The following is a 57,671-nucleotide window of genomic DNA, read 5'->3' on the forward strand; positions in this document are numbered from 1 at the left end:
TTAACTAAAGAATCAGCTCAGGGTCACATCGACGCAGGTGCTAAAAAAGTTGTAATGTCTGCTCCATCAAAAGACGATACTCCAATGTTCGTTATGGGTGTTAACAACAAATCATACTCTAACGATATGACTTTTGTTTCTAACGCATCTTGTACAACTAACTGCTTGGCTCCTATCGCTAAAGTATTGAACGACAACTATGGTATTGTTGACGGTTTGATGACTACTGTTCACGCTACTACTGCTACTCAGAAAACTGTTGACGGTCCTTCTATGAAAGACTGGCGCGGTGGACGTGGTGCAGGTCAAAACATTATTCCTTCATCAACCGGTGCTGCTAAAGCTGTAGGTAAAGTAATTCCTGAATTGAACGGAAAACTTACAGGTATGGCATTCCGTGTTCCAACTCCTGACGTATCAGTTGTTGACCTTACTGTAAACTTAGCTAAAGGTGCATCGTACGAAGAAATTTGTGCTGCAATGAAAGCTGCTTCAGAAGGTGAATTGAAAGGAATTTTAGGTTACACTGAAGACCAAGTTGTTTCTAACGACTTCGTTGGTGAAACTCAAACTTCTGTTTTCGATGCAAAAGCAGGTATTGCTTTAACTGACACTTTCGTAAAAGTTGTATCATGGTACGACAACGAAATGGGTTACTCAGCAAAAGTTTGCGAACTGATCGAGTACATGGATTCAGTAAAATAATTTTACAATTATATACTGTATTAAAAGGGATGTCGAAAGGCGTCCCTTTTTTATTTGTTGAAGTTTGAAGAATTAAAGGACTGATCATTGAAGAACTACATACGTAGATTTTCAGTTGATGAGATTGATGTAGATTGAATTAAGATTGATGAAGATTGAATTCGTATCAGTACTAACAGATCTCTCGCATTCGCTTCGAGATGACAATAACTTTTGCTCCTGACGCTACGCTCAACTTTTGCCTTTCAACTTTTTACATTTGCCTTCTCTTCTACTCGTAACGCAACGATTCTATCGGATCGAGTTTTGAAGCTTTTTGTGCCGGGTAGTATCCTGAAATAATTCCCACGATAAAACACAGTACAACACCCAAAATTATCCAGGTCCATGGAATAAAGAAAGGCGAATCGATAAGGCGGGCAACGCCATTTCCGGCAAGAATTCCCAGAATAATTCCAACAAAACCGCCCATTTGCCCTACCAGAACTGCCTCTAGCAGAAACTGTTGCTTAACGGTTGAGCTTTTGGCACCGATAGCTTTCCGAACTCCAATTTCGCGGGTACGTTCAGTTACAGTAACCAGCATAATATTCATTAAGCCAATAGCAGCACCAAACAAAGTTATCAGTCCAATTATGGTTGCAACAAGCGTAATATTCTTAATATTTTCTAAGAGCATGTTGGCGAGGTTGTCGCTTTTTTCGATGCTAAAATCAGAGTCATCGAGCGGATCAAGATTTCGCACAACTCTGAATATAGCCTCGGCCTGACCGACTGCTGCATCCATTAATTCCGGTCGGTCGACTTTTACCTGCACATCAAAATTCATATTCGGACGGGAGAAATAAGCTCTCGAATTGGTGTACGGAATAAAACAAACCATGTCGCTGTTCATTCCAAATCCACTTCCCTTTTCTTTTAAAACACCAACTACTTTGTATTTTCCACTACCTATACTCACCACTTTCTGCAGCGGATTTTCACCTCCTTTAAATAAGCGGTTAGCCAAACTACTTCCCAAAAGGACAACACTCCTTCCATCAGTAATATCGTTATTGCTAAAACTTCTTCCGGTGCCAATTTCGTAGCCCGCTGTTCCTAAGTAATTCTCGTCGATACCACGAACAGCAATATTTGGATTGGTTTTTTCCGACTGGTATTTTAATGTAGCTGCCCCGGTGGATGAAACCGAAATCGACGTTGTAGCCGGAAAATCGAAAAGCTCCTTAAATTCCTTTGCCTGGTAGTACGAAATGTACGAGTAGTTTTTTGTGCGATAACGAATATTTCCCTGCGTGCGCAAGCCTCCACTTGTTATTGAAAAAGTGTTGGCGCCCATCACGGCAAACTCTTTGGTAATCGAGTTTTTTATCGAATCGATAGCCGTTAAAATCCCAACCAATGCGGTTATCCCCACGGCAATAATCATAACGGTTAGCGTTGTGCGCAACAAATTGCTCTTCACCGAGGTGAAAGCAACTCTCAAATTTTCGAAAAATAACGTGGTCGATCGCATCAGACTAATTTTGGCTTTAATTACGGTATCAATTCATTTGTAAAGTTAAGCAGCTAATAATTACCAATAAAGAATATTTTTTTTGAATTTACAATCTTTACCACATTATAAACCTTCAAACAGCTTATTACCAAAAAATTAATTTATCTTCGCCCTCTTGAATTCAGAAAAAAATAAAATGGCAGATTTCGAATTAAAAGACGATTTACAAAAGTTTAGTTATGCATTAGGAATGAGTATTTCTGCAAATCTCATCCAGTCAGGAGTTAAAACCGTTCATCCAACCGCTTTCATTACAGCTTTGCAGGATGTATTTTCAGGTGTTCCACCAAGAATGAAACCTGAAGAAGCCAACCAGATTCTCGAGTCGTTTATGGCCGAATCGCAAGCCGCCGACGGTAGCAAAAACCTGGAAGAAGGTACAGCCTTTTTAGCCGAAAACGGACAAAAAGAAGGCGTAATTGAATTGCCCAGCGGATTACAATACGAAGTAATAAACGAAGGCGAAGGAGATATTCCAACAGCCAGCAACCAGGTAAAATGTCACTACCACGGAACATTGATCGACGGAACTGTTTTCGATAGTTCGGTAGAGCGCAACCAACCTGCTACATTCCCTGTAAACGGTGTAATTCCGGGATGGGTTGAAGCATTACAACTGATGTCGGTTGGCTCAAAATGGAAATTGTATATTCCTGCAAACCTGGCTTACGGACCAAACGGAGCAGGTGGAGTTATCGGACCAAACGCTACTCTGATTTTCGAGGTAGAATTATTAGAAATTGTAGAATAATAAAAAATACGGCCGCGTTTAGGCCTAAAAAAATTAACAGATGAAGAATAGTATTATTTATGTATTTGTAGTGGCATTGATTGTTGCTGCTACATCGTGCCAGCAAGGTGGTCCGGCAGCTGTAAAACTGGAAACCAGTGCCGACTCAGTAAGTTATGCAATTGGTGTTTTGGTTGGTGCTAACAACAAACAACAATTGGAGACAGCTCCCGGAAGTTCAGAAATGAACATCGAAGCAATGGCAGCTGCTTTCCGTTTAGCATCGTTAGGCGAAGAAGTAGAAATTGCTGAAGAAGATGCAAACGCAATTGTACAGAACTTTTTCCGTCAAGCTGCTGATCGCGAATCTCAGGCAAACCTTGAAGAAGGCAACAAATTTTTGGAAGAGAACAAAGCACGCGAAGGTGTTACAACTACCGAAAGCGGTTTACAATACGAAGTTTTAACTGAAGGTACAGGCGCAAAGCCAACTGCAACCGACAGAGTTCGTGTACACTACCACGGAACTTTAATCGACGGAACTGTTTTCGACAGCTCGGTTGATCGTGGCGAACCTGCAGTATTCGGTGTTAACCAGGTAATTCCGGGTTGGACTGAAGCATTGCAATTGATGCCAGTTGGATCAAAATGGAAAGTATTTATTCCTTCTGACCTGGCTTACGGTCCTCGTGGTGCCGGTGCCGATATCGGTCCTAATTCAGCTCTTATTTTCGAAGTTGAACTACTCGAGATTGTAAAAGAATAGTAAGTTTTATCATTCCGAAAGAGGAACAACTGAGGCATCTCAGAAACAGCGTTTTGCTGTAACCGGTTTCTCTCTTCGTTCGAAATGACAAAACTTGTTGAAAAAAACCCTTTGTCTGTTTTTAGGCAAAGGGTTTCTTTTTTTATCTTCGTTCCTGAAATTAAAAATTAGGAAATGGCATTAAGCGTAAAAGGAAAAATTGAGCAGATTTTAAAACCTGAATCTGGTGTGAGCCGGGCAGGAAAAGAATGGAGCAAACAAGAATTTGTAATTGAAACAGACGAGCAATATCCACGTAAGGTTTGTTTTACCTTGTTTGGCGATAAAGTTGATTTGGTGAAGGGAATATCTGCAGGAGAGGAAGTTGATGTATCTTTCAACCTAGAGTCGCGCGAATATAACGGACGCTGGTTCCATAACATTAATGCCTGGAAGATCGATAAAGTAAGTGCCGACGGCAACTTGCCAGAGCCTCCTCCGGAATTTGGTATGGATGATATTCCACCAGAACCATCGGAAGATTCGGCCGGAGATTTGCCGTTTTAAGGGATGAAGGATTAACGATTAATAAAAAATGCCAGTTGAGTTTTCAGCTGGCATTTTTGTTTGTTGTCGTTTCGACGAAGAATGAGGAGAAATCTGTTACAGGTTGCAGGTTACAAGTTATCAGTCGCAGTGTACAGTCTCAGTTCCGGCGTCCGGCGCCAACATTTTAGCAATTCAACAGTTTGACAATTTCTCACAGTCGCAGTTCTCATTGTCTCATAGCCCAGTGACTAATGACCAATGACCAACCAAACTAACCCCTCGTAAACAACGGATTACCTGGCTTCGATAAACGTGGATTATAAACGTATCCCTCAGCGTCAAACGCCTGCAGGTCGTCCACATTGTTAATGTCGTTCTCAACAATAAAACGTGTCATCAGGCCACGTGCTTTTTTGGCAAAGAAGGAGATCATTTTGTACTGACCATTCTTCATGTCCTTAAACTGAGGTGTTATAATCTCTGCATCCAGTTTTTTGGTGTCGATACTTTTATAGTATTCGTTCGATGCCAGGTTGATCAACACTTTACTCCCCGACTCATCAATGGCTTCCTGCACTTTTGGAGTAATCTTGTTTTTCCAGAAAGCATACAGATCAGCCGAGCGCTGTATTTTAATCTTTGTTCCCATCTCTAGTCGATAGGGTTGCATCAAATCGAGCGGACGTAATACTCCGTAAAGACCGGACAGAATCCGCAACTTCGATTGTAACTTTAGCAGTTGTTCTTCACTCATTGTAGGTGCTTCCAGTCCCTGAAAAACGTCGCCGCTAAAAGCCAGCACAGCCTGTTTGGCATTTTCGGGAGTAAACGGCTGGTGCCAGGTTTGAAAACGGTCGTAATTCAATTGCCCAAGGTTAGCCGAAATCCTCATTAACTCCGAGAGTTGTTTGGGTTTCATTTTCCGCAGTTTCGGAAGTATCTTTTCCGACTCGTCGAGCATGTCGGGCATGGTGTACGTTGTGGTTACCGGCGGTGTTTTATAATCCAGCGATTTGGCCGGCGATATTACTATTAGCATATGTTCTGATTTTGTTTTTCAAAATTAACAGCTTTTCTTTTTTAATGTTCAGTACGATGGTATTTATTAACCTACCCCGGGTTTCACCCACGGTTATTTATATTTTATCCCTTCAGGAAATTGGCGCTGAAAGCGGCGAAAGTGAATAACCCGGTGCATAGCGCCGGGGTTAAACGGCTGAATAAAAATCGTCCGGCGAAGTAGGCAGATCGAAGCCAAGTGGTTCTTCCGGACGAAATGCAAATGGCAATTCTTATAAAAAGATGGCGACTTTCAGAAAATAGACAACAGTACTGCGACTTCATTTTACCAAATAATTGTGTTTTTGGAGAACTCTCGAAGACCGTTAAATTAAACCAATGATGCGGAGTCATTAATTGTAGTATCTTTGCCGCGGTTTAGAACAAAAACAGAGGGGAAGCGTTTTGGTAGCAATGTGCTCTTTATCCACGGTTATTATTTTGTGAGCCCTTGTTTACCATAGAAAACGATAATGAAATTTGAAGATTTAAAATTGCATCCTGCCATACTTAAGGCATTAAAGGATGAAAACTACTCGGAACCAACCTCCATTCAGGCGCAGGCAATTCCACTGGTATTAGAAAGAAACGATGTTTTGGGAAGTGCCCAGACCGGCACCGGTAAAACGGCTGCTTTTGCCATTCCAATCATTCAGCATTTAATAAACACTACCCGCCACGAAAAGGGTAAACGACAAATAAAATCGCTGGTGGTTACCCCTACCCGCGAGCTGGCCATACAAATTGGCGAAAGTTTTAACGCTTACGGCAAATACAGCAACCTGCAAAACACGGTTATTTTCGGAGGGGTGCCGCAAAATCCGCAGGTACGTCAACTGCAAAAAGGTGTTGATATACTGGTTGCCACTCCCGGCCGTCTGCTCGATTTAATCAGTCAGAATTACATTTCACTGCGCGATGTGAAGTATTTTGTGCTGGACGAGGCCGACCGCATGCTCGACATGGGTTTTATTCACGACATTAATAAACTGCTGAAGCTATTACCCAAACAACGGCAATCGTTGTTCTTTTCGGCTACTATGCCAACGAAAATACTGAAGCTTTCGCAACAAATACTGGTGAATCCGAAAAAGGTGGCGGTGAACCCGGTTTCCTCAACTGCCGAAACCATACAACAGCACATCTATTTCACCAACAAAAGCGACAAAAAGAACCTGCTGTTGCACATTCTTAAAAATGAAGAACTGGAGCAGGTACTGCTTTTTTCGCGGACCAAACATGGTGCCGACCGTATTGTACGCAACCTGAGGAATAAAAATATCGAAAGTGCGGCCATTCATGGGGAGAAGAGTCAGAACCAACGCCAAAAGGCCTTATTGCGGTTTAAAAAAGGAGAAATACGCGTGTTGGTAGCCACCGATATTGCGGCAAGGGGAATTGATATTGACAAGCTGCGGTATGTGATTAACCACGACATACCCAACGAGCCCGAAACCTATGTACACCGTATTGGCCGATGTGGCCGGGCCGGCGAAGAAGGTGTGGCGATATCGCTGTGCGAACCGGAAGAAAATGCCTATGTAAAAAGCATTGAGAAGTTGATAAAACTACGGATTCCGGTAGCCAACAACAATCCTTTTCCGCAGACCGACAAGCCAATGAACGCCAGCGAAAAGAAAGAGTTTGAAGCAGAAAAAAAACGTAAACGACAGGAGTTTTTTGAAAACCGGAATAAGAAGCGCGGAAATCAGAATCCGGGTTTTAGACGGAAGAGACGGTAACGTTTGGTGGTTCCGCTGGTGCGGATTTATAATCCGTACCTCAGCCACAGGCTGATAAGTTCATATTAATTCTGTCGAATTGCACACCGATTGCAAATCGACGCGAGCAGGGCGAGCGGAGATATAAAAATGTTAGCTTTGGTTCTTTCTTAGTTTTCTCATCGCATCTTTTACCGCTCCGAGCTGATATTTCTCTTCATTAATCTTTTTAACTACATAGTTTAAAAGGACATCAATACTCTCTGACATTTCAAGACATTCAATATCCGAGAATTCATGAATTCCTCCAGACAACTCTTCGTACAATAATTTTATTGGATTATCCCCCAACTCCTGCATTGATATTGGAAGGTGTTTATTTACAATAGATATAAGATTTGACATTTGATGATCTTGTTCAAATTTATCAAAAGCTTCTTTTATTTGAAATGATCCTTCAAAATCTAATTGGGAAATATCTTTAATTATTCTTTTAATTTCATTCTCAATGATTCTTCTTAAATATGAGTAGGCTCCTATTCCATAACTATTTGACAAGCATATCAAAGCCTTCTTATAATTCTCTTGATCTTCACTATTTAGATATTTCTTCAAATCATTACTCAAGTTAATTTCATAGCTTGGGTATTGTCCTACTTTTTGAATATAAATGTTTATTCCATCCTTTCGTAAATCCCAGGTATTATCTGAGAATACACGTAGTAAAAAGTCAATCTTCTTATTACATGATTGACACACTCCTTGCAAATGAAATGTTAAATCAAGTTGTCGACTATTTTCGTCGAACATATAAGGAAGTTGATCCTCACTTTGCATTATGATTCTGGACATCCTCATGTGATGGTCTTCGGGCAATTGAGTTCTAAAAGTCTGAATATCGTTTTCATGCGGACATTTATATTTAAAGGCTATATCAGTATAGTTGTGGTGAGCTAAAAAAGAATTGCTTTCAAATTCTTTTAAATCTTTAACTGCGGTAAGTTTATAGTATAATGGTTTTGACTGTAATAATTCGACAAGTTCTCTGTTGGTTATTTTTTTCATCTTATTTAGGTATGGTATTCTTTAATCTTGAATAATTCGTGCCGTATGAAGAAAGCTAACTGTTACTTGAATATGCCGAGCAATCCCGGTTAAATCGGGAGTGTCAGACCGTCAATACACCCGCCTGCCATAAATAATTGGTTGGCACACGTAGTTTTCATTGAATCAGATTTGACAACCTGACAGCAAATTTTTCAAAATAATCTTTTAAGAGAATATAGTTAACAATATCAAACGCTTGTAAAATTTCAATTTCCGAATTGAAAAAAGAAATTAATTCTTTTCTATCAAATGAGTCTTCAGGATCTGCAGAGAAATACAAGAATGGACGTGAAAGACCATAATGTTTACAATTCATGACGCGTTTTATCTCGTCATATATTTTTGAAATAAAATAATTTTCAAGAACGAGACCTTGATTTCTTGAAATTGGAAGGTCATATTTTACATCCATAATTGATGCTCTCATTTCATAAAACATTTGAATTAGATAATGTCTAATCTCAATGCTCGCCTGTGGATTTTCAATTTCAGTTAATTCTAAAGCCAATTGTTCTCGAGTTGCAATTAATTCTGTAATCGAAGATTCAATTTTAACTATTTCTGCATCATCTGTACAAAATTGAAATTCAATTTTTTGCTTTCGAATTTGATTCTCAGCAGCTAATAGACCTCCAATTAGTTTGTATTCTTCTTCTTTTGTGATTGCTTTCATATCTCATTTTTTTACGACGTGTACTAACTGATTTATCATCCCAAAGTGATTTCGTTTTCATTATCTCATTGCCCGAGGTATTGTTATCCGCCCAAAATGGAGGTATAACAACACCTATTATGCTTAGTATTTTCTCTTGTTATTTCAGGGTATGTATTCAACGGGTTGATTCTTTTTTGTTTAAAGTTACAATTCTGTTTAACAAAAACAATATGGCTTCGGCGAAAAGTAGGGGTATACAAAAGTAAGGGCTAAAGCCCATTTACTGGTGGGAGTTCACTAACCCCGGGCTTAAGCCCGGGGTTAAGCAGCAAGCCTCACCGGGGTTTTAACCCCAAACTCCCGCTCCACGCGGTTTTTCGAGGCTTCCGCAATCTGCAAAATCCATAACTATCTGATTTTAAAGCTCCCTCAGGTGACAGAAGTTGGTTTCAAACGCGTTTTATTGCATCCCCAGGTGACCGATATCAGTTTCAAACGTATTTTTTTGCTTCCCCAGATAACAGAAGTTGGGTTCAAACAGGTTTTCTCGCTTCCTCAGCAGCTGGGGAAGCTTTCAAACGCATTTTTTTTCATCCTCAGGCAACAGAAGTCGGTTCCAAACGCGTTTTTTTACACCCCCAGATGACAGAAGCGGGTATAAAACTCATTTTATAGCGCCATCAGGTTCGCGAAGTAGGCATAAATCGTGTTTTTTCTTATGCCCACGGCTCAACTGGTGGTTCCAAAATCATGTTGCAGGGGCATTAACTTGGTGAGCATACAAACAAATGCGTTTGTGATAGGGAACCGATCCATTTGGATGCCCTTTAAATTTGTGCGTTAATTAGATTCCAGTGCGATTTCTCACGCGAAAGGATTCGCACGACAGCAGGGATTAGATTACTTCTCCCGATTCGTTTACTCATCGGTATCGTAATGACACACAATTTATAGGTTCAGTGCAGCGGACAGTATTGAATCGTTCCGGAAGGATTTATCTCATTGTCCGCTGCCGGATTTCGTTAACTAATTTCGTAGTTGCGAGCGAGGAACGTGAGAAGCCAGCCTACCGGCATGCAAAAAGCCCGGCATTAACTACCGGGCTTTTCATCAATCAATTATTCAATTTAAAACCAAATGCATATGCTTTTATTTTAAAGTTTATCGTTTCCGATACTCATTCCGCTTTTCATTTTATGATCATGTTGTTTTATGATGGCAATTTGGTTTAATACGGCCAATATCATCAAAGCAATTCCAACTACCATCATAAGGATTGAATGGTTTCCTGTTCCAATACCGAATAAAATTGATCCGGCAAAAAAGGTGATTATCTGTAGTACATCTAATATTTTCATCTGATTGTTTATTTGTTCGGTACAAAGATGTGGGCTTTCTTTCCGGCATTTTGCTCAAAAAGGTTCAGATATTATCCCAAAAGGTTCAATCTGCGAAATTCTTTAAATGCTGATTATTATAAGGATAGTAGCAAGGGTATATTTATTTACAATGAATTAATCACTCGCTGGCGCAGATTTGTAATCTGTACCTCAGCCACAGGCTGATAAGTTGATTTCAATTCTATCGAAGACACACCGATTACAAATCGGCGCGAGCAGGAGAGTTCACTAACCCCGGGCTTAAGCAGCAAGCAACTACCTTGGGCTTTAGCCGTGCATAAGCGGCGCGATAGCCGTTGCTAATGACTAGTGACTAGTGACTAGTGACTAGTGACTAATGTCTTAAACCGCCAATCTCCTGAAACTGCAAAAAATAAAATTCTGAAGCGTATTTGATGGCGTTCTATGGTCGATGGTGATACACCTGATTTTATTGAAGAAATCCGTTAGCAGACTCGTCATTGTATTCTCCGAGTATTGTTTAATTTCTATGCCGCTGCATTTTGTCGGGCCTTGGTCCGAGAAGGTGCCCAGCACCAGGTAACCACCCGGTTTTACATACGAACGGATCGTATCTACATAATTACTGATCTCCTGCTTATCGGTCAGGAAATGAAAGGCTGCCCTGTCGTGCCAAAAATCGTAGGTTTCGGTTGGCTGAAATCCTGCAGCATCGGCAACGATCCATTTCACCGTTTTGGCTTTTTCACCTAATCGCTGCTGAGCTTTTTTTATGGCCGTTTCCGAGATATCGAGCACGGTAATGTTTGTGTATCCCATTTCCAGCAAACGGTCTACCATAAAACTATCTCCCCCACCCACATCAATAATTCGGGCCGACAACGGCAAGTTAAACTCCTTAACAAATTGTAGCGATGTTATTGGCGAAGCCTGAAACCAGCTCACCTCCGCGGTGTCCTTACTCTGATAGATATCTTCCCAATGCTTTTTTCGGTCCATAATCGTTCTCATTTACTATTCATTTGCCCGGGAAGAATGGCAGGAAAAATAATAATTATCATTGGGATTCTCAACCAATGGGAATTGATATATAGCATGTTCATGCTCCTTCAAATCACCTATTGGGAATTGAATATTGATCATTGGGTATTGGATATTGGATATTGGATATTAAAAACCCGGCGCTTACGCACCGAGCTACCGATATCTCGTCCCTACGGGACGTTTTGCCAATTGTCATTTGCCGATTGCCAACTCCTTCAGAATTCGGAATTCGTTAATCATCATTCTACATTCATTCTTCCGACATATTAAAACCCGGCGCTTACGCACCGGGCTATTTGATTTCGCCCCGTTGGGGCTCTTTGCCTATTGTTATTTGACTGCTGCCAACTCCTTCTGAAATCAAAAATCGTTAATCATCATTCTACATTCATTCTCCGCCTGCTACTCTACTTCATTAACCTCCAAAATAACACTGGTGCTGTTCAGGGTTACGTGCGGATTAATGCCCACTTTCATCAGGAAATCGCCGGAGTACACTTTTTCGGCATCGATCCATGAGCGTCGTCCCGGGTACACGTTCAGTTCTTTTATGGTGTATTTTTTATCCGCATCAAGACCCGCAAATTTCACCGGAAGAACAGAGGCCGTTTGCATGTATCTAAAGTTCGAGAGGTAATTGAACACCACTGCCCTGCTTTTTTCTTCGTTAACATACATCAGCGCGGCAAAATCGTTTTCGTACGGATTGACCAGACGATACTGGTCGCCATGCCACACTACATCTTTAAACGAGTTATAATTCTGCACCGCCTGTTTGGCAAATGTCAGATCGTTTTCGCTGAGTTCATGCGCTACGATATCGAAACCTAGTTTTCCCATGCTGGCCACATCAACGCGGTATTTCAGCGGAAGACCACTCCAGTCGGTTACGTGGCAATCGGTCACAATCGACGGAAAGAAATACGAATAATTCCACTGCATAAACACGCGTTCCAACGGATCTGTATCGTCGCTTGGCCAAAACTCGGTAAAGTATTTAAACATTTCGTAGTCGCCGCGGCCGCCACCACCCGAGCACAACATGATCGGCACTTTCGGAAATTTCTCACGCACACGCTCCATCACATTGTACAGGCCTTTGGTGTATTCGATGTAGATATGTGTTTGCGGAAGTCCTTCTTTTTCGAGATAAGCCGAATGTGCATTGTAAATTACCGAGTTGCAATCCCACTTAATAAAGGCCAGTTCCGGATTTTCAGACAGGAGCTTATCCACCACACCAAACACAAAGTCCTGCACTTCGGGATTCGACAGATCCAACACCAGTTGGTTACGGAAATATTTCTCGGGGCGCTCCGGCTGACGGATCACCCAATCGATATGATTCTCGTACAATTCACTTTTGGGGTTCACCATTTCAGGCTCAATCCATATACCGAATTTTACGCCCGCTTTAGTGGCTTCCTCTACCAGATAACCAATTCCATGCGGCAGTTTCTTTTTGTTCTCCTGCCAGTCGCCCAAACCTGCATTGTCACCGTTACGTGGATATTTGTTGGCAAACCAGCCATCGTCGAGCAAAAAAAGATCAACACCCAGTTCTTTGGCATCTTTAAAAAGGGCGGTGAGTTTATCTTCGTCAAAATCGAAGTAAGTCGCTTCCCAATTATTCAGCAGCGTCAGGCGTTCGCCATTTCCATCCAGAACGCGGTAATCGCGTGCCCAGCTGTGCAGGTTTCGGCTGGCTTCGCCAGTTCCTTTGTGCGACACCACGTAAACCAACCCGGGAGTTTTGAACACCTCGCCAGGCTGCAATACATATTCCGATGCAAACGGATTGATACCGGCAATAAAACGAACATTGCCTTGCGGATCTACCTCAAAATCGTAGCGGAAGTTCGAAGTCCAGGCCAGTTGCCCCAACACCACTGTACCGTTGTTTTCGGCAGCTTCGCCATCAAACGAAAGAATAAAATTGGGCGATTGCAACAAATAAGCACGCGTACCCAGTTTCGAGTCGATCGATTTTATTCCGCGGGTGAGTTTCTCCTCGTTGCGCTGCATTTCTTTGGCCCACTCGTTACCATAGGTAGTGAGGTAAAACTCGTTGCCGGTAAAAAACAGGTTTGCTGACGCAAACTTTTTCAGCGTTACAGCATCTTTTTGGTTCTGCTCAATCTCGGTCCATTGCTCAATTACATTTTCGTTGGTCCACGCTTTGTAAAACAGCTTCACCTGAAACTCGTATTGCGCATCTTCCAACACAATGGTTGTCAGTACTGCATTATCCGAAGTATTTTCGGCGGTGTGGCTCACGTATTTCAACTCCAAAGAAGTATTTCCATCGCTTTGAATCACCTCCATGGCCGGCTCCACAAGGTTCCATGTTCCGGCAGTGGTGTAGGTAGCGTTGTTAATTGCTCCGTTGTTATCGCTCAAATTGTAGCCTCGTGCCACCTCGGCATACTCCGATTCATTTTCCAGCGGCTCGCCAAAATACACGGTATTTAAACGGCCGTCGGGCGATGTTTGCAGCAACATCAGGTTATCTTTGGTTGAAATGGGAATAATCGTTTCCTGCGCATAAACAGCGGCAGACAGCAATAAAACGATCGTCAACAGGTATATCTTTTTCATGATTGTAGATTTGATTGTTTCTATTAGAAAGACGAAGATAAGCAGGAAAGTACCTACTCGGAAGGATTTGGTTCAGAGTTTAAGATTCGATGAAAAGATTAACACAGGATTGATACAAATTGGGCGATTAAAAATCAATCTATTCGATGGTATTCGACCGATTCGGCATCAAGAAAACCCGGCGCTCACGCACCGGGCTATTTGATTTCGCCCCGTTGGGGTTTATTGCCTATTGAAATTTGTCTATTGCCAACTCCTTCAGAATTCGGAATTCGTTAATCATCATTCGTAATTCATTCTAACGATTTATTGAATCCCGGCGCTTACGCACCGCGCTACCGATATCTCATCCCTACGGGACGTTTCGCGTATTGATTATTGGATATTGGATAGAAAACCCGGCGCTCAAGCACCGGGCTATATGATATCGCCCCGTTGGGGCTATTTGCCAATTGTGATTTGCGTATTGCCGATTCCTTCTAAAATCATAAATCGTTAATCGGCATTCTGCAATCTGTTTTAAAGTAACAGATCTCTCGCTGCGCTTCGAGATGACAGATACTTTTGCCTTTTAACTTTTGCTCCCGACGCTTCGGTCGGGATTTCGCTTCGCTCAACTTTTGCCTTGTTCCCCTACATACTCTGCTGCAACATGGTTATCGATTGCTGGATAGCGGCTCTTTCCTGTTCTGAAATTCCTTCAACCTTGAGGGCATTTTTATACAGTTGCAGTGCTTTGTTTCGGTTTCCTTCGGTCAGGTAGATCTGCGCCAGGTAACCTGTTGCCGAAAGATACGCGGGTGATATGCTTATCACATGCTCCAATGTTTTTTTCGCTGCCGGTATCTGACCATTCTGCATTTGAAAGTAGGCCAGTGTATAACCATAATCCGGATCATCAGGGCGTGATGTATAGGCTATTTCGGCATATTTTACAGCTCCCGCCAAATCGCCACGTTGCGCCACGATCACACTCAGGTTTTTGGCTGCAACCGGTTGGTTTTCAGGATTCGCTTCCAGGGCAGTTCTCAACGCATTCTCTGCCTCATCCATACGTCCCTGCTCGGCCAGCAACAATCCCAGGTTCAGGTTGGCTGCTTCGTTCTTTGGTTCGTATTTCAGTACCTTTTGCAGATTCTCCTCAGCTTTTTCGTTATTGCCCACATACGAATACAACACACTGCTGTTGATCAGCGGCAAAACTGACGGCGGATATAAACGGGCAGCCGTTTCGTACGAGCTCAACGCCTCAGTCATCTCTCCTTTATTCTGATGATACAATCCAAGATTATAGTGATTGCTCCAGTTATCCTCACGCGAGGTTAACGATGCTACGTATTCCTTCTCGGCACTGGCAATTATTGTTTTTTGCTCTGCCGTGAACTCATCTTCAGGGAAAGTTAAAATGGCATTGGCAGCCTGTATCCGCACCAAACGAATATCATCCTGACAAGCTTTCAGCAGGGCCGTTTTCACCTCGTCGGTAAAAATTCCTCCCAAACCATATGCTGCCGACGAACGCACCAGCTCTGATTTGTTATTCAGCGCATCGATCAGCACTGCCGCTTTCGATACATCGGGGTAATTACCCAACAAGCGGATAAATGAATTTGCCACAACATCGTCGGTTTTTGGATTACGGATATAGGCGAACATCTTATCCACATTATCCCACTTCAATTCGCGGGCTTCTTTAATCAGCTGTGCCCAACGCAATGTTTCCTCCTGATAGTTGCCATTGGGGCGCGCTTTTACAATTGCATTGGCCCACTCGGGCGATTTATCTTTATGACACAGATTACACGCATTTGGCGAACCAAACTTAATGGTTGCCTCGGGCATTGGCGGACGAAACGAGTGATCGCTGCGCAGGAAGCGGCCAACAAATTCGCGCTTTGGCATGTGGCAGTTTAAACAGGTAAGCCCTGCCGAAGCCGGGTGCCCCGTGTGTGTTGCCATATCTTCGGTGCGCTTATTATGGCATTTCAAACAAGCCTGGTTAGGGTTATCCTTATAGCGGTCGCGGCCACTCGATGTATGGCAGGTAACACAGTGCAGCTCGCTGTTATCGGCACACGCATTCATCATCCACTCGGTAAGGGTGTAATTCTCTCCTAACGAACGGCCATCGGGGTAAAAATCACGATCCTCAAGTGTCGTCAGATTATAATTATCGAAATACTTATCGCCGGGCATATAACTTGGTGTAATCGGCGTCATTTTGGCATGACACGGCGAACAAGATGCAACGTGCTGCTCTTGTGTAAATACTTTTGTACTGATCAGTCCGAGCTCTTTTGCCTTTTCGCCTTCTTTCAACGATTTGAAAATACGAACGTGCTCGCCAGCCGGCCCGTGACAAGTTTCGCAGTTAATTCCCGGCTCTTTCCAGGTAGTGTGATAAGTATCGCTTGCCAAATCGTAATTGGTATTCAGCTGGCTGATGTGACAGCTGTAACAACCGGTGTTAAAAGCAAACATATCGTCTTTCCATGGCAAAGCCTCATCATCCGGCATATCTCCACCAAAATGGCGCATTCCGGCCATCGGGTAATTGAACCACTCTTTGCGGTTGGCATCAAAAGCCAGTGGAATATTCTGCAGTTTCCCTTTCTCAAAGGGTGTGAGAAAAGTATACACATTATGTCCGCCCATGGCCCAAATTACGTCGTAGGTTTTTACCAACTCATTACCATCACGTTCGTACAGCACCATCGTCGAATCTTTAAACTCTACCTGAAACTGGTGTCCTTCCACATCGATAGGTTCACTGTTTGGTAACTGATGCTCCGCCATAAAAGCTGCGTTTATCGGCATCATTGCCTGCGCGTGATACGACGGCTCCCAGAGCTTATAAAAGTTTTCGTGACATTCGATACAACTTTCCGATCCGGAAAATTCGTTGCTTACCTCTTTGGGTTTTTGCTTACAGGAAATGGCCATTAGCAAAACGGCAGCAAGTAGTAAAATTTGAGCTTTCTGGTGTAACATAATCGAACGTTTAGATCCTATTGTTGATAGTGGCAAGATACAAATTTCAGTTTTTCAAACACAAAAAAGCAGCTTATCCATAATGAGAATAAACTGCCTTTACTATAGTTAGATAATGTTAGTTACTTGGATAAAATACTGAATCGAAGAAGTTTTCCATTTCACCGATATACTTTATTCCGTATTCTGCAAAAGTTGCTTTGGTTCTGTCATCAGGTTTCCAATCAAAAAAGGCATGCCCCGCACCTTCTACCTGATCATATTTCACACGCTGTCCGGCTGCTTCCAGTGCATCGGCATAAACCTGCACCATCTCGTCTTTAATCAACATATCGTTAGTACCGCGAGTTAGGTAATGAGGAATCTGACGCTCTTCAGCATTCGGAATATTGCTCAAAGGTGCAATTCCTTCTTTCCATGTATCGTCGGCTTTCGGGTCTTCAGAATAATGATTCAGCATATCGCCACCAAACACACCATAACTTGGTGCCGCAACCTGAATGGCTGCCATCATCTCTTCTCTCACCTGGTCAACAGTTTTGTTTTCGGGAATATACGAAGGCATAAATTCGAATACCCCCGGAGTTTTACCAAAACCACCATCGCCAATTTTGTTAGGCATTGTTCCTGCCACTGCCGATAAATGTCCTCCGGCACTGTCGCCTGTTACCGCAATTCGTGTAGGATCGCCGCCATAAGTTTTAGCATGTTCCATAATGTGTGCGATGGCACCAAAAACGTCTTCGATTAAATCGGGCATGGTATTTCCAACTTCGTCGCCATCGCCTTTTCCGGCCCAGCGGTAATCGATACTGAACACAACATATTTACCGTCTTTTACCAATTCACGCGCCATTCCTCGCATAATGTCTTCTGTATTCGAAACCCAGCCTCCCCCATGAATAATAACAATACATGGCAGGTTTCTGGCTCCCTCGGGTGCAAACACGTCGTATTTCAATTTTTTCACGCCGGGTTGCGCATATACAATATTTGAAGCTACCATCAGGTTTTTCACCTCTTCCTTATCGATAAACGAAGCCCCAAGGTTTTTATCCTGATCGATAACCACCTTAAAAGTGGGCGCCGTACATTCGTGATACATTGCTCCCCAACGTCCTTTTACCGAATAGTAAACAGCATCGAGAACGTAGCCTTTATCGGCTTTTGCAGTAATCGTTAATTCAGTTCCTTCCTTTACCTGCCCATCTTTCGGGATTGCAGGCTGAACTTTTATTTTTCCGTTTTTTACTTCGTCAACAGCTACTGAAAATGTGTTTTGCGCTTGTAGAATTCCTGAACACGAGAACACGATCAGAAAGACAAGAATAATTGATTTTTGAATCATTGGATTTAGTTTTAGTTATTAGAATATCAGCATCGGTCTTCTTTTTCGGCCATTTATGATCATCCTGTTAAATAACAAGCAAACATAAAATGCTAACGTTCTATAAATTTAACTTTTCAATAGCAATGATCTATAGTTTTGGGGCTGTTCTTGAACATCTAAACGATTGTACGCAGAAATTGATGGATAAGTACTACTACCAGTATTTCCAATATTCGATTCGCGGATTGGCTTTTACCTTTTCCTTGTATTCATCGATAAATTTCTGGTTCAGTTCGTCGTTATCAGCATACTTTTCACGAAGCTCTTCCAGCTGAACATGCAACTGTGCCTGAACGTCGGCGTAAGCCGGATCGTCGTAAATGTTATGCATTTCCATCGGATCTTTTTCCAGATCGTACAATTCCCAGTCGTCGATATCGTAGTAAAAATGGATGAGTTTGTATTTATCGGTGGTAATTCCGTAGTGGCGCATTACCGCGTGCTCCGACGGATGTTCGTAGTAATGGTAATAATGAGCTTTGCGCCAGTCGGCAGGAGTTTCGCCTTTTAAAATCGGCAGCAGACTTTCTCCCTGCATTTCTTCAGGTACTTCAGCACCGGCAACATCAATCAACGTTTCAGCAAAATCGAGATTTGATACTAAATCGTTGTTTACCGATCCGGCTTCAATCACACCGGGCCAGCTAACCAGCAGTGGTGTATTTAACGATTCTTTGTACATCCAACGTTTGTCGAACCAACCGTGTTCGCCCAGGTAAAAGCCTTGGTCAGACGAATATATTACAATCGTATTATTGTCTAATCCCGATTCTTTCAGGTAATCGAGCAATTCCCCAACACTTTTGTCAACGGCCGAAATACACGCCAGGTAATCGCGCATGTATCGCTGATATTTAAAGCGTACCAAATCTTTTCCGGTAGGATTTTCTTCTTTGAACTTTTCGTAAATGGGCTGATAAACGGCATCCCACTGCGCTTGCTGTTCTTCGGTGAAGCCTCCGCGGGGTTTGTCGGTCATTTTCAAATCACGATCGATAAACATCGTATTCGCAATGGTCATGTTATTTTTTGCCGCAGCATCACGGGTGTCGTAATCGTCAAAAAGTGTTTCCGGCTCCGGGAACGTGGTGTTCTCGTACATTCCCAGTTCATTTGGCCCCGGTTCCCACGGGCGGTGAGGTGCTTTGTGCCACATCATTACCATAAACGGCTGCTCCGAATCTTTCTCGGCCTCGAGCCAGTTAATCGTTTTATCGGTAATAATTTCGGTAGTGTACCCTTCCATATTGTACTCACCTTCCTGGTTAATAAAACGCGGATTATAGTAGCGTCCCTGGCCCGGCAAAATATCGAAATAATCGAAACCGGTTGGCGTTCCACCAAGGTGCAGCTTACCAATTACTGCTGTCTTATAACCGGCTTTTTGAAGCACTTTGGCGTACGAGTTCTGGCTGAAATCGAAATGCGAACCTCCGGTGTTATCGATAAATCCGTTTAGGTGACTGTATTTTCCACTCAGAATTGTTGCACGCGACGGACCGCAAATCGAGTTGGTAACCATACACTGGTTAAAGCGCATTCCGCCCTCGGCCAGCCGGTCGATATTTGGAGTTGGCGCCAGCTCGGCTAACGGACCACCATAAGCACTAATGGCCTGAAAAGCGTGGTCGTCACTCATAATGAATACGATGTTTGGTCGCTGCTGGCTTTCTTCTTGTGGCTGATTGGCGCAACCCAAAACAGTGAAAGCAACTAAAGCAAGGATTAAAATTCGTTGTGAAATAGTTTTGATAGTCATGTTTTGATATTTAGAAAGATTAGTTGATTTGCTGCTAAAAATAGTGATTCTGTTTTGATCGCCAATTCAACTGCCACTTCTTTTCGGGCATTGTTGCCCCGTTATGTATCCGAATATTTAAATTTTCGTACATTCGGAAAAATTTCACAAACCATGAAAGTAGGTATTCTGAGAGAAGGGAAAACACCTCCCGATAAGCGTGTTCCGTTAACCCCGCAGCAATGTGTGGAAGTGCAGCAAACATTTCCGCATGTTTCAATTGTTGTTCAGCCCAGCCCCATACGAAGTTATAAAGACGAAGAATACAGTGCTTTGGGCATTCCGTTACAGGAAGATCTTTCGGATTGCGATGTTTTACTGGGCGTAAAAGAAGTTCGTATCGAGGATTTTCTGCCTGGAAAGATTTACCTGTTTTTCTCGCACACCATAAAAAAACAAGCGTATAACCGGAAGTTGTTACAAACGGTTTTAGAAAAAAATATTCAGCTGGTTGATTACGAAGTTCTGACTGACAAAGAAGGATTTCGCATCATCGGATTTGGGCGTTTTGCCGGATTGGTTGGCGCCTACAACGGCTTCCGTGCATTTGGATTGAAACACGAATTATTCAACCTGAAACCGGCGCACGAATGCGAAGATCTGGAGGAAATGTTACAACACCTCGACGCGGTTACTCTTCCACCGATAAAAATAGCACTCACCGGCGACGGACGTGTGGCACAGGGCGTTCTCGAAATATTGAATCACATGAATATTATGCGGGTTTCGCCCGAGGCTTATTTAAACGACGAGGAACCGGAGCAAGCCATTTATGTGCAGTTGCTGCCACGGAATTATGCCAAACGTACAGATGGGGAACCGTTCGATTTGATGCATTTTTTCAATAATCCAACAATGTACGAGAATAGTTTCCACCCGTTTGCAGAGGCCACCGATATGCTAATCGCCTCGGCTTACTGGGATCCAAAATCTCCGGTTCTTTTTACCGCCGACGAGATGAAAGACGATAAGTTCCGCATTGGTGTGATCTCGGATATTACCTGCGATATTGAAGGTTCTATTCCATCGACAAAACGTGCAGCAACCATTGCCGATCCGTTTTACGATTATAACCCGCAAAGCGGAGAGTTGGAAGAGGCTTTCTCGAATCCGAATAATGTGTCGGTGCAGGCGGTGGATAACCTGCCTTGCGAGTTGCCGAAAGATGCATCGCTTGATTTTGGGCGTAATCTGATTGAAAAAGTGTTCCCAAGTTTATTTGGCGAAGATACTGACGAAATTATCGCACGCGCTTCCATTACAAAAGATGGTGCGCTTACCGAGAAATTCTCCTATCTACAGGATTTTGCTGACGGGGAATAGTTTCTCGCAGATTGCGCGGATTTGCGCAGAAAAAAAAACGATCATGATTCTCAGGAATTACCAATAGGAATTAATCTTAATTGATTTTCAGCTGACTCTCCCTCACTCCCTCTCTGCGTGCAGAGAGGGACGATTGTGTCGTAGGCACAATCAGGGTGAGTCAACAATTATTGATTCTACCCTTAATAATAAATTATAACACTTCAAGAATTTCAGAACTAATGCCCCGGTCTGTATTTATCGTAAAATATACAGACCGGGGCTTTATTTTTATCTGCGTGAATCTGCGAAATCTGCGCGCAAAAAAAACAAACGCCGATCCAAAATTCATGGACCGACGTTTTACTCACTCTCCCTTCATAATCCGCCTAAACGGATTTCTCACACTACTTAATCAATTCAACACTGCGCTTCACAAATTGATCAAGGTCGGCACCTTTTAACAGGCCATTCGCCAACAACGCCAAGTCAACCATTTGTTTCGCCAGTTTATTCTTTTTACCAAATCCGGCCAGCTCCTCGCGTTTTGCTTCTTCAAGTTTTGCCAGTTCCGAATTCAGGGTTTCCAGCTTTTCTTTATCTGCTGCAGGAACTTCCTCTTCTTTTTTGCCTTCTTTTGCTTTTTCCAATCCGGCAATTTCTTCTTTCTGAGCCGAAATTTTTCCTGTCATTTCTTCCAGTTTGCTACCCAGTTTTTTGTCTTTGGCATCCAACACTTTTTTCACCAGCGGGTGAGCAGTGTTTACAACCAAATTCAACGAATCAGGAAGATCGCCATACATGCTCATTCCTCCCTGGGCGGCGCTCATATCTTTCATTCGGCGCATAAATTCGCTACGGGTAATTACCATTGGAGAACCACTTTCTCCCAAATCCTGGAAATCAACAATGTAGGTATGATCGTTATTTTGTGGACAAACTGCCTGGAACACCGGCGACAATTCTTGTTTTTGCTCCCAGCTCCATTCTTCTTTTGCCGAATCCTCTTTTTTAATCAGGTTTTCAACCACGTCAGAGTCAACACGCACAAAACGTTTGTCAGTGTATTTCTGCTCAAATTTGTTGATCAGGTGAGGTGCCAGCACGTCATCCATAATCAGCACATCATAACCTTTGTTTTTCGCAGCTTCAACAAAAGTGAATTGTTCTTCAACATTGGTTGTGTACAGGTAAATGGTATTGTTATCCTTATCTGTCTGGTTTTCTTTTACCAGTTTTTCATATTCTTCCCAGGTGAAATACTTGCTTTCAGTATTTTTCAACAGGAAGAAATTCATTGCACGATCGTTGAATTTTTCTTCGGTCAACATTCCATACTCGATAAAGATCTTCAGGTCGTCCCACTTGCTTTCAAAATCTTCGCGGTTGTCTTTATAGATCTGGTGTAATCGGTCGGCCACTTTTTTATTAATGTGGCTGCTGATCTTTTTCACATTCGAATCGCTTTGCAGGTACGAACGCGATACGTTCAACGGAATATCCGGTGAGTCGATCACACCGTGCAGCAATGTCAAAAATTCAGGAACGATTCCTTCAACCGAATCGGTAACAAAAACCTGGTTGCTGTACAACTGAATCTTGTTTTTCTGAACTTCGAAATTGTTTTTGATTTTTGGGAAATACAAAATACCGGTCAGGTTGAACGGGTAATCAACATTCAGGTGAATATTGAATAGCGGCTCATCGCCCATCGGGTACAATTTTCGGTAAAAATCTTTGTAATCTTCGTCTTTTAAATCGGCAGGCATTTTTGTCCATGCCGGAGCAACATCGTTAATCTGGTTGTCTTCATCAGTGTCAACCTGCTGCCCGTCTTTCCAGTCTTTTTTCTTTCCGTAAATTACCGGAACAGGAAGGAATTTACAGTACTTATTCAGGATCTCCGAAATTTTTGCATCATCAAGAAAACCTTTTTCCTCTTCGCTGATGTGCATTACAATGTCGGTTCCAACGTCTTCTTTTTCTACTTCTTCCAGCTCGTATTCAGGGCTTCCGTTACAACTCCATTTTACCGCCTGCGAACCTTCTTTATGCGATTTTGTGATCACATCCACTTTTTCCGACACCATAAACGAACTGTAAAAACCCAGTCCAAAATGGCCGATAATCGCATTTGCATCGTCTTTGTATTTGTCAAGGAATTCGTTAGCGCCCGAGAAAGCAATCTGGTTGATGTACTTCTCCACCTCTTCGGCAGTCATCCCGATACCGTTATCCGAAACTATAATTGTTTTGGCTTCGGTATCCAGTTTTACAACCACTTTTGCATCGCTTACATCACCTTTGTACTCGCCTTTTCCGGCCAGTGTTTTTAACTTTTGTGTTGCATCAACTGCGTTTGATACAATCTCACGCAAAAAAATGTCGTGATCAGAATAGAGAAACTTTTTAATAATTGGGAAAAGATTCTCACTGGTTACTCCAATTTTTCCTGTTTGCATTTTTCTATATTTTAAATTTTACTATCAATTTTTACGCTCGCCAAAAGTCAAACGCTGTGCCATTCGTTTTTTGTGACGATTTGACAGAAACCAGACTTTTATGAATGTTATTAAGACATACTTGCACTTTTTATTCTTACCTTTTTGTCCTAATTTTGAATTATGGAACTGGTATTAAAATTAAATCGAAAGCAGCTTAAAATTTTCACCGATCTTGCCAACAAGCTCAACATTAAACATTTTGTTGTTGATGATGAAAAAGAAGATGCGGCAATTTATAATGCGATGCAAAATGGCGACCAACAAGTTGTTGAAGAGCCGGAAGCCGATGCTTTTGACAAATGGTTGGACGAATGAAAACCCAATACTCCAAACAATTTATAAAAGATTCAAAAAAATATCCTCAGTATAAAACACTACTCAGGGAAGCCATAAACAATATTAAGAATGCATCATCACTTTCTGATATTCCTAATGTTAAAAAATTACATTCGCCGAATGACGATTACCGGTTAAGAATAGGAAATTTTCGTATTGGATTTTCAAAAATTGGCGACACCATTATTTTCAAACGATTTCTCCACCGAAAAGATATTTATAAATACTTCCCCTAAGTAAAATGAGGCTCCCAAAAGGATTTCATGATTTTTCCCCTACATTTTATCACTTAAAGTCACTTATTTTGTGGCATTAATAAAAATACAGAATGAGCAGTCTGGAAAAATACTTCGAAAAATTCAGGAAAAATATTGTTGGTATCGATCAGGAATTTGAAACTCCCTATGGCACAATGAAAATCAATTATGGCGACTGGATTGCCAGTGGCCGATTGTATCGCCCTATCGAGTGTAAAATTACTGACGAGCTGGGACCGTATGTTGGTAACACCCACACCGAAACCAGCGAAACCGGGCTGCGCATGACACATGCTTACCACAAATCGCACCAGCTGATAAAACAACATGTAAATGCCGGGCCAAACGACATTATTATTACTGCCGGATTTGGAATGACTGCCGTAATCAACAAATTTCAGCGTATTCTGGGATTAAAATACTGCGGAAAAGTGGCAGGAAAAACCTGTATTGCCGACCGTGAAAAGCCGGTGGTTTTTGTCACCCACATGGAACACCACTCTAACCATACTTCGTGGTACGAAACCAGTGCCGACGTGGTGGTTGTTGAACCCGGCGAAGGCTTGTTGATCGACACTGACAACCTGCGAAAAGCGCTGGAAAAATATAAAGACCGCCCATTTAAAATTGGTTCGTTTACGGCTTGCTCGAATGTAACCGGGGTGCGCACGCCTTATCACGAAATGGCGAAGATTATGCACGAATACGGCGGTGTTTGTTTTATCGATTTTGCTGCCTCGGCACCGTACGACGAAATAAATATGCACCCTGAAGATCCGATGGAGAAACTGGATGCGGTTATGTTTTCACCTCATAAATTTTTGGGAGGTCCGGGATCATCAGGCGTAATTGTTTTCGATGCCAGCATGTACAAAAATACGGTTCCTGATAATCCCGGCGGCGGTACTGTCGACTGGACAAACCGTTGGGGAAAATATAAATACGTTGACGATATTGAAGCCCGTGAAGACGGTGGAACTCCCGGATTTTTGCAATCGATACGAACAGCACTTTGTTTCGATTTGAAAGATCAGATGGGGATTGAAAATATCCGGAAGCGGGAAGAAGAATTGCTGGAGCGCGCTTTTAAAGGGCTCGATTCCATTAAAGGATTAAATATTCTGGCAGATAACGTGCGCGACCGATTGGGTGTAATCTCCTTTTATGTTGAAGGAATTCATTACAACCTGTTGGTGCGTTTACTCAACGACAAATACGGTATTCAAACGCGCGGAGGTTGTGCCTGCGCCGGAACTTACGGACATTTTCTGTTGGAAGTATCGCTGGAGCAATCGGAGGAAATTACCGATAAAATCAACCACGGCGACCTGTCGGACAAACCGGGTTGGGTGCGCTGGTCGCTTCACCCGACGATGACCGACGAGGAAGTTGATATAATGATCGACGCCTTAAACGATATCGTTTCGAACATTAAGGAATACGAGAAAGATTATAACTACGTAAATCGCACCAACACTTTCTGGCACAAAGATGAAAAAGATGATCAGGAATTGCTGAAGAAGTGGTTTACGCTCGAGCACGAGTAAGCAAAAAACCAATTCTATTTACGATTCCCCAACTTAGTAGCAACAAAACTGATTATAAGTATCTGTATCGGGTGGAAGATCATTATCGGCAGCAACATAATTCCGGTAGTTGCCGACTGCTGAAATAATATTTTGGCAAAAACAGTTCCATGTACCAACGACTTTTTTGTTCCACAAAATTGCGCTGTAATCTGATCTTCGATATTAAACCGTAACAGCTGCGAAAGTTTTAGCGTCAGGAAATAAATCAGATAAAAAAGGATAATAACAGCCGTTACGATCAGCGATAGATCGACAATATCAACAGCACTAAAAACCTTGTTCTCGAATGAATGAGAAAAACTTTTGAAGATAATCAGCAGAATCACCGATTTATCGAACAAGGTAAGGTAACGACTGTATTTACGTGCATAATCGCCCCAACAACGTTGCAAAATCACACCAAGAATTACAGGAAGCAGAATTTCGGTAAGCAGTTTGAAATAAATTTCGCCAAGGTTAAAATCAATTGTGGTTTGTTTTAAAAACAATCCCATCCAAAGTGGCGTAATCACAATACCGATCAGGCCTGAAATGCTGGCATTAAAAATGGCCGCCGGAATATTTCCCTTTGCAATGGAAACCATCACCACCGACGAGGAAACAGTAGACGGCAACGCTGCCAAAAACAAAAATGCCAGCCAAATCGTTTGTCCGTTTTCGGTTTTTATAAATGGATAAAAAGCGAGTGTAATTAGTGGAAAAACCAAAAAAGTAGTAGTTTGTACCACCACATGAAGCTTCCAGTTTCTGAGCCCCATTTTTATATCGCGCGGGCTGAGTTTCAAACCATAAAAGAAGAAAATCAGCGAAATACCGATACTCGCAATTAAATCAAGCGGCACACCACTTTCCGGACTTCCAATGCCGGGGAAAAACCAGGCCAGAATAATTACGCCGATAATGGCTAAAACGAATTTATCTATCTTCATTATATAATAGTAACATGATTACAGCATGGAAACATGCTTTGCTACGTCAGTAAAAATACCCCCGAAATTTTCTTTTCCAAAATAAATAGCGAGCGAAGGATTTGAAATCTCTTTTTATTAACACCATTTCAATTGATTTTCTACCTTTGAGAGGTATGACAAAGAAATACGAAAACGGTCTGGTTTTAAGTGGTGGCGGCACACGTGGCTTTGCCCATTTGGGCGTTATTGCGGCACTCGACAAACTGGGTATTCAACCCGATGTAATTTCGGGAGTTAGTGCCGGTGCAATTGTTGGTGCTTTTATTGCTGCCGGAAAATCGCCCGAAGAGATACGCGATAATTTTAAACGCGGCTGGTTTTTTCAATATACCAAAATTCATTTGCCGGTTGATGGTTTGCTTAAACTTGATGGTTTAAAGGAAATTCTGGAAAAGGAAATCACGGTTAAAAACATCGAAGACCTTAAAACACCGTTTTATGTTTGTGTGTCGAACCTGAACAAAGGAACTGTTGAATACCGAAACTCCGGAAGCCTTGGCGATACGGTGCTGGCCTCGGCATCTATACCTGTTATTTTTGCGCCGGTTGAGTTGGGCAGGTATTTATATGTAGATGGCGGATTGATGGACAACATCCCTGTTGCGCCGATCCGGAAAGATTGCCAGCGTGTTATTGCATCAAACATCAGCCCCATTAATCCGAAGGCAAAAATGAAAAACCTCATACAAATTGCCACGCGAACCGTTTATATGAGCGTAAACCAAAAACTGGAGGAAATAAAAAAACAGGTTGATTTTTATATTGAGCCAAAGGGAATTGACGAATATGATGTTTTCCAACGAAAACACGCCGATGAGTTATTCGATCTGGGTTACAAAAAAACGCTGGAAGTTCTGAAATAAAAACAGAAAAGATGAACTGTCATCTCCAACAGAGCAGATAGAATAACTGACTCCTCCTAACCTCCCCAAGGGGAAGGAATAAGTTCTTAGTTTTAAATATCGTCCGCAACTGTTATCAATAGGCCAAAAGTCCCCTTCGGGGATTTAGGGGGCAAAATATGAGCCGGAAAGTAGGTGAATGAATAATAATGTACATGATTTAACGAACCGGTTCTGAAATAACAAAGCCGCTCCGGGAACTTCCGAAACGGCTCAGCCTATATTTAGTTCTTATTACTTATTCAAACAAGTTCTCATCCCTGATGATCATCAGTATTGCCGAATGTGGTAAAATGATGTACTTCTCATTATTAAACTCGATTTCATGCCCGCTTTTATTTAAATAAATAGCCAGGTCGCCAATGTGCGTTTGCAGCGGAACATATTTCACTTCTTCTTTTTTTTCTTTCCAGGCTTCGTCTTCTTCGCTCACTGCCGGAATCGGGTAACCCGGTCCTACTTTTACAATATAACCGCTTTGCACTTTCTCGTTCTCCTGAACCGATGGCGGCAAATACAATCCCGACTTGGTTTTTCCCGACGGATTTTTTGGTTTTACCAAAACACGGTCGCCTACCATTATAAATTTTTCCAGATCTTTTTCTTCAATTACTAACGACATAAACAATACATTTTTTCTGTTGACAAAGATACAAGTTTTCGAATTTGCAGTAAAAAAAGTTGATCGCTCAAAAAATTTTTTTCTTCAATATTGAAACGTGCTAGCAGATAATCATTCGCTATTTTTCGTCTTATTTAACGTATAGTTCGAATATTTCACAAACCCATAAAACACGTATAGTATTCATTTTCTGCTATTTACATATTTTTCTCAAAATTATTTTCAAAAAATATACTACTTTGTTTTGCATAGTACCATTTTTTGTCCTTATATTTGCAATACAAAGTTCAGGTTTTAAACCAGTACATTTTTAAAAAAAGTTCTAAATTTTTGTAACGAATCAATTTTTTGGTCGTCTTAATATCGAAAACGAGAAAACAAGAAACAAAAAAGTCGAAGCAACAAAAACAAGAAAACAAAAGCAGGAGGAAAAGTCATGAAAACAACAAACAATGTTCAGAAAGCAATCACAAAAACAATGGCGGTTATTATTAGTTTGGTTTTGATCAGCATTACAGTAAATGCACAGGACTTTTGGAGAACCGTAATGGAAAACAACAGCTTCAGCCAAATAGCCATGGCAATGACAGATAACACTGAAGCTAGCTCAGCATCAGCCGATGCATCATCAACAACAGATATGAGTGCCTATGCCGAATATGCAGCAGTTGAAGCAGAAGAAGCATTAGACGTAGAAAACTGGATGCTTGCCGAAAACAATTTCTTTACAACAGTAGAAGTAGCAACTGAAGCAGAAAACGCACTTGAAGTAGAAAACTGGATGACCAACGAAAGCTACTTTGATGGAATGGCAAGCTACTTTAAAGCAGAAACTGAAGACGCATTAGAAGTGGAAGAGTGGATGCAAAATACCGACTACTTCGGAGTTCAAACAGTAGACGTTGAAGAAGAAACAGAAGCAGCTTTGGAAGTGGAAACATGGATGACAGATGCAAAAACATGGAACATCTAATTACGAATAACTCATTTTAATAAAAAAACCGCTGCTCTTTAATTAGAGCGGCGGTTTTTTATTTATTCTATCTGTCATTTCGAACGCAGTGAGAAATCTATAGCCTTTATTTATACTGTTACAGATTTCTCCTCATTCTTCGTCGAAATTACAGTACTTATTTTATGAGCTATCTAGCTTATCGGATAATCATTATGAATATCGGTTAAAACTTCGCAGCCGGTTGGTGTTACAAGTACTGTATGTTCAAACTGTGCCGACAATTTATTATCAATTGTTCGTGCTGTCCAGCCGTCGTTTTTATCAATTACCGCTTTTGGTTTTCCCTGGTTGATCATCGGCTCGATGGTAAAAATCATTCCCGGTTTCATTTCCGGTCCCGAGTTTCTTCGTGAGGCATGATCTACCTGCGGCTCCTCATGAAAATCGATACCAACACCGTGACCACAAAACTCGTAAACAACACTGTAACCTTGCGCTTTTGCGTAGCGTTGAATAACAAATCCGATATTTCCGAATCGGTTTCCGGGTTTTACCTGCTCAATTCCAAGGTCGAGACAGTGACCGGTAATATCAATCAAATCTTCAGCCTCGCGACTTACATCTCCCACCGTAAACATACGCGAGGTGTCGCCGTAGTAGCCATTTAAAATGGTGGTGATATCAATATTCAGAATATCTCCTTCTTTTAAAACCGTTTGTTTTGAAGGAATACCGTGGCAAATCACATTATTTAACGAAATACAACTCGATTTTGGATAACCGTTATACCCTTTAGTTGCAGGAACAGCTCCATGGGAACGAATAAATTCCTCCACTTTATCGTCGATATATTCTGTGTTTACTCCCTCTTTTACAAACTGCTCAGCAAAATCAAGCGTTTTTGCTGCCAGCCGGGCACTTTGCCTGATGCCTTCGATCTGCTCCGGAGTTTTAATTATTATTTTTCCCATAAATCAGTTATATTTTGCTGCAAAATTGAACATTTGTTGTTGATTTTCAAAAACCGAACAATAAATTTGCGAAAAAGTTTACAAAAAGAACGAAGTCGGAAGTACGAACAGAAAGTCGACTTGCAACTTCGCCCTTCAAGCTTCAAATCGTTTTAGCATGAAACACAAACAGGAATTATCTACAAAATCATATTTCGTTAGCCGTTTTGGGCAACTTTCAACTTCATTCCTTTTTTGGCAAATTCAGGACATTGCCTGGGAACATGCCGAAAAATTAGGTTTCGGATTCGATAATCTTCAAAAGGAAAAACAGTTTTGGGTGTTATCGCGCCTGTTGGTGAAGATAAAACGCCGTCCGGAATGGGGCGAAAAATTTACGGTTGAAACCTGGCCCGCCGGAATTGACGGACTGCTGGCACTTCGCGATATTCATTTTATCGATGCCAACGGAGAAAGTATTATAAAAGCAACTACCAGCTGGCTTGTACTTAACCAGGAAACCAAACGTATTGTAAAACTCGAACTGGGTTCCATTCCGTTACACGACGAACGGGTTTTGGAAATGAATGCCGGAAAAGTTAAGCCGGTGAAATCGGAAGATGAAGTGGTTTTTACTCCTGTACTTTTTAATGAGATCGACGTTAACCAGCATTTTAACAGCGGTCGCTACCTTGAACGTATTATCGACAGTTACGATTTTGAATTCCACGAAACGAATGAACTCATCGAATTTGAGGTGAATTTTGTAAAAGAAGGCACACAAAACGACCGACTGGGAATTAAGAAGCAAATACTGGATAAAAATAATCATATTTGTAGTGTAGTTCGCGAAAGCGACGGAGCCGATCTGATTCGCGCCCGACTCGTTTGGAGCCCGCGGAATCAGGCGTTCTAAAGAAACAGTTCTTTTAAACAATCAAAGTCTCTTTTCCTTTTAGGAATAAGTAAGACGAAATGATCAAAAAAAAATCAGGCAATTTCAAACGTTTGCATTGATTTTTAGCAGCTTATTTTGAATTATTTATACTAACAGAAGCCAATAATTAAAGATTTATTAAGGCTACATTACTTAAAAGGAAATGAAGAGATTACTATTGATTTTTGTGCTCGCCGTTGGCACATTCTTTAGCCAGGCTGAAGAAATTACTTCTCCGAACGGAAAAATGAAACTTTCCTTCGATTTATCGGATGGAACGCCGGTTTATCAACTTCAACTCGAAGACAAAACAATTATCAAACCCAGCAATCTTGGCCTCGAATTAAAAGATGCTGAACCTCTGTTAAGCGGTTTTACCATTGCCGACAGTAAAACTTCCACTTTCGACGAAACCTGGAAACCGGTTTGGGGCGAGCAAAGCGAAATTCGCAATCATTACAAAGAGCTGGCAGTTACCTTAAACCAATCGGCCACCAACCGAAAAATGATCATCCGTTTCCGTGTTTTTAACGACGGATTGGGTTTTCGTTATGAATTTCCGGAGCAAGACAATCTGATTTATTTTGTGGTGAAAAACGAACGCAGCGAGTTTGCCATGGACGGCGACCACACTGCATTCTGGATTCCGGGTGATTACGACACGCAGGAATACGATTACACCAAATCGAAATTGTCGGAAATTCGCGGATTGATGGACAAAGCCATTACGCCAAATACATCTCAAACACCAATTTCGGCAACAGCTGTACAAACCGCTTTAATGATGAAAACCGACGACGGTTACTACATCAACCTGCACGAAGCTGCATTGATAGATTACTCGTGCATGCACCTCGAGCTCGATGATAAAAACATGATTTTTAAATCGGTTCTAACACCCGATGCACAAGGAAATATGGCCTACATGCAGGCACCTTGTACTACTCCTTGGCGTACCGTAATTGCCGGTAAAAAGGCAGGCGACATTTTGCTTTCGAATATCACGCTTAATTTGAACGAGCCGTGTGCTTATGAAAACACAGATTGGATTAAGCCGGTTAAATATGTTGGCGTTTGGTGGGAAATGATTACCGGAAAAAGTTCGTGGGCATACACCAATGTGCCAAGTGTAAAACTGGGTGAAACCGATTATTCAAAAACTACTCCGAACGGAATTCATGCTGCCAACACCGAAGAGGTAAAAAAATACATTGATTTTGCTGCAGAAAATGGTTTGGATGCTGTTTTGGTAGAAGGTTGGAACGAAGGCTGGGAAGACTGGTTCAACAAATCAAAAGACTATGTTTTCGACTTTGTAACGCCCTACCCCGATTTTGATGTTGCCGAACTGCGCGACTACGCCAAAAGTAAAAATGTACACCTGATGATGCACCACGAAACTTCGAGCTCGGTGCGTAACTACGAGCGTCATTTGGATACTGCTTACCAGTTTATGGCCGACAACAACTATAACTCGGTTAAAAGTGGTTATGTGGGCGATATTATTCCGCGTGGCGAATACCACTACGGACAATGGATGGTTAACCACTATTTATACGCTGTAAAAAAAGCAGCTGATTACAAAATTATGGTGAACGCGCACGAAGCTGTTCGCCCAACCGGATTGAGCAGAACTTACCCGAACCTGATCGGAAACGAATCGGCACGCGGAACCGAATACGAAGCTTTCGGCGGGAATAATGTTGATCACACAACCATTCTTCCGTTTACTCGTTTGGTTGGTGGACCGATGGATTACACTCCGGGTATTTTCGAAACGCATGTTAGCGCATACAATCCCAATAATAATTCGCAGGTTCGTACAACCATTGCACGCCAGTTGGCTTTGTATGTAACCATGTACAGCCCGCTGCAAATGGCTGCCGACCTGCCAACTACTTACGAGAAATACATGGACGCTTTCCAGTTCATAAAAGATGTGGCGCTTGACTGGGACAAGTCGTTGGTTTTGGAAGCAGAACCGGGCGATTACATTACTTACGCCAGAAAAGAAAAAGGCAGCGAGAACTGGTTTGTAGGTCGTACAAACGATGAAGAAACCCGAACTTCGGAAATCAGTTTCGATTTTCTGAATCCGGATCAGAAATACATTGCAACGGTTTATGCCGATGCAAAAGATGCCGATTGGAAAACCAATCCACAAGCTTATGAAATCAAAAAATATGTGGTTTCAAGCAAATCGGAGCTAAAACAACAATGTGTTCCTGGTGGCGGTTATGCAATTAGCATAATTCCTGCTTGTAATAAAGAAGAATTGAAAGGATTGAAGAAGTTATAAGTAAAAAGCAAGTCAGGATCTCACTCAGAGTGAAATCCTGACTCTCTTCTATCTCAAGTGGTACTGCTGCTTTATTTCGGCACGCTCGGCGTCATCCAATGACTTCATATACCCTTTCCAGCCCGGACACCAGTTAATGTGCCAACGCCAAAAGCGGCCGGCAAACGATTTCGGTTTTTCATCGTACTTGGCGCGCAGTGTACAATCTGCACAATTTGATTCAGCCATGATAGTTCGGTTTAAATGATTATTGATTGTTATTTTTTCCTTTTTACGAAGGATTTTGTAACAGTTTCAAAATCTCACCAACTTTTTCTTCCATTGGCAAATGGCCATTTATCCAATAAATTTTTGTTCCCCGCTTTTCCATTCCCCTGAACCAGGTCATCTGACGCTTTGCAAACTGATGAATGGCAATTTCCAGTTTGCTGAACATTTCATTAAAACTCAACTCGCCAATTAAATGCAGCGTCAGAAATTTATATTCCAATCCGTAGTAAATCAACTGTTCGGGTGTTAATCCTGAATCGAGTAACTTTTGCACCTCGTCTAACATTCCCTCATCCAAACGCTGCTTTAAACGGGTAGTAATTCGCTGGCGGCGCATTTCGCGATCGAAATCAATTCCCACATTCAAGCTGTTTATATCCGGCATCTCCGAATCTTCCTGCGGATGTTCACGATAATAATATTCTATTTCTATGGCCCGAATCGCACGTCGGTCGGTTTCCACATCAGTTTCGTTGTGTAATTCCGGTTTAAGCTCTTTTAGAATTTCGGTGAGTTCCTCCAGCGATTTTCCTTCTAATTCTTTACGCAATTCTTTATTCGGCGGCACCTCAATTAAACGGTAGTTTCGTAACACCGCCTCAAGGTATAAACCACTTCCTCCACACAACACCGGAAATTTGCCTCGCGATTGAATCTCATTAAAAACCTCAATAAAATCAGTCTGAAAACGATAAACATTGTAATGCGCACCGGCATCCTCGATATCTACCAAATGCGATGGCACTTCCTCGCCATCCACAAAATAATCCTCGTAATCTTTACCGGTTCCCAAATCCATTCCGCGGTACACCTGCCGCGAGTCGGCCGAAATAACTTCTCCGTTTAACTGTGCGGCCAAATGTGCAGCCAATCCGGTTTTCCCGGTTGCTGTTGGGCCAAGTATCGTTACTAAATTGGTTTTCAAAATTCCGTAGTTTTAGCTACAAAATAACAAAATATAAGTGGCTTATCCATTCATTAACTACTTTTTAAATTTTTTAATAAATAGTTTTTCTTTTTATAAATTATTATCAAATTGCTGTAACTTTGAAGCCATTTCATACCAAAAAGTAAGCGGATGATTAAGGAAGCATGTGTTGAATCGTTTTTAGAAGCCAAAGTGGCACAAGCCAAAGGAGCAAACCGAATTGAGTTGTGTTCCGATCTGGCAAATGATGGTTTAACTCCGAATTTTGAGATGATGAAGAAAGCCTGTTCAGAACTGGAGATTCCGGTAATGGTAATGGCTCGTCCGCGTGGTGGCAATTTTGTGCATTCGGCCCATGAAGTTGAAGCAATGAAAGCGGCCATCGATCAGGCAAAAGAAGCCGGTGCTGCCGGTGTTGTTTTTGGCTTGTTAACGCCCGACAATAAAATCGATGAAGCAAATACACGCTTGCTGGCCAAATATGCTGAGCCACTTCCGGTTACTTTCCATAAGGCAATTGACGAAATGGAAGATCCGGTTGAGGGCGTCCGCGTTTTAAAAACCATTCCGAATATTAAACGAATTCTTAGCTCGGGCGGAAAAGCAACAGCACTTGAAGGACAGGAAGTGATCCGCAAAATGATTGCCGAAGCAGAAGAAAAAATCATCATCCTGGTTGCCGGAAAAGTAACCGTTGAAAACGTCAGCGAAATTCAGCAAATTACAGGAACCACCGAGTTACATGGTCGCAAAATTGTTGGCGATCTTACTTCTGAAGAATAATTATAATAGAAATCAAATAACTACTACGATGAAAAAACTAATGGTGTTGATACCGGTTTTTCTGGCATTTATGGTAAATGCGCAGTTAGAACATGAAATTACAGACTACGTGTGGCCAACCGACCAGGCAGTGTTGGATAAGCTGGAAGACTGGCAGGATTTAAAATTTGGATTGCTTATGCACTGGGGTGCTTACAGCCAGTGGGGAGTTGTGGAATCGTGGTCGATTTGCCCTGAAGATTATGGTTGGTGCGAACGTAAAAAAGGCAGTAATCCCGACGATTATTTTACCTACAAAAAGGAATACGAAAACCTGAAGTTGTCATTCAATCCTACCGGTTTTAATCCTGATGATTGGGCAAAAGCAGCAGCCGATGCAGGAATGAAATACGTGGTATTTACCACAAAACACCACGACGGATTTTGTATGTTCGACTCGAAATACACCGATTACAAAATTACCAGTCCCGAGTCGCCATTTAGCTCAAATCCAAAAGCGAACGTAACCAAAGAAATTTTTGATGCGTTCCGTAACGAAGGATTATGGGCAGGTGCCTATTTCTCGAAACCCGACTGGAACAGCCCGTATTACTGGGATCCAAAATTCCCGCCACTCGACAGAAACGTAAACTACGATCCAAGACTTTATCCTGACAAATGGGACAAGTTTGTGAACTTCACCCACAACCAGATTATGGAGTTGATGAGCGATTACGGAAAAATCGATATCCTTTGGTTAGATGGTGGCTGGGTGTGTAAACAATCGGATGAAGCGCTGGAAGCATATTACAAAGGTCGTCATGCCGAAGCTCCAAGTGGTTTTATTAAAAACCGCGTAATCGATCAGGACATAAAAATGGATGAATTGGCTGCCAAAGCGCGCGAAAAACAACCCGGATTAATTGTGGTTGACCGTGCAGTAGAAGGTCCTAACCAAAACTACCTGACACCGGAAAATAAAGTGCCGGAATCGCAATTGCCATACCCATGGGAAAGCTGCATTATAGCAGGCGGTGGCTGGTCGTGGTCGCCAAACGCTACTTTTATGACGCCAAAAGAAGCGATTCATATGCTGATTGATATTGTGGCAAAAGGAGGAAACTTACTGTACAACATTGCTCCCGGACCCGATGGAAGATGGCCCGAAGGTGCCTACGAACTATTAGCTGCAATGGGCGACTGGATCGATGTAAACGGTGAGGCTATCTACTCAACTCGTGCAATTGCCCCATTCAAAACCGACAATATTTGTTTGAGCCAGCAAAAAGATACAAAAGCAGTTTATGCACTTTATCTGGAACAAGAAGACGGTAGCGGACTACCTGCATCGTTTACCGTTAAAGGAATTAAGGCGGCTAAAAATGCCAAACTTACGCTGCTGGGTGCCAAAGGCAACCTAAAATGGCAAAACACCGACGAAGGGGTGAAAGTTACTATCCCCGCCAGCATCAGAAAAAACCTGCCTTGCGATTTAGCATGGGCGGTTAAAATATCGGCTATTCAATAGCATCAAGAAAGGAGGCGTATTCGAAACGCCTCCTTTTTTATTTCTCCTTCATCATCTTACCCCAACATTAACAATCCCTTCCCGAACATGCTCTACAATATACTTTCTAAAAATTTGCTCTATTTTCGCGCGCTTTAATTGTACAAACAATTAAACGAATAGTCTTTTTGAATTTTTATTAATAATCCCCCGGGACGAGACTTCAGGAGCATGCAGAGACATCTCCTCCAACCAGCTACGGAGCTGGGGTCTCCCACCTTCCGGGTTTTTCCACAACAGAAAATAGTAGCACGAATGAAGTTTGAATTTAAATTTATAGATAAGAAGCAGGGAAGCATAAAAGACGATATCCTTTCGGGATTAACCGTGGCATTGGCACTGGTACCCGAAGCGGTGGCTTTTAGTTTTGTTGCAGGCGTGTCGCCAATTGTTGGTTTGTACGGTGCGTTTATGATGGGACTGATCACCTCAATTTTTGGAGGCCGCCCCGGAATGATATCCGGAGCAACAGGAGCAATGGCCGTTGTAATGGTTAGCCTGGTGCAACAAGGTAACGCCATGGGCGACGGACAAGGTTTGCAGTACCTGTTTGCCACTCTCATTTTGGCCGGAACAATACAGGCACTTTTTGGCTTTTTCAAACTCGGTAAGTTTATTCGTCTGGTGCCACATTCGGTAATGATGGGCTTTGTAAACGGATTGGCTATCGTTATTTTCCTTTCGCAGCTGAATATGTTTAAAAACGGTGGCGAATGGTTAAGCGGAACGCCGTTATACATGATGCTTGGCTTGGTAGTTCTGACTATGGCAATCATGTATTTTCTGCCAAAATTGAGTAAAGCAATACCAGCCGCGCTGGTTGGAATTTTGGTGGTTACGGCCGTTGTAATTTTCGGAAACATCGAAACGGAAACAGTACGTAGTTTTATCCAAAGTGGCGGTGGCGACAGCATTAAAGCCGGCCTTCCAACCTTTGATGTGCCTGTCATTCCTTTCAATCTTGAAACCTTAAAATTGATCTTCCCATTTGCACTGATACTTGCAGCTGTTGGTTTAATTGAATCGTTAATGACACTGAACCTGGTTGACGAGCTAACCGAAACCCGAGGTAGTGGAAACCGCGAAGCTGCAGCGCAGGGATTAGCAAATATCGTGAACGGATTTTTTGGAGGAATGGGCGGTTGTGCCATGATCGGACAAAGTATTATCAATATAAAATCGGGTGGTCGCGGTCGCTTATCGGGAATTGTTGCAGCTGTAATGTTGCTTGTTTTTATTTTGTTTGCCTCAACCTACATCGAAATGATTCCGATTGCAGCGTTGGTTGGCGTAATGTTTATGGTGGTAATCGGCACCTTCGCCTGGAGTACTTTCAAAATCATCAATAAAATTCCGGTTTCCGATCTTATCGTGATTATCCTGGTTACCGGACTCACTGTGGTTTTCGATTTGGCAATTGCAGTTTTGGCAGGTGTTGTGGTTTCGGCACTGGTATTTTCATGGGAAAACGCCAAGCGTATTCGTGCACGTAAAAGTGTTGACGAACATGGCATTAAACACTACGAGATTTTTGGTCCACTGTTTTTTGGATCCACTGCACTTTTCCAAAGTAAATTCGATGTGCAAAACGACCCGAATGAAGTGATCGTTGACTTCAAAGAGTCACGTATTGCGGATCAGTCGGCCATTGAAGCGATTAACAAACTGGCCGAGCGTTACCAAAAAGCCGGCAAAACAATTCACCTGCGTCACTTAAGCAAAGACTGTATTAAACTGGTGAAAAAAGCGGAAGCCATTTGCGATGTGAATGTGGTGGAAGATCCAAACTATTTTGTGGCCATCGACCACTACAACACCTTAATGAAGTTGCAGGCGAAATTGAATAAAAATGCAACCACTTAATCCAACTCTTGTCTTTAAATACTGAAAAGCTTTTACGGAATAGCTTTAAAGCAGCCTGAAACAATAACAATGTTCATCTTTCAGTTTTAGGCTGCTTTTTTGTTGTAGGATCTAGAACACTGACGACGCAGATTTTTCTGATGCTCGCAGATATTTTTCTAAAAATCTTCAGCGAAATTCTGCTAAATCAGCATTATCTGCGTTCCATTTTCTTTCTTTCTTGAAAATGTTTCGAGTCGCCCCACTCGCCATATCCAATTTCGGAACCGGACATATGAATTCGGGCTTCCAAACAATTGCGACACAACTCGGCATCCTCATCCAAACAGGGTTTATTTTCGTAAAGTTGATACTCTTCTCTGTACGAGGTTGGCGTTAAGTTGGGCATAATTACATTGGCACCAATGGCAAGTGCTTTTTCACGTCCGGCAGGATCAATGGCCTGCAACGCTGTAGCAGCTGCAATATTAATATCCGGCATTAACAAACGCAAAACGGCAATCATATTAAGTGCCAGATCAAAACGTTCCTGCTTTGTTTTTAGCAAGTGGCGATATTGATATAACGGCGTGTCTTCATGCTCGAGATATGGTCCCATTCCGCACATGTCAATATCCAACTTTTTGAAAAACAAAAGATCGTCGGCAAGGTGTTCGTAGGTTTGAAAAGGCAATCCAATCATCACTCCGGTTCCAACCTGGTAACCGGCAGTTTTTAAGCTGCCCAGTGCTTCAATTCTCCGTTCAAACGAATGCGTATCATTTTCAGGATGAATTTTGTAATAAAGCTCGCGTGTTGATGATTCGATACGCAATAAATAACGATGCGCCCCACTCTCGAACCAGCGACGATAGGTTTCCAGAGTTTGCTCTCCACAACTGAGCGTAATTCCTAATTCACCATTCGAAATCTGCTTTATCTTTTTAAGCAAACCATCTACCCGCTTTACAAATGCCGGCGACGATAATTCGCCCGATTGTAACACCACCGATGCAAAACGATTCTCCCAGGCAAATCGGCACGACTCCAAAATCTCGTCATCGCTTACATCGTAACGAATAACTTTGTCGTTTCCTTTCCGAATGCCACAATACAAACAGTCTTTGGCACAGATATTCGAGAATTCCACCAATCCACGGAAATAAACTTTATTCCCGGTTTCTTTTACCTTCACCTCCTGCGCACGTTGTAACAACGCAGTTCGCTCATCACCTGTGGTTTTTAGTAATTGTATGATTTCCTGTTTATCCAAATCAAGCATTTTGTGCCACAAAAATATGCTTTTCTGTGCAATAAAGCTCAAGAACGAAATGGTATGTTATGTTTTAGAACTAGGTTGCATAACATTCGCACTTTACAACATTTCTCATGTTCGGAAATTGAAATTAAATTTACTTTTGTAGCATAATCCTGCGGGAAGGCTACGGCTGACTTTAGGGAGGAATATAAAAGATGAAGGATTAATCAATTATCTGCTTTCCCTGTATTTCCCGTAGAATTTTTTGTAAAACCAAGTTGATGTTTGTTGACTGAAAAAACTTCGGTCTTCCAACAACCGACTTCTAACTTTTATGTATGAAACGACTGGGTTTTGTGGGAATAATAATCGAAAACCGCGAGAAATCTTCGGGCAGCGTAAACCAGGTTCTGAGCCAGTACTCTGAACTTATTCTGGCGCGCACCGGCCTACCCAACGCAAAAGAAAATTATTCAGTTATCACACTGGTAATTGATGCCACAACCGACGAGTTGGGCAAATTAACCGGAACACTGGGAAACATACCGGGCGTATCTGTAAAATCTGGTCTTGCAAAAAAATAGTAGAATAAAAACCGATCTTTTAACGCAATAAAATATGTACAACGTACCTGCCGATTTTATCAACGAAGCCAAAATTTGGGAAGCACTTGAGCAAAACAAAAATCCCGAACCGGCACAAATAAAAGAAGTACTGGCAAAAGCTGCTGAAATGAAGGGTTTGAACCTGAATGATGTGGCACTTCTTACCGCCATTAACAATCCGGAAATGATGGCCGAATTGTTTAACACGGCAAACACCGTAAAAGAAACAATTTACGGGAAAAGACTGGTGTTGTTTGCGCCGCTATACGTTTCGAATTTGTGTAAAAACGAATGTTTGTATTGTGCATTCCGCGCAAGTAATAAAGGAATTGTACGTCATGCTTTGTCACAGGAAGAGATTGCAAAAGAAGTTGAAATACTCATCAATCAAGGGCACAAAAGAGTTTTGCTGGTGGCCGGAGAATCTTATCCTGACAAAGATGGTTTTCAGTATGTGCTCGACTCCATAAAAACAGTGTACAGCGTTAAAAACGAACATGGCGAAATTCGACGTGTAAATATAAATGTTGCTCCGCTTACGGTTGAAGAATTTAAGCAGGCTAAAGAAGCGAATATCGGAACCTACCAGATTTTTCAGGAAACCTACCATCGCGAAACGTATAAAAAAGTACATGTAGGCGGGAAAAAACGCGATTACAACTGGCGCACCTGGGCATTACACAGAGCCATGGAAGCTGGAATCGACGACGTGGGTATTGGCGTATTGCTTGGGTTGTTCGACTATCGTTTTGAATTGCTGGCCACAATGCAACATATTTTTGAGCTGGAAGATAAATTTGGCGTTGGACCGCACACAATTAGTGTTCCGCGAATGGAACCTGCAACCAATAGCGACATGGCATCGCACCCGCCGTTCCCGGTTTCAGATATCGATTTCAGGAAAATGGTAGCTATTTTACGATTGGCAGTGCCGTACACCGGCATTATCATGTCGACCCGCGAAACAGCCAAAATGCGCCGCGATACTTTTGCGTTGGGCGTTAGCCAAATTTCGGCGGGAAGCAAAACGAATCCGGGTGGTTATGGCGAAACTTCAGAAGATGATCCATCAAGCCAGTTTAGTTTGGGCGATCACCGTCCTTTGGATGAAGTGATTCGCGATGTGGCATCAATGGGTTACATTCCGTCTTTCTGCACAGCTTGTTATCGTATGGGAAGAACCGGTCAGGATTTTATGGATCTTGCAAAACCCGGCGACATCCGCTTGCATTGTGCACCAAACGGACTCAGTTCGTTTAAAGAATATCTGCAAAACTATGCATCACCGGAAACCCGCGAAATTGGCGACGAGTTAATTCGCGAAACCATTGCAGGAATGAGCGGAATTGCAAAACAACGCGCCGAAAAACTGGTTAACCGGGTTAAAGCCGGACGCGATGATGTTTATTGTTAAAACAGCGACGAGCAACGAGCGTTAAGCGACGAGCAACAACAAAATCATGTAATCCGATAATCAAGCAAATCATGGTCAACACAAGAGAAGAAAGTGACTTTATTGGAAAGAAACAAATCCCTGCCGATGCGCTTTGGGGAATCCATACAGCTCGTGCGGTAGAGAATTTCCCTATCTCGGGGCAGCGGGTGCATCCGGAGTTGATTAAAGCTTACGGCGAAGTAAAACTGGCCTGTGCACAAACCAATAATACACTCTGCTTCTGGGAAGATAAAACAAAAACAGAGGCAATTGAAAAGGCAGCTTTTGAAATGAGTCAGGGTTTACTGAATGAGTACATTTTAGTAGATGCAATGCAGGGTGGAGCAGGAACTTCTACCAATATGAATGTGAACGAAGTGCTGGCCAATCGTGCACTTCAAATTCTTGGAAAAGAATTGGGCGATTACGCTGTTGTTTCTCCGCTTGATGACATCAACCTTCACCAAAGTACCAACGACACTTACCCCACTGCTCTTAAAGTTGCTGCTATTCGTCTGTTACGTCAGCTGGAACAAAATGTGCTGAACCTGCAGGAGGCTTTTCAGCAAAAAGAAAAGGAATTTGCACATATCGTTAAAATCGGGCGAACACAGTTACAGGATGCTGTTCTTACAACATTAGGGAGAGAAATGAGCGCTTATGCCGAAGCATTGAACCGCGACAGATGGCGCATTTATAAATGCGAAGAACGATTGCGCGTGGTAAATCTGGGGGGCACGGCAATCGGGACCGGTTTGGGAGCGCCAAAACAATTTATTTTTCGGGTGGTTGACAAACTCCGAGAAAACACTAACATTGGCTTGGCACGCAGCGAAAACCTGATTGACGGCACACAAAACGTCGATGTATTTGTTGAAGTTTCTGGTATACTAAAAGCATGTGCTGTTAATTTACTTAAAATCAGTAACGACCTTCGGTTACTATCGAGCGGTCCCCATGCCGGATTTGGAGAAATAAACCTCCCGCAACTTCAAGCCGGCTCATCGATTATGCCGGGAAAAGTAAATCCGGTTATTCCGGAGGCTGTAGCACAGGCAGCCATAAAAGTTATGGGCAACGATCAGATTATAGCACAAGCCTGCAGTGCCGGGAATCTCGAGCTTAACCAGTTTATGCCGCTAATTGCGCACAGTTTTCTGGAGTCGATCGATTTGCTAAAAAATGCAAGTAAGTTATTCAATGAAAGATGTGTGTCGTGCATAACCGCTAACGAAGATGTGTGTAGAATGCACGTAAACAACTCAACCGCTACCATAACGGCACTGGTTCCTGCTATTGGTTACGAGCGCAGTTCGGAGATCATAAAATTGGTTGAAAATGATGGGCTTTCTATTAAGAAAGCAGCCTTAAAATCAGGGTATTTAACTGCCGATGAGTTCGATCAGTTGATTACACCGGAAGCAGTTTGCAGGTTGGGCAACTAACTCTTAACATTTTTAACAACACATTAACACGCACACAACTGACTGTTTTTCTGTCAATTACAAATCACCAATCAATAAAAGACTGATTTATCTCATTCTCTGCTTGCTTTTAATCATATTAGTTATTAATATTGAGTCTAAATAAAGATAGAAACAAAAAATTTCTTTAATAACTAAAATTGTAAATCATGAAAAAAGTATTATTTCTATTAGCGTTTGTTGCAGTTTACGGAGTATCATTAGCAATGACTGAAGCAACAGTTGTTACCAACGATGAGATCGTTCAGATTGTAGACAACGCAGATAAAGTAGAGAAAGAAAAAGAAGCGAGCAAGAAAGCCACAAAGTCTGAAGCTAAAGCTGACGGATGTTCAGGAACTGATGCAAAAGCTAAATCAGCAGCAAAAGCTGACGGATGCTCAGGTGAGAAATCAGCAGAAAAGAAAAGTGACTGCAGCAAAACTTGTGGTGGCGAAAAATCAGGTAAGTCATAATTGATTACCACTCATAAAGGAAAGTCGTTCATTAACAAATGAGCGACTTTTTTTATTTAGCAATGCAAAATGTAACCCACTTTCACCACATTTACGATTGAAATCGAAGGGTCCCCGGAGAAATACTTTCTTAGTTTCGAAATGAATACATCAAGGCTTCGTCCGGCAAAATAGTCGTTCTCGCCCCAAATGGCAGTCAATATCTGCTCGCGCCGAACCACATTCTTCTTTTCCTTACAAAGCATAAGCAACACTTCCGCCTCGCGCGTTGTAAGTCGCTTTATATTTCCATCCAAACTAAGCGAAAGATTTTCATAATCGAATTCGTACGCGCCAACCTGGTAAACCGTTTCAGTTTCCTCCTGGATAAAATCGCTGCGTTTACTGATCGCCACAATTTTACACCACAACTCATCCTCATCAAAAGGTTTGGTAATGTAATCATCGGCGCCAATATCATAACCTTTCATTTTATCCTCTTTCATAGCGCGTGCCGTCAGGAAAACCACGGGAATTTCGGGCTCAATAGCTTTCACCTTTTTGGCCAGCGAAAAGCCATCCATTTTGGGGAGCATTACATCGAAAATGCAAAAGTTGAAATCTCCTTTCTTTTTGAATCCTTCCAAGCCCTCTTCTCCGTCGCGATAAAGCGTAACTCCTACCCCACGGCTTTTCAAAAAATCCTCCAACAAAAATCCAAGGTTAAGGTCGTCCTCAACTAAAATAATGTTTAAGTTTTTTTCGTCCATCTTTACGATTTTTCTAGTGGCAGTTGAATCCTAAAAACAGTCCCTTCATCGCTTGTGCTTTCAACAGCAATGGTTCCGTTATGTGCTTCTACGATTTGTTTTACGTAGGCCAGCCCAATTCCAAAACCTTTGGCGTTGTGCACATCGCCCGTTGGTACCCTGTAATATTTATCAAAAATATACTTTTGAAATTTAACAGGAATACCAATTCCGTTATCTTTTACCCAAATTACCAGATTATTGTTTTCAACACGGGTAGATATATCGATGTTAGGATTGCGTTTGGAGTATTTTATCGCATTCGAAAGCAAGTTAACGAATACGTTTACAAAATGCAGGCGATCGATAAAAACCGGGGTTTTACCGGCTTCAAAATCATAGGTAATTCGCCCGTATCTTTCGTTTAGCAACATTTCGCAGGTTGATGCGGCTTCTTTTACCACATCCTCTACCAAAGTTTCTTCTTTGTTATAATCAAATTCGTTTCTTTCCACTGCTTCCAGTCGCAATAAACTTTCAACCAGGTTTTGCAGTTTGCGGTTCTCTTTGTTTATCAGCTCGGCATAACTGGTTAATTTTTGCTCATCTTCGCCATACCGCTTTTTACGAATCATATTCGATGCCAGAGCAATCGACGACAATGGTGTTTTAAACTCGTGGCTCACGTTATTCAGCAACTCTTTGGTATGTTTGGCAATGCGAATCTCGCGGTTGTAAATGCGTAACAAGTAGAGCAACGACAGAATGAGCAGCAAAATAAGAACTACCGAGCCCACAAACATGTAACCGGCTGTAGCAAAGAAAAAGCGGGTTCGCGACGGAAATTCCACCACCAACTGATACCCTGTTTGTCCCATTATGCCGCCCATACAACGCGAGTAGTACAGCCCCTTATCGTAGTCGGCTTTTAGCACGTCCAACTCTTCCGAATCATTTTCGAGGATGTACATTTCAAACTCCAGATCGATGTCGTATGATGTTAATTCATTCTGAATGGCATCGTGAATTTTTTGCCAAACACCGGATGATGTTAGTTGTGTTTTCAGGCGAACAGAATCGCACTCAACACAAGCTTTAACTTTGTTACACAATGGCTTATCGGCCGTAAGTGTTGTCATGGTTTCGCTAAGTGCCAGTTCCACACTTTTCTCAAAAACCTTGTCCTGAAAGCGAATGGAATAAACAATCCATTTTATTTGCGTTGCCAGCAGTGCCAGAATAATCAGTAATGCCAACAAAAATGTATATTTTCTGAATACTGTTTTCACGTATAATTTTTCCTGTTTCTAAACTATTCAATGTTTATTACCATAACCACATTGATAACCAATTGTTTTATGGTGATTATAAAAGTCAAAAATAACCATTAAATCAACAAGCACTCCGGCTGTTAAAACCATTAACCTCGCATTAACGCTTAGTTTAATCAGTAAACAATATATTTGTCACAACGATCACAAAAAAAACTAAAAAATCATGAAAAGAATTCTCATTGTAATCACTCTTATTGCTGCTTACAGTGTTGCTATGGCAAGCACAAGTGCAAAGGTTAACACAGTTAAAAAATCGGAAGTTACTGTAGTTGCCGACGATAACACTGTTGTAATCAACAAAGAAGAGGACGAAAAGAAGAAGAAAACAGAAAAGAAAGCCACAACCGCAAAAACAGCCGACAAAAAGGCAACAGGTTGTTCCGAAGCACAAAAGAAAAGTTGTGCAGCATCGGGCAAAACCTGTGGTGACGAAAAAGCCGCTACTGAGAAAAAAAGTTGTTGTGGAGGATCGAAGTAAGATCAACTTCAAATAAATCAATTAAAGGGTGCTTTTGCACCCTTTTTTTATGCCTTGCCGCAGACAAAAAGTAAATTTTCACACGAAAAAATCGATCATCCCTGACATTTTGTAAAATCTCCCGCGGGAGAACCGGACAAATGTAAGGGAGAACGACCTCCTTGCATGGGAGAACTGGTCTCAGTCGTGGGAGAAGCACTATTCCTCATGCGAGGAAGACTGTTTTTTCGCAGCCAAGAACTTTTCTGCAAGACCAGAATTTATTTTTCATTTCAATAATTGCTGAAATTGGATTGAATTTGTACTTTCAGTCGCGCAAAACAGAGAACATGAGAGCACCAAAATCATTTCGTTTACACATTGGGATTTTTGGCCGCAGAAATGCCGGCAAGTCAAGTATTTTAAATGCACTTACACAGCAAGATGTATCCATTGTTTCGGATGTTGCCGGAACAACAACCGACCCGGTTGAGAAACCGATGGAATTGCTTCCGCTTGGGCCGGTACTATTTATTGACACGGCTGGTATCGACGATGTTGGGGCGCTTGGCGAAAAACGCATTGCCAAAACACTTGCCGTTTTCGATCGAACCGACTTAGGTGTAATTGTGTCGAATTTTAACGATTGGGGAGAATACGAAGAGTCATTGATCGGCGAATTCAACGAACGGGAAATTCCGTTTGTAGTGGTGTTTAACAAGTGCGATCTGTACGATGAAAATTTTGAAATTATCGGTGCCCTCGATGGTAAAAAGATAAAACTGGTTCAGACTTCGGTAACTGAAAACAAAGGATTGCTCGATCTGAGACAGTTATTGTTGAATTCTGCACCGGCCGATTTTATTAATCGACCAAGTATTTTGGGCGACCTCGTTGGCGCCGGAGAAGCTGCAGTGTTGGTGGTCCCCATCGATAAAGAAGCGCCAAAAGGCCGGCTGATATTACCGCAGGTTCAAAGTATCCGCGACTTGCTCGACAACGACGCCTTTTGTATGGTCGTTAAGGAACGTGAATTGCGCGAGGGACTTTCGCGGTTTAACAAGCCACCGAAACTTGTGGTTACCGATTCGCAGGCCTTTTTAAAAGTGGCTGCCGACACACCACCAGAAATTCCGTTAACCTCGTTTTCCATTTTATTTGCGCGTCACCAGGGCGATCTTAACGAAATGGTTCGCGGAGCAATGGCCATCGACAAACTAAAAACCGGCGACAAAGTTTTGATTGCAGAAGCCTGCTCGCACCATCCCATTGGTGAAGATATTGGCACCGTAAAAATTCCACGCTGGCTTACCCAGTATGTGGGCGGCAAACTACAAATTGACAGTACCCGCGGACACGATTTCCCGCCTAATATTTCCGATTATAAACTCATCATTCATTGCGGAGCCTGTATGTGGAACCGCCGCGAAATGTTGAGCCGCATTATGAAAGCAAAACAAATTGGCGTTCCGATTACCAATTACGGACTTACCATTGCTTACTCGCTGGGAATTTTTGAGCGTGCATTGGAACCGTTTCCGGCAGCACTGGACATTTATAAAAACGGAACCGGGAATTAGATTCTCAATGTTTTATCAAACCCGGGACAAAGCTGAGTTGTTGAAAGTATAAAAGAGAAAAATGAGCCGTATACTTTTTATATTTCTAATGTTTGCAGGCCTGGCCTGTACCGACAAAGAAAATCCTGTAATTATGCCTGCACAACCGGAACCAAGTGATTCCAATAACAACGTCAACCAGGATTCTACCTTTTACTACCTTGCTTTAGGCGATTCGTACACCATTGGCGAAAGCGTGGAGGAAAACGAACGATTCCCGGTTCAATTGGTTGAAAAATTAGAAGCCGAAGGTTTTGAAATGCAGCCGGCAAAAATTGTAGCACGTACCGGTTGGACCACCGATGAACTGGCCGCCGCCATTAAAAACGAAAATTTAAAAGACTCATACAACCTCGTAACTTTATTAATTGGCGTGAATAACCAGTACCGCGGAAGAAGCGCCGATGAATACCGGGGAGAATTCAGGAACAACCTGCAAACCGCAATTAAATTTGCCGGCAACAAAGCTCAAAATGTAATCGTAGTTTCTATTCCGGATTATGGAGTTACTCCTTTTGGACAAAGCCGCAACCCTGAACAAATTGCCAAAGAAATAGATGAATACAATGCCATAAATTTTCAGGAAACGCAGCAGGCCAATGCGCGTTATGTGGAAATAACTACCATTTCGCGTGAAGCACTTAACGATGAAACGCTGGTGGCTTCCGATGGTCTACATCCATCGGGAGAAATGTACCGGCGCTGGGTAGAAAAGATTCTTCCTGAAGCAAAAAAAATACTCGAAAGCCAAAAATAAATGACGACTGACCAAAACTTTACTTTAGCTGAACAACTTGACAGAGACGATCAGTTACGTAACTTCCGAAGCCGGTTTTACATCGAATCAGAGAATACGATTTACCTTGATGGAAACTCGCTTGGCCGCCTTCCTATAAAAACCAAAGAGTTACTTTCTGAAGTGGTGGAAAAACAATGGGGAACGGAACTGATTGAAAGCTGGAACCTACACTGGTACCAAAAACCTGCTCAGCTTGGCGATAAAATCGCTCCAATTATCGGTGCTACAAAAGGCGAAGTAATTGTTTCCGACAGTACATCGATCAACCTTTACAAACTGGCGCACGCAGCGCTGAAATTGCAAAAAGGAAAAACAACAATTGTAAGCGACGATCTCAATTTCCCAACTGACCTCTACATTTCACAGGGACTTTTAAAAGAATTTGGCCCTGATTACAAACTCGAGCTGGCAAAAACAACCGACGGTATTACCATTGAAACGGAAGAACTGAAATCGAAGATCACAAAAAATACAGCTTTGGTTGTATTGTCGTTGGTGGCATTTAAAAGTGCCTTTATGTACCAGCTTGAAGAAATTACCGAGCACGCGCATAAAATGGGTGCGGTGGTTCTTTGGGATCTCAGTCATGCTGCCGGTGCCGTTGAAATTGACTTGAATAAATGCAATGCCGATCTCGCTGTTGGTTGCACTTATAAATACCTAAACGGAGGTCCGGGTTCGCCTGCATTTTTATACGTTCGGAAGGATTTACAGGATAAGTTGTCATCACCAATTCAGGGGTGGTTTGGCGATGCTTTACCTTTTGAATTTGATCTGAACTACCGGCCGGTAGAGGGAATTCGGAGATTCCTAACGGGAACTCCGCCAGTGCTTAATCTTATGGCAATTGAGCCCGGTATTGATATGGTTAACGAAACTGGAATGAAAAACATTCATCAAAAAAGCACACAGCTGTCCGAGTTCTTTCTTTCTATGGCGGATTCGGAATTAAGTGATTATGGTTTTGAAGTAGGTTCTCCAACTGAACCAGAAAAACGGGGATCGCACGTTTCTTTAAAACACGACGAAGCTTACCGCATTTGCCAGGCTTTAATTCATCCAAAATCATCAACACTGAAAATCATTCCCGATTTTCGCGATCCGGACAATATTCGATTTGGATTTACACCGCTCTACACAACTTTTAAAGAAGTATGGCAAACGGCTCAACGACTTAAAGAGATAATCAGGGATAAAGAGTACGAGCAATTTTCAACGCAAAGATCAGAGGTTACTTAGATTTTTGTATTGGGTGGTGAAAAAAGCCAAAAAACTCGATCTTTCCCATCGCGTCCTTTTTCAGCAGTTTCAAATTCCCCTTTTCAAATGCAAACTGAAATTCAATATTGTTTCTGAAATCTTTCGGGTTAATTAATGTAATAAAGTTTCGGGCAACGCTCCAGTTGCCTTCAGTCGTTCCCTCCAACAATTTTACAGGCGCATTTCCGGCCACAATAAATTCATGATTTTCGAGAAATGAAAGAACAAACAACAACTTGTTTTTTTTCAGTGCATCTTCATCAAAATGTAACAGCTCCTCTCCCTCATCTACGTAATACTCAAACAAATGCCACTTGCCGGGAATCAGCTTCTTTTTACTGCCAAACACCTCGGGAGATTTCAGCCAGTCGACAAATTTTGTAAAAATCGATTTTAGTTTCATAACGAGCCTGTTACGTTTGGTAAGACCAAAACCCGACCAAAAAGTTTAATGCTTTGCACTATTTTAATCTGTCACCGCTCAGAAAAATTCCATATCGAAATCAAATGCAACAATAATCAACTTCCTACGTATTTTGTGGTATGTGAAAAAACCACGAATTCATACCTTAACATAGATGAACCATGATTCTATCCAAAAACTAACCCAAATTGTTCAGGAAAACCTGGCGAATGAAGATTTTGGCCCCGATCAACTTGTACACGAAATGGGTGTTAGTCATTCCACTCTTCATCGCTGGTTAAAACAATACACCAACAAAAATATCAGTCAATTCATTCGCGAAATCAGGCTCAAAAAAGCCAGCGAATTACTTCTAAACGAAGAGCTCACCATTTCGGAAGTTGCCTATAAAGTTGGTTTTGGAAGTGCGACTTATTTTAACCGGTGTTTTCATGAGCAATTCGGGTGTTCGCCGGGCGAATTCAAAAAGCGGGAACTGGTTGCGGAAACCGAAAACACTCAATCCAAAGAAAGAAATTTTTCAAAAAAATACCTATTTATTGCCGCGCCAATACTGGTACTCTCAATTCTGGCATTGTTCCTCGTCGAAAAATATGACTTGTTCAACAATAAGTCTCCGATAGAAAAATCAATTGCCGTTCTTCCGGTTAATTACCTGGGAGATCCGCAACACAAATACCTGGCAGATGGTGTTTGCGAAGACATACAGAATAACCTGGCAAAAATTAAAGATCTGCGCGTAGTCGACTTCAATTCGGTAAAGTTGTATCAATCTACCAAAACGTCCGAAGAAGAAATCGTTGAAGAATTAAAAGTTGGTGCTTTGCTAAAAATAACGTTTCAGGAAATAGAAACGAACATTGTACTTTTTGTTCGACTTATTAATTCTGATGATGGAACAGTCCTATTTTCGGAGATATACAACAGCGATGAAAACAGAATATTTATAACTCAAAGCGATATTGCGCTAGCCATTGCGAACGAGCTGGAAGCCAACATTACCACCGAAGAAAAACAACGAATTGAAAAAATACCAACAGTAAGTTTAACTGCCAACGATTTTTACCAACGTGCACGCGAACAACAATGGAAATACTGGATAAACGAAGATCAGCAAGCGCTTAAAAATGCAAAAGAACTTTATTCAAGAGCCCTTGAATACGATGCCAACTTTGCGCCGGTTTATACCGGAATGGCACTTCTGGAATGGAACCAAAATAGTTGGAAAAGCAACATCCCCGAGCAATATCTTGATTCGGTACTTTGGCTGGCCGAAAAAGCACTTTCGATAGATAAAAACAATTCCGATGCCTATTTTATTAAAGCAGAATATAATCGTTTAAAAGGTTTTTACAATGATGCGCTTTCGGAATACGACAAAGCCATTCAAATCAATCCGAACGACTGGATGGCCTACTTCGGAAAGGCACAACTGTTTTATTTCGAAGACCTTTCAAAGACTATACAGTATTGCAATATGGCGGCATCGCGGCATAAGGGAATTATGTTGCCAACAATTTTGCGTCTTTTGGCAACTTCTTACCAGAGTACGGGATTCCCTGAGAAAGCGGAATATTACCGGCAGGAAGCGTTAAGTCTCGATTTCGATTCCGCACAGTACCTGCTAAATAAGGAATCGCTTCAAGACATCCCGACATCAATTCATCTGCTAGAAAAAGCGCTTACCTCTAATTCTTCAAATCCGGGAATTCTATGGGACCTGGCCTTTTATAATTCTTTTGCGGCTAATAACGACGAGGCCTTTTCCTATCTCAAAAAATACATGGCTTTAAATAACTCTCCTGCAGATCTTCCGGTTAATTCAATGCACCGCATTGCGTACATTTATTACCAACAAGGAATGAAGGATTCGGCAGCCTATTATTTTCAGTTGCAGGAAAAATCCTGCCTCGAAGCGATTGAATCCGGAAGGTATTATTCCAATTTTTTGCTTTACGATCTTGCCGGTGTTTATGCCTTTAATGGAGAAAAACAGAAAGCTTATTCATGGCTGAATAAATTTAACGAGTTGGATAAAATGCCCGGTTGGATGGTTGAGCTTATAAAAACAGATCCCCTATTTGAAACCATCAGGAAAGAACCTAATTTTAAAGAGATAGTTGCCGAAGTAGAGACAAAATACAAGGCTGAACACGAACGAGTAAAAGTATGGCTCGAAAACAACCATATCCTGTTACAATAATCAAGGGCCAAACCTCGCCATAAATGTGGTTTTGCAATATAATTTCAATTTTTGCAATATAACTTCAACTCATAAGCTATAGATTCTAACTTCTGATGCAGTATTACTAACATAAGTATTGTTTTATTCCCGAACTTTGAATTCACTAAATGTCATTTCTTCATCTTCTGTATTTAGGCCATGAAAGTTTAGTAATGTTATTAGTCCTTATCGCCAACATATTTACAGTCTCACAACATGAAAAGGAATTTGAAGAAGTGCTGGGTATTGCCTGCCTAACTAACCTACATAAAATTCAGGCAATCACCTAAAGCCTCCTTAGATATTAAGTTTTGGGCCACCTCTAGTTGTAGAGGTGGTTTCTTATGAAGAGATGTGTAATGGTTAATGCAACAATAATCTTTTATTAGTAGTTATATAAGCGAACTCTTGAATGGAAAAACAACGTAGATCATTATTCCAATCCCCCAAATTCCGGCTGCTGATAATAATGTGAAAGCAGTGTTAAAAAATTTCAACATTCTGTAAACTAGGTGCTATGCCTCGCCACCTTTTTATACCGAAATTTATTTGACATAAAAATCAAAATTAAAAACTATTTAAAACCCAAGAATTATGAAAGCATTAAGAATCATTTTAGCAGTCATTGTAGTAACTTGTTTGTTTACTCTTCCAACATCGGCTCAAAACAACCGAGTTATTAAAGAAACCCAAACTATAACTGATGTAAGCATGCAATTCCCTTGTATGGAGGAATCTATTACCGGGACTATTGTGCTGGAGTCTAGCTACAAATACTTCACCGACAATAATAACCGTGTAGGATTAATACTGCAACATTATAAAAATACAGGTACGTTTATTGGCGATATAACAGGAACCGAATACACATTGATAGATAGAAATACCGCACACGACATAGCAAATATGACATTTGATAAGGAAACAGTAAATGTAACATCTATGAGTTGGCTTCTTCAAGATGGGAAAAAAGTAGCACGCATAAAATATTATTTTCATCTAACATTAGTTAATGGAGAACCTAAAGCAACATTTGACATATTTGATGTAAAATGCTTTTAAACTTCAGCCCAGATATGTAAATAATACAACCAAAAATCAAACATCATAGATTTTAAGTATTGCCACCTCACACAAAAAGCGGGAACGTTCCCGCTTTTATAGTTTTATAACTACCAGTTGTACAAGCCATTATTTCTTTGTAATTTGAATACTATTAAACTGATTACAAACTAAATGGCAAATGAATCAACAAACGGAAATGCTTTTATTGAGAAGATAAAAGGGATTGTTGATGCCAATTTAGAAAATGAAAAGTTTAATCTTTCATCTCTTGCCCGGGAAAGCGGTTTAAGCAAAATTACACTCTATCGTAAAATTAAAGCGGCAACCGGAAAAACAACCAGTCAATTTATTCGCGAAATCAGACTTACAAAAGCTAAAGAGCTACTACTCGATGAAGAACTCACTGTAGCAGAAGTTGCTTATAAAGTAGGTTTTGGTAGTGCAACCTATTTCAATAAATGCTTTCATGAATATTATGGATGTTCGCCGGGTGAATACAAAAAAACACACCAATATCAGGATACAAATCAACCGAAAAATAAGATCTTAAAAATATTAGCTCTAAGCATTTCCATCGTCATTGCTGTAGTAGCTGTTTTTACTCTTAAGCACGAAGCGCAAACTGAAAATGTTATTGAAATAATTGTATCACCTATCGAATTTTCAGGAAGCAGCGAGAATGAGTTTTGGGCTATTGGAATAAACGAAGTCATAATTAATGAGCTATCGGCAATTAAGAACTTTTTAGTTTTAGACCAGAAAATAATAGATGACTATATATCGACAACCGGTAATGAAAAGAAATTAAACAAAAAAGCAGTGCGTGCTTATACGCTGAAATTAACAATGTTTGAAAAGGATGGAATCAGGATAATCGTGTGGCGCTTAACAAGAAACCACGACGGAGCTGTTGTTCATTCGCAAAAAGATACTATCCCTAAAACTGTTTCCTATGTAACAGAAAAACTGATTGTTAAAACCATTGCCACCAAATTAGATATTCCAATAAGTGACGAAACAAAACAAAGACTTCAGATCAATGAGCCGATTAATCGTACCGCTGAAAAGTATTATCTGCAAGCACTAAAAATTCTCAACGGGAATGAGATTAAAAGAAATCAGGATTTGTACAAAGCAGCAGAAAATTATCTATACAAAGCATTAGATGCCGATTCGTTGTTTTACAAAGCTTACGAAGAACTTGCATCGATACACGCCACCAGAAATTACTGGCTTAACATTCATCAAACCAACTTTATGGATTCCTCGCTCTACTTTGCTAATAAAGCCATTCAGATCAGCCAGAATTCATACAAAGGACATTACATCCGCGCTTCGTACTATTATCACCGAAACGACACGAAAAAAGCGCTTGAGGAGTTGGATGCGGCAACCAACATAAATCAAAGCTATGTTTATGCTTACGAACTAAAAGGTAAAATTTACCGATATATTGATTTGGCAAAGTGTATAGAAAATTACCATTGGGCAGTGCAATTAAGTGGCGAAGTTTATCCTCAAATGCTCCACTCCTTATCCTTTCATTATTCAGAAGCCGGCTTTTTCGATGAATCGAAATACTATGCCAAACTGGCTTTCGAAATTGATAACGACTCCGTGTTGTGGTACATGTCCTTGGCAGGTTACGAAAACGCCAATCGAAATAATCAAAAAGGAACAGCCTATTTTTTGAAAGCCTATGCCATAAATCCATTGAATTCAAACCTGCTTTTATTGTTGGGCAAAGCCTATTCCGATGCCGAACAATACGAACAGGCAGCCCGGTACTTTGATGAGTATATTGATTTTTTAGAACAAAGAAATGCCATCGAAGGACTGGGTGTTGTTCATCGGCCAGCATACGTGTACTGGCAGATCGGCAAAAAGGAGGAAGCTGCTTATTATTTCGATCTGCAAATTAAAAACACCTTAAAAGATCTCGACCTAAAACGCCCGTTCCATCAGTTCCGATTAATAGATATTGCCGAGGTTTATGCTTTCAACGAAGAAAAAGAGAAAGCCTACAAATACCTTCAATTCATTATCGACCAACCGGTGTGCATTCCGTTTTGGCTTTATGATATTGTGAAAAACGATCCTCAGTTTGATAAAATTCGCAACGAGAGTCAGTTTATAGCATTGGAGAAAAGATATAGAGACAGATTTGAAATGGAACACCAGAAAGTTAAGAACTGGATTTCCGAAAATTCGAAATTTAATTAATTTATCTGCATACAAAATCCGCTAAACCTATGGCATGCAACATCATTTATATAGCTGCAAAATAATTTCAATTCAAAAGTAATAGCTTACACCAACTGATAAAATGGTTCTACCTTGAACATGACTTTAATTCGGAACTTTGATTCAACAATGTTTTTCAAAAATTAAAGTTCAAAGTCATGAAAACAATTACAATTTTTATTGCAATAGTGCTGGCCGCGTCATCGCTATTAGCTCAGGACATGAAGAGTAATATCGAAGAAATTAAAGTTACTCCACCCCGATTTACAGGAATAATTCAGAATCCTCAAATTTTAGGAGAGGACGATTTTGTATCATTCGAAAAGTACCTGATTAATAACTTGCAATACCCGCAAGAAGTTATCAATAGCGGAGCCGAGGGAACAGAGCTGGTTAGGTTTGAAGTGAGTGCCGATGGCAAACTATCGTCGTTTGAAGTTTTAAACAGTGTTGACCCTGAAATTGACGAAGCCATTCACGCCATTTTACTAACCACCTGTGGAATGTGGAAAGCAGGTGAGGCAAACGGTGATCCGGTGTCGATGCCTAAAGAAATTGCGATCGAATTTAAATGGAAACAATATGAATCGCTAAACAACACCCGCGATTTTGATGCGCTTGCCAAACTCTATATGACCAAAGGCACCGAACAATTAATGCATAAAAACAATGCTAAAAAAGCATTAAAGTTTTTCAACCATGGAATTAATTACCGCCCCAACGAAGACTGTCTTTTAATGGGTCGCTGTTTATGCAAATACGAATTAGGCGACGAAGAAGGCGCGAGGGCAGATTGGGCAAGAATACAAAGTTCAGGCGTATCAGACGAAGCAATTTCACTGCTCGACAACTATAACAACCTAAAAGGATCAACTGATCTGGAATTACAACTGGGTTTAAAATAACATCTCAGCACTTTCACCGGGTCCAGTTGACTAAAACCACCATATATTTAAGCGAAAAACCACCTCATTGACTTGAGGTGGTTTTGTATTTTCATGAGAAAGAAAAAAGGGCAGCCCAACGACCACCCCCTCACATTCGTAAATGTATAATGATAAAAAATAAGGGTATAACAAGTTTAAGGATTCGCATCCGGAAAGTTCATTTTTTAGTTCGCTACTTATCAACAACTTACCGTGGATAGCGTTCCATCTTTATGGTCGAATTAAAGGAAATCTCTTCAATCCGAAAGTTCCTAACCCTGTTATTAACTTTTTCAAATTATGGTGAAAAACGTGCTATATTTGCCACTTCAGCGCTGCTTAATTACTAT

The 57,671-nt window shown here is 41.5% G+C and carries 48 protein-coding genes; 28 read left to right on the forward strand and 20 right to left on the reverse strand.

Translation table 11 applies throughout. The annotated features are described in order from the left end of the window. Window positions 1-705 (forward strand): type I glyceraldehyde-3-phosphate dehydrogenase (locus QZ576_RS17360; RefSeq protein ID WP_297099342.1); only part of this gene is annotated, 705 nt, incomplete at its 5' end. 271 nt (window positions 706-976) lie between these two features. Here the strand turns inward: QZ576_RS17360 and QZ576_RS17365 are convergent. Beyond that, on the reverse strand, window positions 977-2,221 hold the full coding sequence (locus tag QZ576_RS17365) for an ABC transporter permease (RefSeq protein ID WP_297099344.1): 1,245 nt from the start codon (window positions 2,219-2,221) through the stop codon (window positions 977-979). Between the two features lie 178 nt (window positions 2,222-2,399). On the opposite strand from QZ576_RS17365, the gene QZ576_RS17370 reads away from it, so the two are divergent. The 3 genes from QZ576_RS17370 (at window position 2,400) to QZ576_RS17380 (ending at window position 4,305) form a co-directional block, all read left to right on the forward strand. Beyond that, entirely contained in the window at window positions 2,400-3,014 is a 615-nt protein-coding gene (locus QZ576_RS17370) for an FKBP-type peptidyl-prolyl cis-trans isomerase (protein WP_297099345.1), read from the forward strand. 40 nt (window positions 3,015-3,054) lie between these two features. Beyond that, entirely contained in the window at window positions 3,055-3,759 is a 705-nt protein-coding gene (locus QZ576_RS17375) for an FKBP-type peptidyl-prolyl cis-trans isomerase (RefSeq protein WP_297099348.1), read from the forward strand. Between the two features lie 174 nt (window positions 3,760-3,933). Further along, window positions 3,934-4,305, forward strand: a complete 372-nt coding sequence (locus QZ576_RS17380; protein WP_297099350.1) for a DUF3127 domain-containing protein — start codon at window positions 3,934-3,936, stop codon at window positions 4,303-4,305. A 253-nt stretch (window positions 4,306-4,558) separates the two neighbouring features. Here QZ576_RS17380 and yaaA read toward each other — a convergent pair whose 3' ends face one another. Then, window positions 4,559-5,326: a peroxide stress protein YaaA gene (gene yaaA, locus QZ576_RS17385; RefSeq protein WP_297099352.1), complete on the reverse strand. Its 768-nt coding sequence runs from the start codon at window positions 5,324-5,326 to the stop codon at window positions 4,559-4,561. 493 nt (window positions 5,327-5,819) lie between these two features. Between yaaA and QZ576_RS17390 the strand changes: the two genes are divergently transcribed. Continuing rightward, window positions 5,820-7,088: a DEAD/DEAH box helicase gene (locus QZ576_RS17390; protein WP_297099355.1), complete on the forward strand. Its 1,269-nt coding sequence runs from the start codon at window positions 5,820-5,822 to the stop codon at window positions 7,086-7,088. A gap of 132 nt (window positions 7,089-7,220) precedes the next feature. Here QZ576_RS17390 and QZ576_RS17395 read toward each other — a convergent pair whose 3' ends face one another. From QZ576_RS17395 to QZ576_RS17430, 8 genes are all read right to left on the reverse strand, one after another. Further along, complete coding sequence (locus QZ576_RS17395) at window positions 7,221-8,132, reverse strand: hypothetical protein (RefSeq protein ID WP_297099357.1); 912 nt, start codon at window positions 8,130-8,132, stop codon at window positions 7,221-7,223. A gap of 157 nt (window positions 8,133-8,289) precedes the next feature. After that, window positions 8,290-8,847, reverse strand: a complete 558-nt coding sequence (locus QZ576_RS17400; RefSeq protein WP_297099359.1) for a hypothetical protein — start codon at window positions 8,845-8,847, stop codon at window positions 8,290-8,292. A 1,136-nt stretch (window positions 8,848-9,983) separates the two neighbouring features. After that, window positions 9,984-10,187, reverse strand: a complete 204-nt coding sequence (locus tag QZ576_RS17405) for a hypothetical protein (protein WP_297099361.1) — start codon at window positions 10,185-10,187, stop codon at window positions 9,984-9,986. A gap of 384 nt (window positions 10,188-10,571) precedes the next feature. Beyond that, window positions 10,572-11,201 carry a trans-aconitate 2-methyltransferase gene (locus tag QZ576_RS17410; RefSeq protein WP_297099363.1) on the reverse strand — a complete coding sequence of 210 codons (630 nt, stop codon included), beginning with the start codon at window positions 11,199-11,201 and terminating at the stop codon, window positions 10,572-10,574. 435 nt (window positions 11,202-11,636) lie between these two features. Further along, window positions 11,637-13,832 carry an alpha-galactosidase gene (locus QZ576_RS17415; protein WP_297099365.1) on the reverse strand — a complete coding sequence of 732 codons (2,196 nt, stop codon included), beginning with the start codon at window positions 13,830-13,832 and terminating at the stop codon, window positions 11,637-11,639. A gap of 633 nt (window positions 13,833-14,465) precedes the next feature. Beyond that, window positions 14,466-16,823 (reverse strand): ammonia-forming cytochrome c nitrite reductase subunit c552, encoded by a 2,358-nt coding sequence (locus tag QZ576_RS17420; protein WP_297099367.1) that lies wholly within the window; start codon window positions 16,821-16,823, stop codon window positions 14,466-14,468. A gap of 118 nt (window positions 16,824-16,941) precedes the next feature. After that, window positions 16,942-18,171 (reverse strand): alpha/beta hydrolase, encoded by a 1,230-nt coding sequence (locus QZ576_RS17425; protein ID WP_297099369.1) that lies wholly within the window; start codon window positions 18,169-18,171, stop codon window positions 16,942-16,944. A gap of 196 nt (window positions 18,172-18,367) precedes the next feature. Then, window positions 18,368-19,972: a sulfatase gene (locus tag QZ576_RS17430; protein ID WP_297099371.1), complete on the reverse strand. Its 1,605-nt coding sequence runs from the start codon at window positions 19,970-19,972 to the stop codon at window positions 18,368-18,370. Between the two features lie 153 nt (window positions 19,973-20,125). Here QZ576_RS17430 and QZ576_RS17435 point away from each other — a divergent pair, with 153 nt between their 5' ends. After that, window positions 20,126-21,334: an NAD(P)-dependent oxidoreductase gene (locus tag QZ576_RS17435; protein WP_297099373.1), complete on the forward strand. Its 1,209-nt coding sequence runs from the start codon at window positions 20,126-20,128 to the stop codon at window positions 21,332-21,334. Window positions 21,335-21,720: 386 nt separating this feature from the next. Here the strand turns inward: QZ576_RS17435 and htpG are convergent, their stop codons facing one another. Then, window positions 21,721-23,775: a molecular chaperone HtpG gene (gene htpG / locus QZ576_RS17440; RefSeq protein WP_297099375.1), complete on the reverse strand. Its 2,055-nt coding sequence runs from the start codon at window positions 23,773-23,775 to the stop codon at window positions 21,721-21,723. Window positions 23,776-23,937: 162 nt separating this feature from the next. Here htpG and QZ576_RS17445 point away from each other — a divergent pair, with 162 nt between their 5' ends. The 3 genes from QZ576_RS17445 to QZ576_RS17455 all read left to right on the forward strand — a co-directional run bounded on the left by QZ576_RS17445 (window position 23,938) and on the right by QZ576_RS17455 (window position 25,957). Next, complete coding sequence (locus tag QZ576_RS17445) at window positions 23,938-24,132, forward strand: hypothetical protein (protein WP_297099377.1); 195 nt, start codon at window positions 23,938-23,940, stop codon at window positions 24,130-24,132. Next, window positions 24,129-24,389, forward strand: a complete 261-nt coding sequence (locus QZ576_RS17450; RefSeq protein WP_297099380.1) for a type II toxin-antitoxin system RelE/ParE family toxin — start codon at window positions 24,129-24,131, stop codon at window positions 24,387-24,389. The genes QZ576_RS17445 and QZ576_RS17450 overlap by 4 nt, the downstream gene beginning before the upstream one ends. 92 nt (window positions 24,390-24,481) lie before the next feature. Further along, on the forward strand, window positions 24,482-25,957 hold the full coding sequence (locus QZ576_RS17455; protein WP_297099382.1) for an aminotransferase class V-fold PLP-dependent enzyme: 1,476 nt from the start codon (window positions 24,482-24,484) through the stop codon (window positions 25,955-25,957). A gap of 14 nt (window positions 25,958-25,971) precedes the next feature. Here the strand turns inward: QZ576_RS17455 and QZ576_RS17460 are convergent, their stop codons facing one another. Continuing rightward, a complete protein-coding gene (locus tag QZ576_RS17460) occupies window positions 25,972-26,928 on the reverse strand; it encodes a bile acid:sodium symporter family protein (RefSeq protein WP_297099384.1) in 957 nt (318 codons plus the stop codon). 155 nt (window positions 26,929-27,083) lie between these two features. Here QZ576_RS17460 and QZ576_RS17465 point away from each other — a divergent pair, with 155 nt between their 5' ends. Continuing rightward, window positions 27,084-27,833 carry a patatin-like phospholipase family protein gene (locus tag QZ576_RS17465; protein WP_297099386.1) on the forward strand — a complete coding sequence of 250 codons (750 nt, stop codon included), beginning with the start codon at window positions 27,084-27,086 and terminating at the stop codon, window positions 27,831-27,833. A gap of 277 nt (window positions 27,834-28,110) precedes the next feature. Here QZ576_RS17465 and QZ576_RS17470 read toward each other — a convergent pair whose 3' ends face one another. Continuing rightward, window positions 28,111-28,494 (reverse strand): co-chaperone GroES family protein, encoded by a 384-nt coding sequence (locus QZ576_RS17470; protein WP_297099388.1) that lies wholly within the window; start codon window positions 28,492-28,494, stop codon window positions 28,111-28,113. A gap of 436 nt (window positions 28,495-28,930) precedes the next feature. Between QZ576_RS17470 and QZ576_RS17475 the strand changes: the two genes are divergently transcribed. Further along, a complete protein-coding gene (locus tag QZ576_RS17475; protein ID WP_297099390.1) occupies window positions 28,931-29,467 on the forward strand; it encodes a hypothetical protein in 537 nt (178 codons plus the stop codon). A gap of 173 nt (window positions 29,468-29,640) precedes the next feature. On the opposite strand, the gene map is transcribed toward QZ576_RS17475, so the two are convergent. Beyond that, on the reverse strand, window positions 29,641-30,420 hold the full coding sequence (gene map, locus QZ576_RS17480; RefSeq protein ID WP_297099392.1) for a type I methionyl aminopeptidase: 780 nt from the start codon (window positions 30,418-30,420) through the stop codon (window positions 29,641-29,643). Window positions 30,421-30,577: 157 nt separating this feature from the next. Here map and QZ576_RS17485 point away from each other — a divergent pair, with 157 nt between their 5' ends. Continuing rightward, the gene (locus tag QZ576_RS17485; protein ID WP_297099395.1) at window positions 30,578-31,315 is read left to right on the forward strand and encodes an acyl-ACP thioesterase domain-containing protein; all 738 of its coding nucleotides are present in this window, start codon (window positions 30,578-30,580) and stop codon (window positions 31,313-31,315) included. 184 nt (window positions 31,316-31,499) lie between these two features. Next, window positions 31,500-33,635, forward strand: a complete 2,136-nt coding sequence (locus tag QZ576_RS17490; protein ID WP_297099397.1) for a glycoside hydrolase family 97 protein — start codon at window positions 31,500-31,502, stop codon at window positions 33,633-33,635. 48 nt (window positions 33,636-33,683) lie between these two features. On the opposite strand, the gene QZ576_RS17495 is transcribed toward QZ576_RS17490, so the two are convergent. Then, a complete protein-coding gene (locus tag QZ576_RS17495) occupies window positions 33,684-33,863 on the reverse strand; it encodes a hypothetical protein (protein ID WP_297099399.1) in 180 nt (59 codons plus the stop codon). 43 nt (window positions 33,864-33,906) lie between these two features. After that, the gene (gene miaA / locus QZ576_RS17500; protein ID WP_297099401.1) at window positions 33,907-34,830 is read right to left on the reverse strand and encodes a tRNA (adenosine(37)-N6)-dimethylallyltransferase MiaA; all 924 of its coding nucleotides are present in this window, start codon (window positions 34,828-34,830) and stop codon (window positions 33,907-33,909) included. A 153-nt stretch (window positions 34,831-34,983) separates the two neighbouring features. Between miaA and QZ576_RS17505 the strand changes: the two genes are divergently transcribed. The 3 genes from QZ576_RS17505 to QZ576_RS17515 all read left to right on the forward strand — a co-directional run bounded on the left by QZ576_RS17505 (window position 34,984) and on the right by QZ576_RS17515 (window position 39,025). After that, window positions 34,984-35,616 (forward strand): copper homeostasis protein CutC, encoded by a 633-nt coding sequence (locus tag QZ576_RS17505; RefSeq protein ID WP_297099402.1) that lies wholly within the window; start codon window positions 34,984-34,986, stop codon window positions 35,614-35,616. A gap of 28 nt (window positions 35,617-35,644) precedes the next feature. Continuing rightward, complete coding sequence (locus tag QZ576_RS17510; RefSeq protein WP_297099405.1) at window positions 35,645-37,123, forward strand: alpha-L-fucosidase; 1,479 nt, start codon at window positions 35,645-35,647, stop codon at window positions 37,121-37,123. A gap of 294 nt (window positions 37,124-37,417) precedes the next feature. Continuing rightward, window positions 37,418-39,025 (forward strand): SulP family inorganic anion transporter, encoded by a 1,608-nt coding sequence (locus QZ576_RS17515; protein WP_297099407.1) that lies wholly within the window; start codon window positions 37,418-37,420, stop codon window positions 39,023-39,025. Between the two features lie 193 nt (window positions 39,026-39,218). Here QZ576_RS17515 and hydE read toward each other — a convergent pair whose 3' ends face one another. After that, complete coding sequence (gene hydE / locus QZ576_RS17520; RefSeq protein WP_297099409.1) at window positions 39,219-40,277, reverse strand: [FeFe] hydrogenase H-cluster radical SAM maturase HydE; 1,059 nt, start codon at window positions 40,275-40,277, stop codon at window positions 39,219-39,221. Between the two features lie 323 nt (window positions 40,278-40,600). Here hydE and QZ576_RS17525 point away from each other — a divergent pair, with 323 nt between their 5' ends. The 4 genes from QZ576_RS17525 (at window position 40,601) to QZ576_RS17540 (ending at window position 44,241) form a co-directional block, all read left to right on the forward strand. Continuing rightward, window positions 40,601-40,846 (forward strand): TM1266 family iron-only hydrogenase system putative regulator, encoded by a 246-nt coding sequence (locus QZ576_RS17525; protein ID WP_297099411.1) that lies wholly within the window; start codon window positions 40,601-40,603, stop codon window positions 40,844-40,846. A 34-nt stretch (window positions 40,847-40,880) separates the two neighbouring features. Further along, complete coding sequence (gene hydG / locus QZ576_RS17530) at window positions 40,881-42,281, forward strand: [FeFe] hydrogenase H-cluster radical SAM maturase HydG (RefSeq protein WP_297099413.1); 1,401 nt, start codon at window positions 40,881-40,883, stop codon at window positions 42,279-42,281. Between the two features lie 71 nt (window positions 42,282-42,352). Continuing rightward, window positions 42,353-43,747, forward strand: coding sequence for an aspartate ammonia-lyase (locus QZ576_RS17535; RefSeq protein ID WP_297099415.1), 1,395 nt, complete (start codon window positions 42,353-42,355; stop codon window positions 43,745-43,747). A gap of 188 nt (window positions 43,748-43,935) precedes the next feature. Beyond that, window positions 43,936-44,241, forward strand: coding sequence for a hypothetical protein (locus tag QZ576_RS17540; RefSeq protein ID WP_297099416.1), 306 nt, complete (start codon window positions 43,936-43,938; stop codon window positions 44,239-44,241). Between the two features lie 56 nt (window positions 44,242-44,297). Here QZ576_RS17540 and QZ576_RS17545 read toward each other — a convergent pair whose 3' ends face one another. Both QZ576_RS17545 and QZ576_RS17550 read right to left on the reverse strand, forming a co-directional pair. Beyond that, complete coding sequence (locus QZ576_RS17545; protein WP_297099418.1) at window positions 44,298-44,990, reverse strand: response regulator transcription factor; 693 nt, start codon at window positions 44,988-44,990, stop codon at window positions 44,298-44,300. Between the two features lie 2 nt (window positions 44,991-44,992). Continuing rightward, window positions 44,993-46,258 (reverse strand): sensor histidine kinase KdpD, encoded by a 1,266-nt coding sequence (locus QZ576_RS17550; RefSeq protein ID WP_297099420.1) that lies wholly within the window; start codon window positions 46,256-46,258, stop codon window positions 44,993-44,995. A gap of 208 nt (window positions 46,259-46,466) precedes the next feature. On the opposite strand from QZ576_RS17550, the gene QZ576_RS17555 reads away from it, so the two are divergent. The 4 genes from QZ576_RS17555 to kynU all read left to right on the forward strand — a co-directional run bounded on the left by QZ576_RS17555 (window position 46,467) and on the right by kynU (window position 50,417). Beyond that, window positions 46,467-46,781: a hypothetical protein gene (locus tag QZ576_RS17555; RefSeq protein WP_297099422.1), complete on the forward strand. Its 315-nt coding sequence runs from the start codon at window positions 46,467-46,469 to the stop codon at window positions 46,779-46,781. Window positions 46,782-47,110: 329 nt separating this feature from the next. Then, window positions 47,111-48,340, forward strand: coding sequence for a [FeFe] hydrogenase H-cluster maturation GTPase HydF (gene hydF / locus QZ576_RS17560; RefSeq protein ID WP_297099424.1), 1,230 nt, complete (start codon window positions 47,111-47,113; stop codon window positions 48,338-48,340). Between the two features lie 61 nt (window positions 48,341-48,401). Continuing rightward, window positions 48,402-49,136 (forward strand): SGNH/GDSL hydrolase family protein, encoded by a 735-nt coding sequence (locus QZ576_RS17565; RefSeq protein ID WP_297099426.1) that lies wholly within the window; start codon window positions 48,402-48,404, stop codon window positions 49,134-49,136. Further along, a complete protein-coding gene (gene kynU, locus QZ576_RS17570) occupies window positions 49,137-50,417 on the forward strand; it encodes a kynureninase (protein WP_297099427.1) in 1,281 nt (426 codons plus the stop codon). Here the strand turns inward: kynU and QZ576_RS17575 are convergent. Further along, window positions 50,410-50,841 (reverse strand): hypothetical protein, encoded by a 432-nt coding sequence (locus QZ576_RS17575; RefSeq protein ID WP_297099429.1) that lies wholly within the window; start codon window positions 50,839-50,841, stop codon window positions 50,410-50,412. The two genes, kynU and QZ576_RS17575, sit on opposite strands and share 8 nt — an antisense overlap. Before the next feature lie 175 nt (window positions 50,842-51,016). On the opposite strand from QZ576_RS17575, the gene QZ576_RS17580 reads away from it, so the two are divergent. The 4 genes from QZ576_RS17580 to QZ576_RS17595 all read left to right on the forward strand — a co-directional run bounded on the left by QZ576_RS17580 (window position 51,017) and on the right by QZ576_RS17595 (window position 57,300). Beyond that, window positions 51,017-53,065: a helix-turn-helix domain-containing protein gene (locus QZ576_RS17580; RefSeq protein WP_297099431.1), complete on the forward strand. Its 2,049-nt coding sequence runs from the start codon at window positions 51,017-51,019 to the stop codon at window positions 53,063-53,065. A gap of 615 nt (window positions 53,066-53,680) precedes the next feature. Beyond that, the gene (locus QZ576_RS17585) at window positions 53,681-54,148 is read left to right on the forward strand and encodes a hypothetical protein (RefSeq protein ID WP_297099433.1); all 468 of its coding nucleotides are present in this window, start codon (window positions 53,681-53,683) and stop codon (window positions 54,146-54,148) included. 174 nt (window positions 54,149-54,322) lie between these two features. Next, window positions 54,323-56,374: a helix-turn-helix domain-containing protein gene (locus QZ576_RS17590; RefSeq protein WP_297099435.1), complete on the forward strand. Its 2,052-nt coding sequence runs from the start codon at window positions 54,323-54,325 to the stop codon at window positions 56,372-56,374. A gap of 179 nt (window positions 56,375-56,553) precedes the next feature. Next, on the forward strand, window positions 56,554-57,300 hold the full coding sequence (locus tag QZ576_RS17595) for an energy transducer TonB (RefSeq protein ID WP_297099436.1): 747 nt from the start codon (window positions 56,554-56,556) through the stop codon (window positions 57,298-57,300). The last annotated feature ends 371 nt before the right edge of the window (window positions 57,301-57,671 follow it).

Origin of the sequence: uncultured Draconibacterium sp. (genome assembly GCF_913060805.1) — a bacterium.
GTDB lineage: Bacteria > Bacteroidota > Bacteroidia > Bacteroidales > Prolixibacteraceae > Draconibacterium.

What these genes read in the sequence shown, in the direction of transcription:
- QZ576_RS17410 (WP_297099363.1), bottom strand. Translation starts at nt 11,201, where the DNA reads ATGAGAACGATTATGGACCGAAAAAAGCATTGGGAAGATATCTATCAG.
- QZ576_RS17370 (WP_297099345.1), top strand. Translation starts at nt 2,400, where the DNA reads ATGGCAGATTTCGAATTAAAAGACGATTTACAAAAGTTTAGTTATGCA.
- QZ576_RS17380 (WP_297099350.1), top strand. Translation starts at nt 3,934, where the DNA reads ATGGCATTAAGCGTAAAAGGAAAAATTGAGCAGATTTTAAAACCTGAA.
- QZ576_RS17390 (WP_297099355.1), top strand. Translation starts at nt 5,820, where the DNA reads ATGAAATTTGAAGATTTAAAATTGCATCCTGCCATACTTAAGGCATTA.
- QZ576_RS17590 (WP_297099435.1), top strand. Translation starts at nt 54,323, where the DNA reads ATGGCAAATGAATCAACAAACGGAAATGCTTTTATTGAGAAGATAAAA.
- QZ576_RS17475 (WP_297099390.1), top strand. Translation starts at nt 28,931, where the DNA reads ATGAAAACAACAAACAATGTTCAGAAAGCAATCACAAAAACAATGGCG.
- QZ576_RS17495 (WP_297099399.1), bottom strand. Translation starts at nt 33,863, where the DNA reads ATGGCTGAATCAAATTGTGCAGATTGTACACTGCGCGCCAAGTACGAT.
- yaaA (WP_297099352.1), bottom strand. Translation starts at nt 5,326, where the DNA reads ATGCTAATAGTAATATCGCCGGCCAAATCGCTGGATTATAAAACACCG.
- QZ576_RS17430 (WP_297099371.1), bottom strand. Translation starts at nt 19,972, where the DNA reads ATGACTATCAAAACTATTTCACAACGAATTTTAATCCTTGCTTTAGTT.
- QZ576_RS17375 (WP_297099348.1), top strand. Translation starts at nt 3,055, where the DNA reads ATGAAGAATAGTATTATTTATGTATTTGTAGTGGCATTGATTGTTGCT.
- QZ576_RS17580 (WP_297099431.1), top strand. Translation starts at nt 51,017, where the DNA reads ATGAACCATGATTCTATCCAAAAACTAACCCAAATTGTTCAGGAAAAC.
- QZ576_RS17395 (WP_297099357.1), bottom strand. Translation starts at nt 8,132, where the DNA reads ATGAAAAAAATAACCAACAGAGAACTTGTCGAATTATTACAGTCAAAA.
- hydG (WP_297099413.1), top strand. Translation starts at nt 40,881, where the DNA reads ATGTACAACGTACCTGCCGATTTTATCAACGAAGCCAAAATTTGGGAA.
- QZ576_RS17365 (WP_297099344.1), bottom strand. Translation starts at nt 2,221, where the DNA reads ATGCGATCGACCACGTTATTTTTCGAAAATTTGAGAGTTGCTTTCACC.
- QZ576_RS17545 (WP_297099418.1), bottom strand. Translation starts at nt 44,990, where the DNA reads ATGGACGAAAAAAACTTAAACATTATTTTAGTTGAGGACGACCTTAAC.
- QZ576_RS17400 (WP_297099359.1), bottom strand. Translation starts at nt 8,847, where the DNA reads ATGAAAGCAATCACAAAAGAAGAAGAATACAAACTAATTGGAGGTCTA.
- QZ576_RS17585 (WP_297099433.1), top strand. Translation starts at nt 53,681, where the DNA reads ATGAAAGCATTAAGAATCATTTTAGCAGTCATTGTAGTAACTTGTTTG.
- QZ576_RS17490 (WP_297099397.1), top strand. Translation starts at nt 31,500, where the DNA reads ATGAAGAGATTACTATTGATTTTTGTGCTCGCCGTTGGCACATTCTTT.
- QZ576_RS17465 (WP_297099386.1), top strand. Translation starts at nt 27,084, where the DNA reads ATGACAAAGAAATACGAAAACGGTCTGGTTTTAAGTGGTGGCGGCACA.
- QZ576_RS17460 (WP_297099384.1), bottom strand. Translation starts at nt 26,928, where the DNA reads ATGAAGATAGATAAATTCGTTTTAGCCATTATCGGCGTAATTATTCTG.
- QZ576_RS17420 (WP_297099367.1), bottom strand. Translation starts at nt 16,823, where the DNA reads ATGTTACACCAGAAAGCTCAAATTTTACTACTTGCTGCCGTTTTGCTA.
- QZ576_RS17540 (WP_297099416.1), top strand. Translation starts at nt 43,936, where the DNA reads ATGAAAAAAGTATTATTTCTATTAGCGTTTGTTGCAGTTTACGGAGTA.
- kynU (WP_297099427.1), top strand. Translation starts at nt 49,137, where the DNA reads ATGACGACTGACCAAAACTTTACTTTAGCTGAACAACTTGACAGAGAC.
- QZ576_RS17595 (WP_297099436.1), top strand. Translation starts at nt 56,554, where the DNA reads ATGAAAACAATTACAATTTTTATTGCAATAGTGCTGGCCGCGTCATCG.
- QZ576_RS17525 (WP_297099411.1), top strand. Translation starts at nt 40,601, where the DNA reads ATGAAACGACTGGGTTTTGTGGGAATAATAATCGAAAACCGCGAGAAA.
- QZ576_RS17565 (WP_297099426.1), top strand. Translation starts at nt 48,402, where the DNA reads ATGAGCCGTATACTTTTTATATTTCTAATGTTTGCAGGCCTGGCCTGT.
- QZ576_RS17575 (WP_297099429.1), bottom strand. Translation starts at nt 50,841, where the DNA reads ATGAAACTAAAATCGATTTTTACAAAATTTGTCGACTGGCTGAAATCT.
- QZ576_RS17485 (WP_297099395.1), top strand. Translation starts at nt 30,578, where the DNA reads ATGAAACACAAACAGGAATTATCTACAAAATCATATTTCGTTAGCCGT.
- QZ576_RS17425 (WP_297099369.1), bottom strand. Translation starts at nt 18,171, where the DNA reads ATGATTCAAAAATCAATTATTCTTGTCTTTCTGATCGTGTTCTCGTGT.
- QZ576_RS17415 (WP_297099365.1), bottom strand. Translation starts at nt 13,832, where the DNA reads ATGAAAAAGATATACCTGTTGACGATCGTTTTATTGCTGTCTGCCGCT.
- QZ576_RS17505 (WP_297099402.1), top strand. Translation starts at nt 34,984, where the DNA reads ATGATTAAGGAAGCATGTGTTGAATCGTTTTTAGAAGCCAAAGTGGCA.
- QZ576_RS17450 (WP_297099380.1), top strand. Translation starts at nt 24,129, where the DNA reads ATGAAAACCCAATACTCCAAACAATTTATAAAAGATTCAAAAAAATAT.
- QZ576_RS17435 (WP_297099373.1), top strand. Translation starts at nt 20,126, where the DNA reads ATGAAAGTAGGTATTCTGAGAGAAGGGAAAACACCTCCCGATAAGCGT.
- QZ576_RS17515 (WP_297099407.1), top strand. Translation starts at nt 37,418, where the DNA reads ATGAAGTTTGAATTTAAATTTATAGATAAGAAGCAGGGAAGCATAAAA.
- htpG (WP_297099375.1), bottom strand. Translation starts at nt 23,775, where the DNA reads ATGCAAACAGGAAAAATTGGAGTAACCAGTGAGAATCTTTTCCCAATT.
- QZ576_RS17555 (WP_297099422.1), top strand. Translation starts at nt 46,467, where the DNA reads ATGAAAAGAATTCTCATTGTAATCACTCTTATTGCTGCTTACAGTGTT.
- QZ576_RS17455 (WP_297099382.1), top strand. Translation starts at nt 24,482, where the DNA reads ATGAGCAGTCTGGAAAAATACTTCGAAAAATTCAGGAAAAATATTGTT.
- QZ576_RS17405 (WP_297099361.1), bottom strand. Translation starts at nt 10,187, where the DNA reads ATGAAAATATTAGATGTACTACAGATAATCACCTTTTTTGCCGGATCA.
- QZ576_RS17470 (WP_297099388.1), bottom strand. Translation starts at nt 28,494, where the DNA reads ATGTCGTTAGTAATTGAAGAAAAAGATCTGGAAAAATTTATAATGGTA.
- QZ576_RS17510 (WP_297099405.1), top strand. Translation starts at nt 35,645, where the DNA reads ATGAAAAAACTAATGGTGTTGATACCGGTTTTTCTGGCATTTATGGTA.
- QZ576_RS17535 (WP_297099415.1), top strand. Translation starts at nt 42,353, where the DNA reads ATGGTCAACACAAGAGAAGAAAGTGACTTTATTGGAAAGAAACAAATC.
- QZ576_RS17445 (WP_297099377.1), top strand. Translation starts at nt 23,938, where the DNA reads ATGGAACTGGTATTAAAATTAAATCGAAAGCAGCTTAAAATTTTCACC.
- map (WP_297099392.1), bottom strand. Translation starts at nt 30,420, where the DNA reads ATGGGAAAAATAATAATTAAAACTCCGGAGCAGATCGAAGGCATCAGG.
- hydF (WP_297099424.1), top strand. Translation starts at nt 47,111, where the DNA reads ATGAGAGCACCAAAATCATTTCGTTTACACATTGGGATTTTTGGCCGC.